This window comes from Microbacterium sp. WCS2018Hpa-23 (assembly GCF_031843845.1).
Lineage (GTDB): Bacteria > Actinomycetota > Actinomycetes > Actinomycetales > Microbacteriaceae > Microbacterium.
Genome location: NZ_JAVTIZ010000007.1, coordinates 226,784 through 284,454, shown reverse-complemented (window position 1 = coordinate 284,454; position 57,671 = coordinate 226,784). Strand labels below are relative to the sequence as shown.

The following is a 57,671-nucleotide window of genomic DNA, read 5'->3' as shown; positions in this document are numbered from 1 at the left end:
GCGGCGAGTCCGAAGACGTGCTGCTCGTGGCGATCGGGCCGTTCGCCGCGCTGGCGATGGATGTCGCCGAGCGTCTTCGCGCCCAGGGCATCGGTGCGACCGTCATCGACCCTCGCTGGGCGATCCCGGTGCAGCCCTCGATCGTCAGCATGGCCGCGCGTCATCGCCTCGTCATCACGATCGAAGACGGAATCCGCGTCGGCGGCATCGGAACGCGCGTGCGTCAGGTGCTCCGCGAGGCGGGCATCGACACGGCGGTCGACGAGCTGGGCCTGCCGGACGAGTTCATCGATCACGCCTCGCGCGATCAGATCCTCGCGGATGCCGGACTCACCGCGTCGAAGATCGCGCAGGACGTCGTATCCCAGGTTCTCGGGACTCGTATTCCGGTCGCTCGCCAGTCGGGGGAGACCGGCGCTGTCGATCTTCCGCTGCACGAGCGGAGCTGATCCCGGGCGGCCTATCCGTGAGTGCCCGCCCGGTCAGTTGAGGGCGTGCAGCGCCGCGACGGCTTCGGCACCGCGGTCCGTGTCGCGGAGCGCGGTGGAGAGCAGATAACCGTCGGTCAGGGCGTCGCCCGTGACCATGACCCGGACGAGCTCGACCCCGCAGGAACGTCTGACCTCGTCAGCGCTGGCGGCGATTACGCGGGTGTTGATCTCGTCGTTGTGCGGCAGCTCGGCTCCGTCGAGGCTCCGGATGACGTCTCGCAGGGCCGCGCCGACGATGTTCGACGCGCGTTCGTTCACGTTCACCACGTCGAGTTCGAACACTCGCAGATCTCGGCCGGTGGCCAATGGTCGCCATTCGAAGGACGCGTGCACCCGGTGCTGATGCCCGCTGGCGCCGGTCATCTCGCGGGCGGGCAGGTCGGTCGCGCGACAGCGGACGTCGATGAGCTTGTACCAGTAGAACAGTGGGAAGGCGCCGTGCGAACCGGGGTCGAGCACGACGACTTCGCCGACCGCGCCCCCGCGTGAGGTGGGCCGCCGCTGCGGCCTGTTGCGGATGATCGGCTTGCCGTTCCGGGTGCGGATCGCCGCCCACCCCTCATCCACCGTGACGACGAAGATCTTCAACAGGGCCGGCACGACCAGCAGGATCGTGAGGATCGCCGTGCCGGTCTTGAACAGACCCGACATTCCCTTACCACCGAGCATCGAGAGGAGCATGTCCATGACACCACTGTGCCGCCTGCTGCTTCTGCGCACGGCCATTCACCGCTCTCCGATGCCGGTGTTCACACGCTGTTCCGTCGGTGTTATCCGCGACGCCGCGAGGTGGATACGCCGCGGGCGCGGGCGAGGCTCGATGCGCCTCAGCCGAGGTCCGCGAGCACCTCGGCAAGCAGTGCTTCGGTCGTGACTCTCGCCCGCTCGCGGTCGGCCTCGACGAGGCCGATCCTGGTGCGCCGGTCGAGGATGTCGGCGACGGTCATCGCGCCCTCGGCGCGCACGGCGAACTCGACCTGCGCGCGAGGCACTGCGCCGTCGGCATCCGAACCGGGACGAGACCGCTTCGGCGCGGTGTCGGTGAGCCGGAGGGACGCCGTCCGACTCGGCGCGGCGTTCAGACCGCTGACGTGTGCTGCGAGGTCGACGGCGTCTTCCGCCATCCGCCGATACGTCGTCAGCTTGCCTCCGAGGACGTTGACGAACCCCGCGTCGGAGACGGCGACCAGATGACGGCGAGAGATGTCCGCGGTCGAATCGGCGCCTGAGTCGACCAGCGGGCGGAGGCCCGCGAACGCCCCGCGCACTCGTTCCCGACCGATGGGTTCGGCGAGCACCCGGTTCAGGGTCGTGAGAAGGAAGCAGATCTCGCCCTCTGTCGGCGTGGCGATCCGCGGCACAGCGCCCGGAGCATCCTCGTCCGTCAGACCGACGATCACCCGTCCGCTCTGCTGCGGCAGAGCGAACACGTAACGGCTGATCGACCCCTCGTGCGGGATGGTCAGCGCCGCCGACGGGTGTCCGAGGTCGGCGGCGTCCAGGACGATGTGGGTTCCGCGGCTGGGGCGCATGGTGATCGACTCGTCGAGGGTCCCGGCCCACACCCCGGTGGCGTTGATCACCGAGCGGGCCCGGATGTCCAGGGTCTTGCCGGTCAGCGCGTCCGCGGCGATCGCCCCATCGCTGCGGAGCCCTCGCGCGCGAACCCGCGTGAGGATGCGTGCGCCGAGAGCCGCGGCCGTGCGGGCGACCGTCACGACCAATCGCGCATCGTCGACGAGCTGTCCGTCGTACGAGAGCATTCCGCCCCGAAGTCCTCGGCGGTCGAGCGCGGGAACCAGATCATGGGCGGCGCGCGCGGAGACCAATCGCGGCCCGGGCAGCACCGTTCGTGGCGTGCGAGCCCGCATCCGCAGCAGATCGCCCATGGCCATGCCCGCGATACCTGCCGCGCGCTGTGCGGCGGTCACGCCGACGGCGAAGGGCATCAGCTGGCCGAGCGGTCGGATGAGATGCGGTGCGATGACCGTCATCAGCAGGTGCCGCTCGAGGGTGCTCTCCTTCGCGGTCGCGACATCACCGGTGGCGAGATAGCGAAGGCCTCCGTGCACGAGCTTCGAGCTGAATCGGCTCGTGCCGAATGCGAGGTCATCCGCTTCGAGCAGCGTGACGGACAGCCCTCGGGAGGCGGCGTCGAGAGCGACTCCCGTGCCGGTGATCCCGCCGCCGATAACGAGCACGTCGACGGTCTCTTCGGCGGCCCGAGCGAGGTCTGCGGCCCGACGCGCGACGTTGAGGTCGGGGGAGTAGGCGGTCATGGCCGGAGCAGCCCGTCGAGAGCAGCGCGCAGCTCGCGTTCCCACGATTGCTCGGAGATGAGCTCCGAGACGGTCCCGTGCGACAGCACCGCCGATTGCGCGATGAGCAGCAGCATCACCGCGATCTCGCTCGGCTCTCCCGCCCGGACGCTCCCACCGCGCTGCGCGGTCTCGATCGCCGCGGCGAGCCACTGCAGGATCAACCGCTGGCTCGATCCGACGCGCTGCAGCGTGTAGCGGGTGAAGACCTCGGGCTCGTCCGCGAGCAGTCGCCCATAGACCTCGTCGGAGCGGAAGGACGCCGAGAAACGGAGAACGTCGTCGACGAGGTCGTGGCGGGTGAGGGGCTCCGCCGGAAACTGCGCGACGATGCCGGCGACCCGGCGGAGCAGGGCTGAGCGCACGACGTCGTCGGCGTCGTTCCAGCTGCGGTAGATCGTCGGACGGCTGTGACCTGCGCGACGCGCGAGTTCCGCGATGGTGACTCCGTGTACCCCTCTGCGGCTGATCAGGTCGTCGGCCGCGTCGAGGATGCGCGCCTGGGTGGCGTCCCAGAGCGGATGCTGTGAGAGCCGCGCTTCTGCAGTCACTTGACGTTCTTCCATGATGTGTCACACTGTAACGCATGAGTCAGGAGAACGGCAGAGTCGCCGCACGATCGGAGATGCGGTGGAACGGCTGGGGTGATCCCGCGAAGGCCGATGATCTGCCCCGGGCCGTGCGGGCGCTGCTCCCGTTGCTGCTCGGGCGCATCCGCAAGCCCGCCACGCCCGTCGAGCTCGGGGACGTGCTCCTCGCCGCCTCTGCGCTTACTCCCGACGACATCGTGGCGTTCACCGTCGTCGTGGGCAAGGATCGGGTCGATGTCTCTGACGAGGCTCGGATCCGCCATGCAGGCGGTCGCTCGACGCCCGATCTGCTGCGAAGGCGACTGGTGCGTCAGGTCACCCCAGATGCCATCGTCCTTCCTGCCGATCACGACGAGGTGGCTGCCGTGCTCTCCGTCGCCGCCGATCGCGGAGTGGCGGTGATCCCCTTCGGCGGCGGAACGAGCGTGGTCGGGGCCCTCGATCCGCAGCGCGGCCGCCACCACGCCGTGATCAGTCTGGATCTGCGCCGACTCACCGGTCTCCTCCGCCTCGACGATGTCAGCGGCGAAGCAGTCCTCGCCGCAGGAACCACCGGGCCTGATGCAGAGGCGCTGCTCAGCGCGCATGGATTCGAGCTCGGCCACTACCCGCAGAGCTTCCGCTACGCGACGATCGGCGGGTTCGCGGCCGCGCGGTCGTCGGGGCAGAACTCTGCGGGCCACGGGCGCTTCGACACCATGGTCACGGGCATCCGGGTGGCGACGCCGACCGGTGACATCGATCTCGGGCGGTCTCCGGGGTCTGCCGCGGGGCCCGACCTGGTCCGCGTGTTCCTGGGCTCCGAAGGCATCTTCGGGGTGATCACGGAGGTCCGCGTCCGCATCCATCCGATCCCGCGTGAGCGCGTTCTCGAGTCCTGGACGTTCCCGGATTTCGCTTCGGCTGCCGATGCCCTCAGAGCGGTGGCGCAGCATGGCGGCGGGCCGACGGTCATCCGCCTGTCCGATGAGGCTGAAACCGCGGTCAGCCTGGCGCAGGTCGGCCGGATCGGCAAGGCGCTCTCGAAGGGTGCAGCGGTCGTCACGGTGTACGAGGGCGGCGGCATCGTCGAGCGCCGGGCGCGCGCGTCCGCACTGCTGGCTGCTGCTGGCGGAGTCTCCTCCGGTGAGGGAGCGGCTGAGGACTGGCTCGACGGACGCTTCGACGGTCCGTACCTGCGCGACGCGCTGCTCGACGCGGGAGTCTTCTGCGAGACTCTCGAGACGGCGACCACCTGGGCGAACATCCCCACACTGAAGGCGGCGGTCACGACTGCCCTTCGCGACGGACTCTCCGACTCCGGCGCGAAGCCCTATGTGATGTGCCACGTATCCCACATCTATCCGACGGGGGCATCGTTGTACTTCACGGTGCTCGCCTCCATCCGGTCCGACCCGATGGAGGTCTGGGCACAGGTCAAGGCGCGTGTGAACGACGCGATCATCGCTAACGGCGGCACGATCAGCCACCACCACGCCGTCGGCCGCGATCATGCACCGTGGTTGGAGCAGGAGATCGGCGAGACCGGCGTGCGGATCCTGGCCGCGATCAAGCGCGAGCTCGACCCCACGGGGATCCTCAACCCAGGCGCCGTGATCTCCGCTGATCGGACGCGCTGACGTGGGTGACCACATCGCCATGCTGTCGAATCCCTCCGCGGGCAAGGGGCGCGCCGGGCGCGAGGCAGCCGCAGCTCTCGCCCATCTGCGGGCCCGTGGCGCAGACGTGCATGTGTTCACAGGGGACTCCGCCGCATCGAGCGAGGTGCTCGCGGCGCAGGCTCTCGGTGAAGAGCCGCGTGTGCTCGTGGTCGTCGGGGGAGACGGCACGCTGTCCGGCATCCTCGACCTTCTCTGCGAGAGCGCCGTCCCTGTCGCGCTCGTGCCGGCCGGTACGGGGAACGACCTCGCGCGGGCCCTGGGCCTTCCTCGCCACGACCCGGTCGCCGCAGCGGAGCTCGCGCTCTCCGGAGTCGCCAGGGCGATCGACATCGGAGAGATACGCACCGGAGGCCGCGTCGCGCCGTTCCTGACGATCGCCGCTCTCGGCTTCGACGCGAAGGTCAGCGATCGCACCAACCGGTTGCGCTGGCCCCACGGTGCGCTGCGCTACTACCTCGCCCTCGTGATCGAACTCCTGCGTCTGCGCCCGATGGAGTTCACGGTGTCCGTCGACGGCTCGGCCCCTGTCGCGGCGCCGGGCACTCTCGTGGCCGTCGGCAACACCGAGAGCTATGGAGGCGGCATGCCGGTATGCATTGGCGCGGCGGCCGACGATGGTCTCCTCGACCTCGTACAGGTGGCGCCGCTGAGCCGCCTCCGTCTGCTGCGGCTGTTCCCGCTGCTGCTTCGAGGCACGCACCTGTCGCGTCCCGAAGTGACGCACGGACGTGCCCGGTCCGTGACGGTGAGCGCACCGGGACTCGTCGTGTACGCCGACGGAGAGCGGATCGGCGAGGACGAATGCACGGTCGGTGTCCGCCCGGCGGCGCTCACTGTCCTGGTGCCTGCAGCGAAGGAGACGGGTCGTGGCTGACAGCGGCAGGAACGCGCGACAGAGCGCACCGTTCGACGAGGACGTGATCGTGATCGGCTCGGGCTTCGGCGGATCCGTCTCCGCGCTGCGGCTCGTCGAGAAGGGGTATCGCGTGCGCGTCTACGAGGCCGGACGTCGATTCGAAGACGAGGACTTCGCGAAGACCAGCTGGGATGTGCGTCGCTACCTGTGGGCGCCGGCGTTGGGCTGCTACGGCATCCAGCGCATCCACCGCCTGCCGCACGTGATGATCCTCGCGGGGGCGGGCGTCGGCGGTGGATCGTTGAACTACGCCAACACTCTTTATCAGCCCGGCGGAGCCTTCTTCACCGACCCCCAGTGGAACGCACTCGCGAACTGGGATGCCGAGCTCTCGCCGCACTACAGGACGGCGAAGCGGATGCTCGGCGTGGTCGAGCGGTACCCTCATTCCGGTCCCGTCGAGCGCATCATGGCCGGTGCCGCAGAGGATCTCGGTGTCGGCAGCACGTTCCGGCGGGCTCCGGTGGGCGTGTGGTTCGGCAGGCCGGGGGAGCGCACGCCCGATCCGTTCTTCGAGGGAGAGGGCCCAGATCGCACGGGCTGCACACTCTGCGGCAACTGCATGGTCGGATGCCGTGTCGGCGCGAAGAACACGCTGATGAAGAACTACCTCGCACTCGCGGAGCGCCGCGGCGCGGTGATCGAGCCGCTCCGCACGGTCACCGAGGTGCGCGCGCTCGCGGGCGGCGGGTTCGCCGTGACGAGTGAGCGCAGCGGTGCCTGGCTGCGTCGTGATCGCCGCACTGTTTGCGCCGGTCAGGTCGTGCTGGCTGCGGGCACCTGGGGCACACAGCAGCTGCTGCATCGGATGAAGCACTCGGGTGCTCTTCCGCGTGTGTCCGACGCCGTCGGGCGACTCACGCGGACCAACTCCGAGGCGCTCGACGGCGCGATCGCGACCCGGGTTCCGACTTCTCTCGACCTCGCGAAGGGCGTCGCCATCACGACCTCGTTCCACGTCGACGAGCGCACGCATGTCGAGAACGTGCGCTACGGGCCGGGCTCGAATCTGATGGGTGCGCTGGCGTCGGTCATGGTGCCCGGAGATGTGCCGCTCGGCCGCCGACTGGGCGGTCTCGTCGGGCGATTCCTTCGGGCGCCGATCCGTCAGCTGCGCCTGGGGTCTCTCCGGCGCTGGAGCGAGCGCGGCATCATCGCTCTCGTCATGCAGACCGTCGACAACTCGCTCACCCTGTCTCTGCGGCGCCGGTTCGGGCGCCTGGTGCTGACGAGCAGGCAGGGGCACGGTGAGCCGAACCCGAGCTATCTGCCTCAGGCGCACCGTGCGGCTGCGGCGATCGCCGCGCGCATGCAGAAAGAGGGTGGCGTGCCCGCCGAGGCGCGGGGCTCATGGCCCGAGGTCTTCGGCATCCCCCTCACCGCGCACTTCCTCGGCGGCGCCGTGATCTCGGCGTCCCCCGCGACAGGGGTCGTCGATCGGTACCACCGTGTGTGGGGACATCCGGGGCTGCACGTCGTCGATGGGGCGGCGGTACCCGCGAATCCGGGTGTGAACCCGTCGTTGACGATCACGGCGCTCGCGGAGCGGGCGATGTCGTTCTGGCCGCGCTCCGGCGAGGTCGACGGGCGCCCTGTTCAGCAGGCATGACGAAGGGGGCCGCGGCGAGCGCGACCCCCTTCGATGCATCCGATCAGCGGCTCTCGATACCGCGGATCTGCGGGGTGTGGAACTCTCCGCCGAAGGCGCGCTCCGAAGCGCCCTCGCGGTCGAGGTACGGCGACGCGCCACCGTCGATGAACGGCCAGCCCGCACCGAGGATGAGGCACAGGTCGATGTCCTCGACCTCGGGCACGACCCCCTCGTCGAGCATGAGCTTGATCTCGCTCGCGAGGCCGTCCTGCACCCGCTGCAGGATCGTCTCGGCTGACGCCGGTGTCTTGCCGACGGCGGGCTTCAGCAGCTTCTCGGCCTGCTTCGTCCAGCCGGTCACCCGACCGCCCTTGTCCTTCTCGATCACCGCGTCGAGCCCCGCGAGAGCGTGGAAGTTCTCGTTCGCGTAGAAGCGCTCCGGGAACGCGTGCGCCATCGTGTCCTGCACATGGGCTGCGACTTTCCACCCGACCAGGTCGATCAGCTGGAAGGGGCCCATCGGCAGCCCGAGAGGCGCGAAGGCCTTCTCGACATCGGTGATCGGAGTGCCCTCGTACACCGCGCGAGCGGCTTCGCCCATGACCTTGGCCAGCAGGCGGTTCACCACGAAACCGGGAGCATCCGCGGTGAGCACCGCGTTCTTGCCCAGGTTCTTCGCGACGACGAACGCGGTCGAGAGCGCACCCTCGGAGGTGACGGGCGTCTTCACGATCTCGATCAGCGGCATCACCGCGACCGGGTTGAAGAAGTGGAAGCCGACGAGGCGCTCGGGGTGAGCGAGCTTCGCGCCGATCTCCTCGACCGAGAGCGACGAGGTGTTGGTCGCCAGGATCGCGTCCTCGGCGATGATCTTCTCGATCTCGCCGAACACCTGCTGCTTGACGCCGACCTCCTCGAACACGGCCTCGATGACGAAGTCGCAGTCCGCGTACAGGCTCTTGTCGGTCGTGCCCGTGACGAGCGCACGCAGCTTGTTCGCGGAGTCCGCGTCAAGGCGGCCCTTGCCCTCGAGCTTGCCGATCTCCTCGTGGATGTAGGCCACGCCTTTGTCGACTCGCGCCTGATCGAGGTCGGTGATCAGCACCGGCACCTGCAGCTTGCGCACGAACAGCAGCGCGAACTGGCTCGCCATGAGTCCTGCGCCGATGATGCCGACTTTCGTCACCTTCTTGGCGAGGGCCTTGTCCGGCGCGCCGACGGGCCGCTTCGCGCGCTTCTGCACGAGGTCGAACGCGTACATGGATGCCGCGAACTGATCGCCCGTGACGAGTTCGGCGAGAGCCTCGTCCTCGCGCGCGAAGCCCTCGGCCTTGGTGCCGCTCTTCGCCCTGTCGAGCAGGTCGAGCGCAGCGTACGGGGACTTCGGAACGGTGCCGATCTTCGACTCGAGCATGCCGCGCGCCATCTTGATGGCGATCGGCCACTTGGTGAGTCGCTCGATCTTGCCCGGCTCGTTCTTGCGCTCGACCTTCTTGCCGCCGAGCACGGCGTCGGTCCAGGCCAGCGAGTTCTCGAGGTAGTTCGCTGCGGGGAAGATCGCGTCGACGATGCCCAGATCGAACGCCTGCTGCGGCTTCAGCATGCGGTTCTGCTTGAGCGGGTTCGAGATGACGACCTCGAGGGCGTTCTCGATCCCGATCAGGTTCGGCAGCAGGTAGGCGCCACCCCAGCCGGGGATGATGCCGAGGAAGACCTCGGGCAGAGCGATCGCCGCTGCGGACGCGTCGACCGTGCGGTAGCTGGAGTTGAGCGCGATCTCGAGGCCGCCGCCGAGCGCCAGCCCGTTCACGAACGCGAATGAGGGGACGCCGAGCTCGCCGAACTTTCCCAGCACCTTGTGGCCGAGCTGCGCGATCAGGCGGGCGTTGTCACGCGAGCCCACCTTGCTGATGTCCGAGAGGTCGGCCCCGGCGGCCAGGATGTACTGCTTGCCGGTGATGCCGACAGCCTGGATCTCTCCGGCGGCAGCGCGAGCGGCGAGGCTGTCGAGCGTGTCGCCGAGAGCGGTGAGCGTCGCCGGTCCCAGGGTGTTCGGACGCGTGTGGTCTCGTCCGTTGTCGAGGGTGATCAGCGCGAGCACCTTGCCCGATGCGAGGCGGATGTCGCGCACGGGGGAGTGCGTGATCACCTCGCCGTCGGTGAGGGCCTGGATGGGGGAGAAGTCGACGTTCGCGTACTGTTCGGAAATCGAGTGTGCCATCGGCGCTTACTTCCTCTTCTTGCCGTCGAAGTGCGGGTTCTCCCAGATGACGGAGCCGCCCTGCCCGAGACCGACGCACATGGCCGTCAGGCCGTAGCGCACGTCGGGACGCTCGGCGAACTGCGCCGCGAGCTGGATCATCAGACGCACACCGGATGCCGCGAGCGGGTGTCCGAGTGCGATCGCGCCGCCCCACTGGTTGACGCGGGGGTCGTCGTCGGCGATACCGAAGTGGTCGAGCAGCGAGATGACCTGGATCGCGAAGGCCTCGTTGAGCTCGAACAGGCCGATGTCGGCGATCGTGAGCCCGGCCTTCTTCAGCGCCTTCTCGGTCGAGGGGATCGGGCCGATGCCCATGATCTCGGGCTGGACGCCCGCGAACGCGAACGACACCATGCGCATCTTCGGTGCGAGACCGAACTCCTTCACCGCACCGCCGCCGGCGAGCAGCGACATCGTCGCGCCGTCGGTGAGGGGCGACGACGTGCCGGCGGTCACACGACCGTGCGGTCGGAACGGCGTCTTGAGCGCGGCGAGGTCTTCCATCGTCGTCTGCGGGCGCCGGCCCTCATCCTCCGTGGCGAGTCCCCAGGCTCCGTCTGCGGTCTTGGTCGCGACGGACACGAGGTCGGGCTGGATCTTGCCGGCGTCGTACGCGGCCTGCACCTTGTGCTGGCTGAGCATGCCGAACCGGTCGGAGCGCTCCTTGGTGAGGTGCGGGAAGCGATCGAAGATGCGCTCAGCCGTGACACCCATGTTCAGTGCGCCGGGGTCGACCATGCGTTCCGCGACGAACCGGGGGTTGGGGTCGGCGTTGCCGCCGATCGGGTGGTGGCCCATGTGCTCGACGCCGCCGGCGAGGGCGAAGTCGTACATCCCCACACCGATCGATGCGCCCATCGTCGTGACGCTGGTCATCGCACCCGCGCACATGCGTTCCACGGCGAGGCCGGGAACCGTCTGCGGGAGCCCGGCGAGGATCGCCACCGAGCGGCCGAGGGTGAGGCCCTGGTCTCCCGTCTGGCTCGTCGCCGCGATGGCGACGTCGTCGATGCGATCAGCAGGGACGGCTGCGTTCCGCTCCATCAGGCCGATGGTCGCCTTCACGGCGAGGTCATCTGCGCGGGTGTTCCAGTACATGCCCTTTTCGCCGGCGCGCCCGAAGGGGGTGCGCACTCCATCGACGAAGAAGACGTCCGAGATCTCGGCCACTCTGCCTCCAAGTTTGTGCGGTGGCCTCAGTCTATGGAGGGCCGGAAACCGGGAGGAATCGGTTGGGTCGAACCTACGAAGCGGGCGGCGGCGTCTCGTCGGGCGTTTGCGCTGCTTCTACAAAGGCGTCGGCGATCTTCTGTGCGGTCTGTGCAATCTGCCACGGGCGTGCACCGAGCGCCGCGAGGGCATCGCCGATGGCCTCGGGCGTCGTGCCCGGCACATCCCACGCCACACGGCGAAGGTAGTCGGGGGTCAGCAGGTTCTCGGTCGGCATCCCCAGTTCCTCTGCCGTCGCCTCGATCACGGGGCGTGCGGCCTTCAGCCGCGCATCGGCCTCGGGGTTGCGGTCCGACCACGCCCGAGGGGGTGGCAGCGCATCGCTGGGGACGCGTTCGCGCGGAAGCTCCTCGGTCGCGCGCCCGTCGACGAACGCCTGCCACCACCGGTCGAGCTGCGTGCGGCTGGCGCGACCCTGGAAGTCCTTGACCCCCGCGAGCGCCTGCTTGCTCTGCGGGTTCGCGAGGACCGCCGCGATCAGCGAGCGGTCGGGCACCAGGCGACCGGGAGAGACATCCTGATCCTGTGCGAAGGCCTCCCGTGCCTGCCAGAGCGACCGGGCGACCGCGAGGTTGCGGGATCCGCGAACCTGGTGCAGCCCGCTCAGCCGGCGCCAGGGGTCCTCGCGAGGCGGCTTGGGGAGGCGCGTGAGGGTCGCTGCGAACTCCTCGGCCGCGTACTCGGTCTTGCCCTGCTCCTCGAGCTCGGCCTGGAGCGCCTCGTAGACGTCGATCAGGTGCAGCACATCGAGGGCCGCGTACTCGAGCCAGGCTGCGGGGAGTGGCCTGGTGGACCAGTCCGCGGCCGAGTGCTCTTTCTTCAGCGTGATGCCCAGGGTGTTCTCGACGACGGCGGCGAGACCGACGCGTTCGTGTCCGAGCAGACGCGACGCGAGCTCGGTGTCGAAGATCGAGGGAGGGAGCAGATCGAGCTCGCGCAGCGAGGGGAGGTCCTGACTCGCGGCGTGGAAGATCCACTGCACGTCGCCGATCGCCTCCTGCAGCGGGCTGAAGTCCCCGAGCGGCGGCGGGTCGAAGAGGAAGACCCCCGCATCCCTGCGGAACACCTGCACGAGGTACGCGCGCTGGGAGTATCGGAATCCGGATGCCCGCTCGACGTCGACGGCGACAGGGCCTGTGCCTGCGGCCAGTGCGGCGCATGCCGCACGGAACTCCGAGACGTCGGAGATCACGGAGTATTCAGTCACGTGCTGCCTTTCGCGCGCCGATCACGGCGATGCCCTCGGAACCCGGCGGAAGACCCGCCAGCATTCCGACCAGTTCGACCCATGCTTCGACGTGGGGTGTGAAGGGGCCTTCGGGTGTCCAGGACGCCCTCAACTCTATCTGTGCGCCGTCGCCTTCGTCCGCGAGGCCGCCGAAGCCCTTCGAGAGGGTCTTGGTCGATGTTCCGGATGCGGAGTGGTATCCGGCTCCCCGGGAGTCCAGTGCGTCGACCAGCCATGACCATGTGACGTCCGCGAGAAGCGGGTCGGTTCCGATCTCGGTCTCGAGCGGTGCCTGGGCGAAGATCACGATCCGCCACGCTCCGTCCCACGCGGAGGGGGTGTCCGGATCGTGCAGGAGCACGAACCGGCCGGTCCCATAGGCGGACTCTCCCTCGTCGTCCGGACGGACGTCGGCGGCGAGCGCGAGGGCGTGCGGGGCGAGGCCTTGAGGGGTGGGGATCTCACGGATCGTGATGTCCGCGCGGAACGCGATATCACGCAGCTCGGCCACTGCGGCGTCGAAGATCGTCCCGGCATCGGGGTGTGCGGTCACGGCAACAGGCTAGAGTCAGGAAGCGATGAAGAGTCTCAGGCACGCCGTTGCGCTCCTTGTCCCTGCACTGCTCGCACTCGGGGCGGCGATGGCCCTGCTCGTGCTCAGCATCGCCAGACGGGTGGTGATCCCGGCGAAACGCCCCGCGGATGCCGAGATCCTCGCCGTGGACACGGGTGCCCAGACGATCGAACTCACCCGCACGCGCGACACCGAGCTGCCGGGTCGCTACGGGCTGTTCACGTCGGGCACCTACGGCTACGTCAAGCTGGGCGCGGTCCTGAGCGCCGACGCGACGACCGTGCGCCGAAAGCTGCTGACGCAGATCGAGCCAGGGGCTCGCGTCGACCGCAATGCCGCGTTCAGCGGCTGGTACTACTCGACCCCGAGCGAGCTGCACCTCCGGTGGGAGAACGTGCTCATCGGATCGCCCGCCGGGCCGTGCCCTGCATGGTTCTTCCCGGCGGAGTCGTCGACCTGGGTCATCCAGGTGCACGGACGAGGCGTCACGCGCGCCGAATGCCTTCGCGCGGTACCTGTGCTGCACGCGGCCGGCTTTCCGAATCTGGTCGTGTCGTACCGGAACGACGGTGAGGCGCCCCGCAGTCGCAGTGGCGCGTACGCCCTCGGAGCATCGGAATGGCGCGATGTCGATGCCGCCGTCTCGTACGCGCTGCGCCACGGCGCCGATCGCGTGATCCTGATGGGGTGGTCGATGGGCGGGGCGGTCGCCCTGCAGACCGCCGTCTCCTCAGGCAACCGTGACCGCATCGCAGGCCTCATCCTCGAGTCGCCGGTGGTCGACTGGCGCACGGTGCTGCGTTTCCAAGCACGGGAGGCCGGCATGCGCGCTCCGCTGCCGGACCTCGCGATGAGCGCTCTCTCGGTGCCGCTCACGGCGCGGCTCAGCGGCGCGGACGATGCGATCCCGTTCGATCGCCTCGACATGGTCGCCCGGGCCGAGGAGCTGGCGGTGCCGATCCTGATTCTGCACAGCGACGACGACGGATTCGTCCCCGCCGACGCCTCGCATGCGCTTCAGCTGGCCAGACCCGATCTCGTGACGATGCCCCGGTTCACGGTGGCGCGCCACACCAAGCTGTGGAACTACGACCAGGCGGGGTGGAGCGACGCGATCACCGGTTGGCTCCGCGCGCAGGGGTTCAGCGCTTCTGCCTGACCTGATTCTTCGCCCGCATCAGCATTCCGGTCATGCCGCCGATCCGCAGCGGTGAGACAGCTCTCGTGAGTCCGATCGACTGCGGGTAGTCGTCGGGGATCGCCAGCACTTCGTCTGCCGTGAGGCCCGAGATCCCCTGCACGAGGATGCTCGCGAAACCACGGGTCGTCGGTGCCTCGGGCGGCGCCGTGGCGTGCATCGTGACGACTCCGTCATTCACCTCGACGTAGATGTAGACGGGCGACTGGCACTCGGCCACGCGCTCGCACATCTCGGGATGGCTCGCGACCTCCTCGGAGACCTCGGGCAGTTCGTCCGAGTACTCCAGCAGGAGCAGCAGACGATCTGCCTCAGGGGTCTCGAGGAATCCGTCGCGGATCTCGGCCAGGGTGTCGGGAACTTCGCTGGTGCTCATCCCTGTCATTGTCACACGGTCAGAGGGAACCGGGCTCCGCGCCGGTCACGATCGGGACGCGCACGGCGCTGCCCCACTCGGTCCACGATCCGTCGTAGTTGCGCACGTTCTCGAAGCCCAGCAGGTGCTTGAGCACGAACCAGGTGTGGCTGGAACGCTCGCCGATGCGGCAGTACGCGACGACGTCGTCTCCGTCGGCGAGTCCCGCACCGTCGCGATAGATGGCGTCGAGCTCGGCGCGCGAGCGGAACCCGCCGTCCTCTGCGACGGCCTTCGCCCACGGCACGCTCTGCGCGGTCGGGATGTGACCGGCGCGCAGTGTGCCCTCTTCGGGGTAGGCCGGTGCCGTGGTGCGCTCACCGCTGTACTCCTCGGGGGAGCGGACGTCGATCAGCGGGCTGCCGATGTGCGCGAGCACGTCCTCCTTGTAGGCGCGGATGACGGAGTCGTCGCGCTCGACGACCGGGTACTCGGTCGGCGTGATCGCCGGGGCATCCCGGGTGATCTCGCGGCCCTCGGAGATCCAGCGGTCACGGCCGCCGTCGAGCAGACGCACGTCCTCGTGGCCGAAGAGCGAGAAGACCCAGAGGGCATAGGCGGCCCACCAGTTGTTCTTGTCGCCGTAGATGACGACCGTGTCGTCGCGCGAGATGCCCTTGCTGCTCAGCAGCTTCGCGAAGCCTTCGCCGTCGACGTAGTCGCGCACCACCGGGTCATTGAGCTCGGTGTGCCAGTCGACCTTCACCGCACCGGCGATGTGACCCGTCTCGTACAGGAGCACGTCCTCGTCGGACTCCACCACGACCAGACCCGGGGTGCCGAGCCGCTCGGCGAGCCACTCGGTGGTGACGAGGCGGCCGGGCTCGGCGTACTCGGCGAACTTGGGCGAGGTGGTGTCGAACTCGATGGCCACAGGGATCTCCTCAGACGGTGAGCGGCGATGATGCAGGGCTTTGACGGCGTAATGTGGAGCCGATACTTCGACGATAGATCCACGCCGTGCGCCCTGCACCCGATTCGTAAGACTTCGACACAGGTGCGCCCCCGATACAGGACCGTGATGACCGACACGCCCAGCCGCACGGGCATCGTGCACCTGACCGATCGACAGCCGACCGTCACCGGTCCCGAGATGCTCGCGAGTCTCGTTCCGCCGCCGCAGTTCGACGGAGCGACTTTCGACAGCTATCGGGCGGACGAAACGTATCCCTCGCAGGAGGAGGCGAAGGAGACGCTCATCCGCTTCGCAGGTCGCGGCGCCCCAGTCAAGCGCGGTGGCTTCTTCAGCCGTGCGAAGAAGGAGCCCGAGGTCAAGCCGGGCGTCTATCTCGACGGCGGCTTCGGCGTCGGCAAGACGCACCTGCTCGCATCGATCTATCACGCGATGCCGGCGCGAAGGAAGTACTTCGGATCGTTCATCGAGTACACGGCTCTCGTGGGCGCACTCGGCTACAAGAACACCGTCGACCTTCTGAAAGGCGCGGATCTGCTCTGCATCGACGAGTTCGAACTCGACGATCCGGGCGACACGATGGTGATGACCCGTCTCATCGGCGAGCTCGTGCCGACCGGAACCAAGCTCGCCGCGACCTCGAACACGCCGCCCAACGCGCTCGGCGAGGGTCGCTTCGCGGCGCAGGACTTCCTGCGTGAGATCCATGCCATGTCCGACAGCTTCCAGACGATCCGCATCGACGGGGTCGACTTCCGGCAGCGCGCGCTCGACGGGCATGCCGTGGTCACCGAGGCCGGTGAGTACGAGACGGCCATCGAGACGGGCGCTGCCGCGGGAACGGCATCCGACGACTCCTTCGCCGACGTCATCCGCCACCTCGCGCGCGTTCACCCCTCTCGGTACCTGCGTGTGATCGCAGGCCTCGATCTCGTCGGCCTCCGGGACGTGCACGTCCTGACCGATCAGTCGGAGGCGCTGCGGTTCGTCGCCTTCGTCGACCGCGTCTACGACGCGCAGATCCCGATCGTCGCCACCGGTGTGAGCCTCGATCAGGTGTTCGCCGAGGAGATGCTCGGCGGGGGATACCGCAAGAAGTACCTGCGCGCTATCTCCAGACTCAATGCACTTACACACGCGGATCGCAGTGTCGCGTAACGCGATGTTCACACACAGAGCCGCTCTGTAACGTCAGCGCAACAAACCTCACGCATTCCGGAAATCGGGCCTCGTCACACTGAAGCTCTCAGTTTCCCGAATGTGAGGTTTGACTATGGATGCTCCAGGCAACATCTCCTGGGCGATCACCGCGACCGCCCTCGTACTGCTCATGACGCCCGGCGTCGCCTTCTTCTACGGCGGCCTCGTCAAGGCCAAGAGCGTCGTCAGCATGATGATGATGAGCTTCGGCTCGATCGGTCTCGTCGCAGTGCTCTGGATCCTCTTCGGATTCTCGATGAGCGCCGTCGACAGCCCTACCGCCTTCGCAGGCAACCCCTTCGCCGACTTCGGCCTCTCGAGTCTCGCGGCCGGTGAGGACTCGAACGTCGCGCTCCTCGGTGTCGCCTACGGCGCCACCTTCGCGATCATCACGGTAGCCCTGATCTCGGGTGCGATCGCCGACCGCGCCAAGTTCGGCAGCTGGCTGATCTTCGCCGGCGTGTTCGCGACCGTCGGATACTTCCCGGTCGCCGCATGGGTCTGGGGCGGCGGTTGGATCATGAACCTCGGCACCACGCTCTTCGGCGAGGACAGCGGAATCGGCGTGATCGACTACGCCGGTGGAACCGCGGTGCACATCAACGCGGGTGCTGCGGCTCTCGCTCTCGCGCTCGTCCTCGGCAAGCGCATCGGCTTCCAGAAGGGCATCCTCAAGCCGCACAACGTGCCGCTGACGCTCCTCGGCGCAGCGCTCCTGTGGTTCGGCTGGTTCGGCTTCAACGCCGGTGCGGAATGGCTCGCGGAGGACATGGGCGGCGTCGGACTCATCGGCCTGAACACCCTCGGCGCCACGGCGGCCGCGATCCTCGGCTGGATCCTGATCGAGCGCATCAAGGACGGTAAGGCCACCTCGGTCGGTGCGGCATCCGGTGCGGTCGCCGGTCTCGTCGCCATCACCCCGGCGTGTGCCAACCTCACGCCCGGCTGGTCGCTGCTGCTCGGTGCCGTCGCCGGTATCGTCTGCGCACTCGCCGTCGAGATGAAGTTCCGTCTCGGCTTCGACGACTCGCTCGACGTCGTCGGCATCCACCTCGTCGGTGGTCTCATCGGAACCCTCTACCTCGGCTTCTTCGCGACCGACACCGGACTGTTCGTCGGTGGCGACGCCCGCCAGCTCGCCGTCCAGGCGATCGCCGCACTCGGCGTGCTGATCTACTCCTTCGTGGTGGCCTTCATCATCGGCTTCGCGATCGAGAAGACGATCGGCTTCCGCATCACGAGCGAAGACGAGATCGCCGGTGTCGACCAGGTCGTCCACGGCGAGGAGGGCTACGCGCTGGCCGACGCCTGAACTGCGGTTAGGGTGACCGTGTGAGCAACAGCAACGGCATCCTGGCACGACTCGCGGAGATCCTCTTCACAGCACTGGGATCTGACCGGGCGTCTCGGACGAAAACTCGTCCGAGACGCCCGGTCTCGCGTCTGCGCACCTCCGACGAGGTCCGTGAGTCGGCGCCGCGCACCGAGCAGGGCCAGGGTCGAGGGGGCGAGACCGTGCGCATCGACCCCGATCGCATCGACGACCTCCGCATCGGGTACGCCCCCGACCGGGACGGCGCGCCCGATGCGGGCGAGATCATCTGGACCTGGGTCCCCTACGAAGAGAACGACGGTCGGGGCAAAGACAGGCCGGTGCTGGTGATCGGGCGGGAATCCGCAGACCGCGTCTACGCGGTGCGGATGACGAGCAAGGCGCACGACGGCGACCGCGACTACCTGTCGATCGGCTCGGGCGACTGGGACTCGCAGGGGCGGGAATCGTGGGTCGACATCGAGCAGCTCTACAGCGTGCACGAGACCGGACTCCGCCGCGAGGCCGCGGTGCTCGAGCGGTCACGCTACGGTCGGGTCGCCTCCGCGCTCGCGCGCCGATACGGGTGGGCGAACGCCTGACGACCGGGACCGTCCCGGGGACCGGATCCGGCTGAGTGCCCACACGAGCGCGCCCGACGCGAGCAGAGCAAGGAGCAGACCCGCAACGTGGGTCGCAAGCGATGCCGCGCCTCGCTCGGGGAGCAGGAATCCGTAAGGGACCCATCCGTCGGTGGCCCCGCGCAAGAGGACGACTCCGAGCCAGACCGTCGGATAGGGGAGCACCACCCAGAGGCGGCGCCAGGGCAACGGGGAACGGTCGTCGACGAAGATCCAGTCGAGTACGAGAAGGATCGGGAGGATCGTGTGCAGGGTCGCGCTCACCCAGGGCGGCGCGCTCCCCGTGCCGGGGACGAGGACGTTGTAGACGATCCCCACGATGATCATGCAGGCGACCGCTACAGCGCGCGCCGACATGAGAGGTGACGGCACCGCTTTCCCGCGCAGCGAGATCAGGCCCGTCACGATGAGGATGCCGGCGGTCAACAGGCTCGTCAGGTTGGTGAAGTAGCCGAAGTAGTCGATGAGGCTCGCACCCTGACGGGGTATCCCGATCACGTAGGTGTAGAGCAGGATGCCCGTCACAGACACTCCGACGGTGATCCTCAGAGCGGAGACCGCACGCGGAGGCGGAGGTGTCGACGTCATCCGCCCAGCGTACGAGGGGGCGGTGGCCAATCCGTTTCGCCGGGGGCTGCGAACCATCTGTGAGTCGCAGCACGCGACGACACCACAGGAGGAATCATGCGTTTCATCCCCACCAAGGTCCATGGAATTCTCGACTACATCGTCGGAGTGGCGCTGATCGCTGCTCCGTGGCTGTTCGGCTTCGCGAGCATGGGCGGCCCTGCCGTGATCATCCCGATCGTGCTCGGTGTCGGACTCATCGTCTACAGCCTCTTCACGAAGTACGAATGGGGCCCCTTCGGCGTCATCCCGATGCCCGTCCACCTCGTCTTCGACATCGTCGCGAGCCTGTTCCTGGCGCTGTCGCCCTGGATCTTCGGCTTCTCGACCGAGGCGCCGAACGTCTGGGTGCCGCATGTCGTCGTCGGCGTCGCAGTGATCGTCGTGGTTCTGTTCTCGCAGCCGCAGCCCGCGAAGGTCAAGGCCGCACGCGCCTGACCCCGCTGAACTCTGAAGCCCCGCACGGAACGTCGGCCCCGTGCGGGGCTTCAGTTCTGCAATGACAGGCTCACCCAGCGCGCGTAGAGCTGCCAGGGGTCGCCCGCGGTGCGAAGGCCGGCGATATGGGACTCGAGCTGCGGGGTGAGCGTGAACCACTCGCCGCCCTCGCGGATGTCGGCGAACTCCCGATGCCGCGCCTGCTCCACCGCACGTCCTCCCTGCTCGAACGCCAGCAGCTCTTCATGACGGATGCTCGCGAGTCGCTGACGGGGGCGTCTGCTCGTGCCGATCTTCACCCGGCGGTCGTAGCGGATGTAGTACACGACCTCGATCACCGGGCGTGGGAGGTCGGGGTCGGGAGAGTCGCCGTAGCGCCACCCGCACCACGCGCACATCAGAGCCGCCGCCACTCGCACCGCGTCGCGGTGACCGCAGAGTGCGCAGGGGCTCGGCAACCGGGTCGTCTTCACCGTCGGCACGCTACCGGCGGCCACGGACGTCAGACTTCTGCGCGGTGCCGCTCAGCCCGCGGGGCGCACGGTTCCACCGGTTGATATGTCGGTGCTCGGCTAGCATGAGGCCGACTACCCGAACGCACGAGGGGATCCGCGTGAACGCCGAAGCCATCGCCGTCGCGTCCGCGCGTCTCGACACCATGCTGCGCACGGAGCCCGACCGGCTCCGCAGGCGCAGCGTCTCGCTCGGTGTGCCGCCGGCGGATGCCGAGGATGCGGCGCAGAATGCGGCGCTCCGTGCGTGGCGTTCACTCTCCGCCCTCCGTTCGGCCGATGCCGGGTCGATGTGCGCATGGCTGGACACGATCGTGCGCACGACAGCCATCGACATGAACCGTGCGCGCAAGGACGATCTCGGCGAGGTCCTGTGCGAGCTCCTCGCGTCGCCGCAGGACGTCGAGGCCGAGGCGGAGCTGCGGGATCGCCTCGAGGCCGCCTTCCGAGCGATCGACGCTCTCCCGCACGATCTCCGTCGACCTCTCCTCATGAGCGTCGTCGACGGTCTCACGGCGCAGGAGATCGCAGAGCGACTCTCGATCTCGTCGGCCACGGCGCGTCAGCGTGTGTCCCGCGCACGCCGGGCTCTGCGGGCCTGATCCACGGCTCTGCCCATCCACGGCAGTGTCCCATCCAAGGCTGCTCATCCGCGGTTCTGTCACATCCGTCGCTCCTGAACGTCTTTCTCGATGGGCCGCTTTCCGCGGCCCGCACACGACGAAGGAGCACATCATGCCCACGACCCCGGTCACCTCGCTCGACCAGCTCAACCTCGCGTTCGCCGAACGCTTCAACGCCCGCGACGTCGAGGGCCTACTGGCCCTGAACCTGCCGAACGCGGTGTTCGCCCCGGCGCCGGGTCACCCCGTCGAGGGGGAGGAGGCGATCCGCGGCGCACTCGAGCAGTTCCTCGCGCTCGGGCTGCCCATCACGATGAGCGTCCGGCACGTGTTCGAGGCGGGTTCCGTCGGACTCGCGATCGCCGATTGGACGCTCGAGGGCACAGGCCCCGACGGCTCCGAGGTCAAGCTCGGCGGCAGCACGGCCGACGTCGCCGTGCACGACGACGAGCACGGCTGGCGCTACGCGATCGACAACCCCTTCGGCACCGCCTGAGGCACGCTCCTGGGCGGCGCTTGCGCGTACCGGGCGCCGCCCACGACCGGCTTCAGCGCGGAACGACGAGCGGGGTGCCCGTGTGCGGGTCGGGGATGATCGAGCATTCCAGCCCGAACACCTCCTGGACGCGCTCGGACGTCACGATCGACGCGGGGTCGCCTGCGGCGACGACCCGACCGTCGCGCATCATGATCATGTGATCCGCGAACCGCGCCGCCTGGTTCAGGTCATGCAGCACGGCGACGATCGTGCGCCCCTGCTGATGCAGGCCGTGGAAGAGCCTCAGCAGGTCGTACTGGTGCGCGATGTCGAGGAAGGTCGTCGGCTCGTCGAGCAGCATGGTCGGCGATTCCTGCGCGAGCAGCATCGCGACCCACACCCGCTGACGCTGTCCTCCGGAGAGCTCGTCCACGAGCCGGCCGGCGAGCTCTGTCGTTCCGGTCGCGGCGAGGGCCGCGGCGACCGCCGTCTGATCATCGTGAGACCACTGCCGAAGGATCGTCTGGTGCGGATGGCGCCCGCGCGCGACGAGATCGGAGACTCGGATGCCGTCGGGGGCGATCGACGTCTGCGGAAGCAGGCCGAGGCGTCGCGCGATCTCCTTGGTGGGGAGCTCGGTGATCGCCCGACCGTCCAGCAGCACCTGCCCGCTCCTGGGCTTCAGGAGTCGGGCGAAGGCTCGCAGCAGCGTCGACTTCCCGCAGGCATTCGGCCCGACGATGACGGTGAAGGCGCCTGCGGGAATGTCGACGCCGAGATGCTCGGACACGACCCGCCCGTCGTAGCCGATGGTGAGGTCTTCCGCGCGCAGCCGCACGGTGTCGGTGTCGGTGTCGGTGTCGGTGTCGATGACGGTCATCGCTTTCTCGCTTCCTGAATGAGCAGCCACACCAGATAGACGCCGCCGAGGCAGACCGTGACGATTCCGACGGGAATCTGGGTGGGCGCGAACAGCCGTTGTGCCAGCACGTCGCTGGATACCAGCAGCAGGGCACCGACTGCGGCGGACGCCGTCAGGGTCACGCTCGCGGATCCGGTGAGACGGCGGGCGATCTGCGGGGCGGCGAGCGAGATGAACGCGATCGGACCCGCCATCGCCGTCACGGCTGCGGTGAGGCAGACGCCGAGGATGATGAGGGTCAGCCGTGTCCCGCCGGTGCGGACGCCGAGCGCCGAGGCCGTGTCGTCCCCGAGCTCGAGCAGATGCATCCGATCGGCGAGCGTGGCCACGGCGATGCCGATCGGGACGATGACGCACGCGGCGATGGCGACCTGTTCGGCGGTGATGACGTTGAGCGACCCCGCACCCCATGCGCTGGCCAGCATCGCGATCCGCAGGTCGGCGTTGAGGATGATCCACGTGTTCACCGACGCCAGCATCGAGGCGACGCCGATGCCGACGATGATGAGGCGGAAGCCCGTGAATCCGCGACGGAACGCGAGCAGGTAGACGAGCAGAGCCGTCGCCGCGCCGCCCGCCAATGCGGCTGCGGCCGTCGTGGCGACGCTGATGCCCATGGTGGTGATCACGATGAGCGCACCGGTGTAGGCGCCGGCATCGAAGCCGATGACGTCGGGGCTGCCCAGCGGATTGCGGGTCAATGACTGGAAGATCGCACCGCCGATGCCGAGCGCGATGCCGAACACCAGGGCCGCGAGGACACGGGGGAGTCGCCACTCGATGATCACGAGTTCCCCGCGCGGCTCACCGAAGCCGAGGAGCGTCATGAGCACCTCTCCCGGAGAGAACGGGGCGTCGCCGAGAGTCAGGGCGAAGACGCCGACGGCGACGGCGGCGAGCAGCGCAGCCACGGTCACGACGGTGGCGCGGACCCCGATGCGACGCGAGAAGACATCGGTCCGGGGTGCGAAGACCCGGCGACCGGCATCGACCTCGGTCGACGGAGGGAGCAGAGCAGTCACAGTCCGCTCACCTTCTTCCTGCGGACGAGGGCGATGAGCACGGGGGCGCCGATCAGCGCGGTGACGACGGAGACGGGGAGCTCTCCGGTGCGAAGGACCAGGCGGCCCACGACGTCTGCGGTCAGCAGGAGCAGGGGAGCGGCGAAGACGGTACCCAGGAGGATCCATCCCTGATGCGGCCCGACGAACCAGCGGACGGCGTGCGGCACCATCAGGCCGACGAAGGCGATGGGCCCGGCCGCGGCGGTGGCGGCTCCGCAGAGCAGCGTGACCGCGAGGATCGACAGCACCCGCGTGAGCACGACGCGCGAGCCGAGAGCGGTCGCCAGGTCGTCGCCCAGCGCCAGGGCGTTGAGCGAGGGCGCGAGGCAGAAGGCGAGCGCGAGTCCGATCAGGAGGAAGGGGAGCACCGTGTAGACATCCGGGGTGAGCGCCGACAGTGATCCTGCGTTCCACGAGCGGATCGAGTCGAAGGCTTTCGGATTCAACAGCCCGATCGCCGCGACCACGCCTCCCATGACGGCGCCGAGCGCGACGCCGGAGAGCGTCATGCGCATCGGGTCGGGGGCGGTGCGGCCCGCCGAGCCGATGAGGTACACGAGCACCGTCGCGACGATCGCTCCGGCGAAGGCGAACCAGATGTAGCCGCTGGCGGCGGTGAGTCCGAAGAACGCCACACCGATCGTGACCCCGAGGCTCGCGCCCGCGTTGACTCCGAGGATCCCGGGGTCTGCGAGCGGATTGCGGGTGAAGCCCTGGATGAGCGCTCCGGCGATACCGAGAGCCGCGCCGACCGCCAGACCGATCAGGGTGCGGGGGACGCGCATGCCCTGGACGATCGCGCCGGGGTCGCCTGCGCCGGTCGTCAGTCCGCTCCAGACCTCGTCGACACTGATGCGCTGGGAGCCGAGGAAGATGCTGGCGACAGAGGCGATCGCCAGTGCGAGGGCGAGGACGAGGACGACCAGGCCCCGGCGCGTGGCCGTGACCTCGGTCGCCCGATCCTCGGAGAGAACGGCGGTCATGAGTCGGCGATCACAGACCCAGCTTCTCGAGCTCGGCCTCGTAGGCTTCCTCGATGTCCTCTGCGGGGCGGGTGTCGTCGTCCCACATCGCCATCAGTCGCGAGTGAGTGGATTCGTCGAGGGACTCGTACCGCTCACGCCACGCTTCGGCGTTCTCGGTCCAGTAGCCGATCACCTTGTACGCGGTCGCGGGGAGCTTGAGCTCGTGCCGCAGGTGCTTGCGCACGCCACGGGTCGCCTTGGTCTCTCCGGCGACCCAGACGTATCCGGGGCCGCGGGGAAGCTCGGAGGCTCGGAGGATCTCCTCGATGCGGGTGGGGGCATGGCCGTTCCCACCGTGCACCCAGTGCAGCTCGACGCCCTCCGCCGGGGTGAGGTCGAGTTCGTCCTCGGGGGTGGCGACCTCGAGCACCACGCGGGTGCGGATGCCCGACGGGGCGTTCTCCGCCAGGCGCGCGGCAGCGGGGAGCCCGGTCGCGTCGGCGATCAACAGCTGCCACTCGATGTCTGCGGGCGGGTCGTACAGCCCCTTCGGGGTGTTGACGCCGACCACGTCGCCCTGCTTCGCGTGGCGCGCCCAGGCCGCGGCGACACCACCGTCGTGCACGACGAAGTCGATCGTGAGCTCGCCGGTCGCGGCATCCCAGTCCCGCACCGTGTAGGTGCGCATCGGTGCCGGGTCGACGCCATCGGGGAAGTCCCAGTAGCCGTCATCCGTGGGGAAGGGGAGGTTCGGCTCGTGCTGCCCCTCGGTGGGGAAGAACACGCGGAAGTACTCGTCGCCGACCTCGGTGGAGACGAATCCGTCGAGTCCTGCTCCGCCGAACACGATGCGGACCATGCCGGGGCTCAGACGCTCGACGCGCTGGACGACGATGCGGTGGATCAGGTTGACGGTCATCCGAGCAGCGCCTTCTCGACCACGGTGAGGAAAGCGTCCATGCCGCTGGGCGAGCCGTAGATCATCTCGTAGTTGTACGGGAAGTAGGCACGGTCGTTGACGAACGACAGGTTCTGCCAGAGCTGGTTCTGCTGCAGCGCGGCGTCGTCCTCGATCCACACCGTGCCGTCCTCGTCGGCTCCGGTGAAGACGACATCGATGCCCTCGAGCTGGCCCACCTGCTCGGGGCTGAGCTCGGTGTAGTCCTCGCTCGCGGGAAGCCCCTCGTCGGTCGCGTTCATGAGTTCGTGCATCTCGAGGCCGAGGTCTGCGAACACCAGGCACGGCACGCCGTAGCAGGAGGTTGTGACCTGACCCTCGAAGTAGCCGACGTCGGCGACGACGGGGTGGATGTCCGCGGCGTCGAGGCGCGCCTTGATGTCGGCGACGCGCTCCTCGTACTGGTCGACCCAGGCCTGCCACTGGTCTTCGCGTCCGAGATCGGATGCCGCCTGCGCGACCACATCGCGCCAGTCCCCGCCGTCGAAGGCGTTGTAGGTGTACGTCGGTGCGATCTTCTGCAGCTTGCCGTCGAGGTCTTCCTCGTAGCCCAGCCCGTTGAGGATGAAGTCCGGGTCGGCCTCGAGCACAGCCTCGAGGTTGAATTCGGGGAAGTTGCCGAAGGTCTCGAGTCCTTCGAGCTCCTCTTGGGGGAAGAACTCGGGGAATGCGGTGAAGTCGTCGCGGATCGGCTGAGTCCCGGCGAGATCGAAGCCGAGGGTGATGAGGATGTCGAGATCGGTCGTGTAGAAGCCGAGAGCGGACTGCGGCTCGGCGGGGATCTCGATGTCGACGCCGGCGGGAGTGGTGAGTTCGACAATCTCAGCGTCGCCGGAGGAGCCGGCTGCGGTGGAGCCGGCGCACGAGGTGAGCAGGAGGCCGGTCGCGGCGAGCGCGATGAGCGAGAGGGACGTGGAGCGCATGGATCGTCTTCCAGGAGAGAGTTCGGGAGGGCGCCAAGCAGGTTAGCTAAGGCTTGGCTTACCTAGTATGAACCGGCTCCGTGTCGCACAGGTGCCAGCCGGTGTCGCGCTCAGGCCGACTTCTTGGTCGCTTCGCTACGCACTGAGGCGAACTCCCCGGGGGTGCGACCGAGCTCGCGCCGGAACGCCTGCACGAACGCACTCGGCGTCGCGTATCCGGAGCGGCGGCTGACGTATGCGACGGTGTGGTCTGCGGCCAACCACTCGATGGCGCGGCGCATGCGTGCGCGAGTGCGCCAGGTGGAGAAGCTGAGTCCCGTCTCGGCGACGAAGAGTCGCGAGAGGTTGCGGGCGCTGGCGCCGACGTGGCGGCCCCAGTCTTCGATGGATCGATCATCGGCGGGGTCCGAGAGCAGCGCTTCCGCGACGAGGCGCGTCCTCATGTCGAGGGGGAGAGGGAGGTCGATCGTCGACACCTCGACCGGCTCGAGCAGGCTCAGGGCCAGCTCCTCGGCGTGCACGCGCGGGGCGGCTGAGAGATACGGGGGTGCTTCTAGTCTGTCGAGCACCGCACGGACCACCTCGGGAATCGCCACGGCCGTCGTGCGGGTGGCTATCGGGTGGATGTCGGCATCGACGAATGTGCAGCGGAACGCGGTGCCCGCCGCCGCCACCACCCGGTGCGTGACGCCAGCGGGGATCCAGAGCCCGAGAGACCCGGGAATGGCGAAATAGCCGTCGTCCGTCTCGGCGGTCAATGCCCCCCGTGTGCCCCAGAGGAGTTCGTGCTGATCGTCGTGGGAGTGCGCATCCCACTCGACGTGATCCGCGAGTTCGAAGGCGTGGGTGCCGATGCGCCAGACGACGGACTCGTCGGAGTGCTGTCCGATCAGCGACATCGTCTCCCCGCCTGTCGTCTCGCGGTCATGGTTAGGTCACCCTAAGCTAGCACGACGGGTGGGCCCGCTCAGCGCGCGGTGAACGACACCCCGGCGCTGAGCAGCTGCAGTCGGGCAGCGAGGAGATCGGCATCGAGAGTCGCGCCGGAGATCTGGAACTCGCCGGCGAGCTCACTGGAGACCAGGGGAGCGCTGATGACGCCGATGAAGTCGACGATCGCGATCTGATTGCCCGGCGCGGCCGCTGTGGACGCTTCCCTGGTCCACGCTGCGAAATCCTCGGCGGCGGGTTCGGACAGGGCCACGGCAACGATGTCGCCGCTCACCTCGACCTCGGCGATGGCGTTTCCGACGAGGCGCGCGGAGGAGGGGAGGAGCAGCTGGGTCAGCATCGCTTCGTCGCAGGCGAGGACGTGCCCCTCGACGGCGATAGGACCGAACCGCAGTGCGTCGCACGGGGGAGACGCCGAGCCGTCGCCGAGGTCTGCGCCCCCGGTCGGCGGATGCACGGCGTCGACCGCGTAGAAGCCCTGGGCTGCGGGTGCCGAGATGGCGCGAGCGAAAGCGTCGACGTCGGTGCCGGTGACATCCGCGCCGAAGGTCACGGCGAGATCGCCGGCATCCGTCTCGGCGATGTCGGACACCTCGATGCCGGCGCTCTCGCCGTAGAAGGCGAGTGCGGTGCGGGCGGCGGCGAGAGTCGCCGAGTCCAGGTCGCGCTCCGCCGTGACCTGGATGACGAGCTCGTCGCCGGATTCTGATCCTGACGGCGGCGTCGACTCGGACGGCGCAGGGGTGTCGGGTGTCGTGGACTCGGTCTCGCCCGAGAGCACGCCTCCAAAACTGAGCAGGAGCACGATCGCGACCGTCCAGACGATGCTGAGGATCGCGCCGATGGCGACGGCGGTGGTCGCCACCACCGTGGGCGAGCCGGATGTCTTCGACTTCACCCGTGCGACGAGCCCGAGAACGAAGCCCACGAGCGGCAGGATGAACGCGAGGGCGAGTGCCACGATCGACAGCGTGCTGGATCGCGTGTCCCTGGCGGAGACGTGCGGGGAGTCGGTCATGGGCTCTCTTTCTTCGCGGGGAAGGCGGACGGCGGCCACATGCGGACCCGTGGGGCGGCTCGTGCGTACGAGAAAGCCCCGCACAACTCTAGTTGTGCGGGGCTTGTGTCTGTGGGCGATACCGGACTCGAACCGATGACCTCTTCCGTGTGAAGGAAGCGCGCTACCAACTGCGCCAATCGCCCATACCCGTGGGGTACGTCAACCGATACTACCGGACGGTCGGAGGCGCTGCTGACCACCCTGAGAGACACGCGCGAGATTCGCTTCCGGTTTGGACAGTCGGGAATCATCGGCTAATGTTTCATAAGTGCCCGGGACAACAACCGGGAACAACGCGGATGTAGCGCAGTTGGTAGCGCACAACCTTGCCAAGGTTGGGGTCGCGAGTTCGAGTCTCGTCATCCGCTCAAGTGCTGGGGCCTTCTTCGGAAGGCCTTCGGCACGTGGGGTCAATCCACACGGTGGCGTGGCCGAGCGGCTAGGCACCGGCCTGCAAAGCCGTTTACACGGGTTCGAATCCCGTCGCCACCTCTCATAAACTGAATAGCCCACTTGGGCGCGATTGGCGCAGCGGTAGCGCGCTTCCCTGACACGGAAGAGGTCACTGGTTCGATCCCAGTATCGCGCACAGAAAAAAACCCCCGGCTCACCGGGGGTTTTTTCTTACCCCGTGTGGTGTCAGATCCCAGACTGACAGGCAGCACTCCATAGCCGAGCGAGTCTTTCGCTTGGCTAGACACTTTGATATATTGGGTGCGTGGCCACGATCTCGGTCACTCGCCGGCTGTTCCCCAGCGCCGGCACAGCGCCCCGCGAATTCCCCAGATTTGCCGGGGCGCTTCTCTGTTCGGGCGCAGACCCGAGGTCGGGCATCGGATGCACCACGACCCGCACAGGCAGCGGCGAACGCGGGGAGATAAGTCTCGGTCACACATTTCGCATCTGTCACAACTGCATCATTGTCAACAGCGCAGGGTTTCGCCTAGGCTGAAATAACGATGTATCGGCGAAGGTGCATCGGACTCTGAGGGGGGTCACGGTGGCAGGGGGAGGTGTTCGTCGTGGCTGGCGCAGATCCGCCGTCGCCATGATCACCGCCATCGCCGTGATCGCCGCAGGCTTCACCCTCGGCGCCCCGCAGGCCGCGGAGGCTGCTGTGGTGCAGTGGGGAACCAACTCCGGCACGGCCCCGAACTACCAGGCCAACGTCAACGGCGACTTCATCATGGCCGGAAACGGCGTGCTCGCGTGCTCGGCGACGACGGCCACGACGAACGGCACCTGCGCCGATCTCCATGCCGCTTCCAGCACGAACGCGAACAACGTCAACGACAACTTCGTGATGACCCAGAACAACTCGGTCGCGGGTTTCACCTCGAATTCGAGCAGCGCGACGATGACGATCCCCGCCGGCGCCACGGTCGTGAAGGCGTTCCTCACGTGGAGCGCGAACACCGGCGTCTACACGGGGGATACACGTCGTCTCTGCGCCCAGTACTCCGCCGCGCGCGGCGTGGCCACGATGCCCGCCGGCAGTGCCACCGGCTACACCTCGCGCGCGATCCAGCTCAAGGTCGCAGGCAGCTCGGTGACCAACGTCTCCCCGCAGAGCATGCTGGCCGATCCCGCATCGCAGGCGACGGCGCTGTATTACTCGGCGAGCGCCGATGTGACCTCCGCCTTCGCGGCTGTGCCGACGGGATCCGAGGTGACGATCTCGGCTGGGAACATCTGGACGCCCACAGGCGCCGGATGCTACGCCGGCTGGTCGATCAACGTCGTCTACGACTACGGCACGTTCATTCCGAACAACCCCGCCTCGGTGCCGCACAACATCATCTACTACGAGGGCCATGTGCGGCAGGGTGCGAACGACGCCGACCTCACGGTCGCCTTCAACGGCTTCACGGCGGTGGCCGCGGGAACCCGCGCCGGATTCACGCTCTTCGAGGGCGATCGGAACATCACCGGAGACACGGCGTCGTACTCTCGCGGCGGCTCCACACCGTACACGGAGATCGCGAATGCTGCGGGGGCGACGGGCAACGTCGGCATCTCGCGGGCGGTGGGATCAGTCAGATACACAGGTACTGCCGGCACGGCGTTCACCAACCAGAACGTGGACGTCGCGACCGTTCCGCTGACCAACGTCGTCGCCGGAGATTCGACCGTGAACCTCCGCCTGGGCACGTCCGGTGACTCCTACCTTCTCCGAAACGCGATGCTCTCGGTGCCGACGGCCGGACTGCAGATCGTGAAGACGTTCGACGGCACGGCCGACACCCAGTCGCGGACCTCCGGCGAGCTCGCGACGTTCACGATCCGCATCACGAACACGGGCGCGGGAACCTTGCGCAACATCGTGGTGACAGACGATCAGGCGAACTGCGCCCGTAACCTCGGCGCACTCACCCTCGCACCGCTCCAGACGACCACCTATACCTGTACTGCGACGGCCCCATCGGCGACGGGATACGTATCGACGGCCGAGGCCACCGCCAGGACGGCGGTGGGGGACTTCCTCGCTCAGGACAGCGACAGCACGACCGTCCTGCTCAGCGCGATCAGCCTGACCAAGACCAGTGCGCTCGCTCCCGGAGGCACCGGACGCGCAGGAGACGTCGTCATCTACACGTTCACCGTGACGAACACAGGTCAATCGACGCTCACCGACGTCGTGATCAGCGACCCGCTGTCCGGTCTGTCGGCGATCACCTTCGGCACCTGGCCGGGGACCGTCGGCACGCTGACGCCGGGCCAATCGGTCACCGCGACGGCGAACTACACGCTCAAGCAGAGCGATGTGGATGCGGGTTCCGTGGCGAACACGGCGACCGTCAGCGCGGCGGATGACGACGGCGGCATCCGGCCCTCCGGATCAGCGAACCGGGTGACACCGATCGCCGCCGCCGGCGCCGTCACGGTCACCAAGACCGGGGCGCTCGCGAGCGGGACGACGGGCCGCGTCGGCGATCGCATCAACTACACCTTCACCGTCCGCAACACCGGCAACGTGACTCTCGAGAACGCGTCGCTCGTCGACCCGCTGCCGGGTCTCTCGCCACCGGCCATCACCTGGCCCACAGCGACGTCGGGTGTCATCCCCGTCGGTCAGGCCGCCACCGCGACAGCCTTCTATACGATCACTCAGGCCGATGTCGACGCAGGCAGCGTCCGCAACACCGCCACCGCCACAGCCCGCACCCCGGGCGGCACCACAATCTCCGGTTCCTCCCCGCAGGTCACCGTTCCCACGATCGCCTCAGCGCCAGGACTCACGACGACGAAGTCGGGATCCATCACCCAGGGCAACGGGGGCGTGGGCAGCACGATCACCTACACGTTCACCGCCCGCAACGCCGGCAACACGACGCTCACCAACGTCGCCATCAGCGATCCGCTCGCCGGGCTGTCGGCCCTCGCCTACTCGTGGCCCGGGGTCGCAGGCACTCTCGCCCCGGCCCAGTCCGTGACGGCGACCGCGACGTACACCGTGACCCAGGCCGACGTGGACGCCGGAGCGGTGCGCAACACCGCGACCGGCACGGCCCGCACCCCCGCAGGGGCGGTGCTCGCGGTTCCCAGCAGCCAGTCGGTCGTCTCGACCGCGGCACCCGCTCCTTCGGTCAATCTGACGAAGACCGGTGCTCTCGCGCCCGGCAGCACAGGCAGGGCGGGTGACGTCGTCACCTACTCGTTCCGCCTCGCGAACAGCGGAAACGTCACACTCACCGAGGTCGCGATCGCCGACCCGCTGGCGGGGCTCTCCGCCCTGACGTACACCTGGCCGGGAGCCGCGGGCACGCTGGCGCCGGGACAGGCCGTCACCGCGACCGCGACCTACACGCTGAAGCAGTCGGACGTCGATGCAGGTTCTGTGGCGAACACGGCGACGGCGTCGGCCCTGCCGCCGAGCGGTGCACGCCTGTCGCAGACGAGGTCGTTCACGCTGCCCGTCACCCCGACCGGCGCTCTGACCGTGCTGAAGTCGGGATCCGTCACGGCGGGGACGGGGGGAGTCGGCAGCACCGTCACCTACGACTTCTCGGCGACCAACAACGGCAACGTCACGCTGACGCAGGTCGCGATCGCGGATCCCCTTCCGGGCCTCTCGGCCATCACGTACACCTGGCCCGGCACGGCAGGAACCCTCGCGCCGGGTCAGACGGTGCAGGGCCGCGCGACGTACACCGTGCGCCAGGCCGACGTGGATGCCGGCACCGTGACCAACACGGCGACCGCTTCGGCGCGCACCCCCGGTGGGGCATCGGTCACGGGAACGTCGCCGACGACGCGTGTGAACACGGTGGCGGCTGCGCCCGCGAGCACGACGACGAAGACTGCCGCGGTGTCGGGCGCTGCCGCGGTCGGGGATGTCATCACCTACACCGTGCGCACCACGAACTCCGGGAACGTCACGCTGACGGACGTCGCCGTCACAGACACGCTCGCGGGCCTGTCGGCCTTCACCTACACGTGGCCCGGGACCTCGGGGAGGCTCGCACCCGGACAGACGGTGACGGCGGTCGCCACCTACACGATCAAACAGGCCGACGTGAATGCGGGATCCGTGCGCAACGTGGCGTCCTCCACCGCCGCCTACGGAACGACGCCCGTCACGAGCACCTCGGGCACCGTCACGACGAACACCGTGGCCGCATCAGCCGGAATCGTGACGACGAAGTCGGGTGCACTGCAGAGTGGTTCGTCCGGCCGGGCGGGCGACACGATCGTCTGGTCGATCACGCTGCGGAACTCCGGCAACGTCACCCTGACCGGGGTCGCGGTCGCGGATTCCCTTCCCGGCATCTCCGTGCCGAGCTACGGCGCGTGGCCGAGCGGCACCGCGGGAGTCCTGCAGCCCGGGCAGACCGTCGCTGCCACCGCGACCTCCGTCATCACGCAGACCGACGTCAACTCGGGCGCGGTGAGCAACACCGCCACCGGTTCCGGAGCCCCGCCGTCCGGCGCTGCAGTGACGAGCACGGCGCCGGCGACCGTGTCCCTCGCCTCAGCCCCGGGCCTCGTGCTCACCAAGACCGGTGCGGTCACCTCGGGCAACGGCTCCGTCGGCAGCACGATCACCTACTCGTTCTCGGCGCGCAACACGGGAAATGTCACGCTCACGGGCGTCGCGATCACCGACCCGCACCCAGGACTCTCGACGATCGCGTACACGTGGCCGGCGACTGCAGGCACGCTCCAGCCGAACCAGACGGTGACCGCGACCGCCACGTACACCGTGCGTCAGTCGGATGTGGATGCGAGCTCGGCCAAGAACACCGCGAGCGCGAGCGGCACCCCGCCGACGGGGGCCGCGATCACCGCATCCTCCGGCGAGGTGACGGTCGCGACGATCGCCGCAGCGCCCGGCGTCGCGATCACCAAGACCGCCTCGGGCGGCGGCGGAGGCGTGGGCAGCGTCATCACGTACACCTTCCGCGCGAGCAACACCGGAAACGTCACGCTCACGGGCGTCGGCATCGCCGATCCGCTGGCGGGCCTCGGGACGCTGCAGTACCAGTGGCCGGGTGCTGCGGGAACACTCGCGCCGGGGCAGACAGTCGTCGCCACCGCGCCGTACACCGTGACGCAGGCGGACGTGAACGCCGGATCCGTCACGAACACGGCGTCGGCAACCGGCACCGGCGGAGGCACCACCGCCACCGCGGCATCCGGTGCGGTCACGACCCCGACGGCCGCGAGCGCACCCGCCGTCTCGGTCACCAAGAACGGAACGCTCGCAGGGAGCGGTGCCGCAGGCGACACCATCACGTATGCCTTCACCGTTCGGAACTCGGGCAACGTCACCCTCTCGGGTGTCTCGCTCGTCGACCCTCTGATCGGGGCGGCAGCGGTGCCGCTGTCCGGCTGGCCCGGTGCCGCGGGCACCCTGCAGCCCGGCGAAAGCGTCTCCGGCACCGCCACCTACACGGTGAGGCAGTCCGACGTGGACGCCGGCGCGGTGGCGAACACCGCGACCGCCACGGGCACACCGCCGCGCGGCGCAGCGGTGACCGGAACCGCGCCCTCGACCGTGCGGATCGCCGCGGTGCCTTCGATAGCCGTGCAGAAGACCGGTTCGGTCACGACCGGCTCCGGTGAGGTCGGCAGCACTGTCACGTTCGCGTTCACGATCCGCAACTCCGGCAACGTCACGCTCAGCGGAATCACACTCACCGACACCCTCGCTGGTCTCAGCGCTCCGATCATCACCTGGCCCGGTTCGCCGAACACCCTGACCCCTGGGCAGACGGCGACGGGAACGGCGACGTACACCGTGCGTCAGACCGATGTCGACGCCGGATCCGTGCGCAACACGGCGAGCGTCAGCGGTCGACCGCCGACGGGGGCCGTGGTGAGCGCGACGTCCACAGAGGCTGTGGTGCCCACGAGCGTCGCCGCACCGGGGCTGACCGTGACGAAGAGCGCGGATACCGGGGCCGGAACGCGCGTGGGTGATGTCATCACCTACACGATCACGGCGACCAACAGCGGCAACCAGACGCTCACCGGTGTGACGCTGAGCGATCCGCTCGCGGGTCTCTCCGCGCTTTCGGTCACGTGGCCGGCCGCGAGTGGAGTGCTGGCACCGGGGCAGACGGCGACCGCTCGAGCCACCTACGTCATCACCCAGACCGATGTGAACTCCGGATCGATCCGTAACCGCGCGTCCGCAGCGGCCACGGCGCCGGGCGGTGCAGCGGTCAACGCGTCCTCCGCAGACGTCGTGACGCCGACGGTGACGGCTGCCCCCAGGTTGACGCTCGACAAGACCGCGAGCCTGGCGCCCGGCGCGACGGGCCGAGCGGGAGACGTCGTCACCTACAGCTTCACCGTGCAAAACGCCGGCAACGTCACCCTCACGGGTGTCGGAATCACCGATGCACTGCCCGGACTCTCGACCATCGCCTACACGGCCTGGCCCGGCGCGACAGGCACTCTGCAGCCAGGGCAGAGTGTGACGGCGACCGCGACCCGGGCGCTCACGCAGTCGGACGTCGATGCCGGCTCCGTCGCCAACACCGCGACCGCCACAGGCACGCCGCCGACAGGTGACGCGGTGCAGGCGACGGCCGCCGCGACTCTCCCGCTGATCGCCGGCCCCCTCCTCACCCTCGGCAAGACCGGGGTGTACACGCAGGGGAACGGCGCAGTCGGCAGCGTCATCACGTACACGTTCACGGCTCGCAACGCCGGAAACGTCACACTCACCGGCGTCGCGGTCACTGACCCGCACGCGGGCCTCAGCACGATCGCCCTGACCTGGCCCGGTACTACCGGAACCCTCGCGCCGGGAGCCCAGGTCGTCGGCACGGCGACGTACACGGTGACGCAGGCCGACGTCGACGCGGGCACCGTGCGCAACACCGCGCGGGTGACCGGCACGCCCCCCAGCGGTCCCGCGGTCGGCGCCGACTCGCAGACCGTCTCGCTCGCGACCGTCGCGGCCGGCCCCGCGATGACGACCGCGAAGTCGGCATCCGTCGGCGGCACCGGTGCGGTGGGCGACATCGTCGACTACACGGTGCGCGTGACCAACACCGGTAACGTGACGCTTCGCAGCGTCGTGGTGAACGACCCGATGGCGGGCCTGACGCCGTTCGCATACACCTGGCCCGGTGACGCGGGAGTGCTCGCGCCCGGTGCCCAGGTCGTCGCTCGGGCGAGCCACACGATCACTCAGGCGGACGTGGATGCGGGCTCGATCGTCAACGTCGCTACCGGAAGCGGGCTGTCGCCGAACGGCACCCCAGTGAGCGCAGCTTCCGGCACAGTCACCACGCCGACGGCTACGGGAGATCCGCGGCTCCAGGTCGTCAAGTCCGGCACGCTGCCCGCGGGCGCCACAGGCGTGGCAGGGGAGACCATCACCTGGACCGTGTCGATCCGAAACACCGGAAACGTCACGCTCTCCGGCGTCACCGCCACCGACTCCCTCCCGGGGATCGGCGACCTCGCCTACGGCGCCTGGCCGTCGGGCGCCGCGGGTGTGCTGGCACCCGGCGACGTGGTGACGGCGACAGCCACCTCCACGGTGCGTCAGACCGACGTCGACGCGGGGGCCGTCTCGAATGCGGCGACGGCGACCGGTGCTCCCTCTCGGGGACAGGCCACGTCGGCGGTGGGTTCGGCGACGGTTCCGCTGACCTCGGCGCCCGCGCTCACGATCCAGAAATCGGGCGCCTACACCGCAGGTACGGGGTCGGTCGGAGACACGATCACCTACTCCTACACCGTACGCAACGCCGGCAACGTGACGCTCACCGGAGTCGCCGTGAGCGACCCGCACAGCGGACTCTCGGCGATCAGCTACGGCGTCTGGGCATCCGGCACAGCAGGCACGCTCGCGCCCAACCAGACGATCACCGCGACCGCGACCTACCAGGTGCGTCAGAGCGATGTGAACGCGGGCTCCATCACCGATGTGGCCACCGCGTCGGGGCGTCCGCCCACGGGTGCGGCCGTGTCTGCGACCTCGCAGACCGTGGTGCTCGGCACTGCCACTCCTGCCCCGGCCATCCTGACGACGAAGACCGCGTCTGTCGGGGGCTCCGGACAGCTCGGCGACCTCATCACCTACACGCTCCGCGCGACGAACTCGGGCAACGTCACCCTCACCGGCGTCGCGCTGTCCGATCCCGCTCCGGGGCTGAGCCCGCTCGCCTACGGGCCGTGGCCGGGCGCCAGCGGCACCCTTCAGCCGGGTGAGTCCGTGACCGCGACGGCGACGCACCGCATCACCCAGGCAGACCTCGATGCAGGTTCCGTGTCGAACACGGCGACCTCGACGGGCACGCCCCCGACGGGGCCGGCCGCGACCGATCCGTCCGACACGGTCGTGACAGCGACGGCGGCCCAGACCCCCGACATCGAGGTGACGAAGACGGGCGCCCTCGCCGGCGGAGCGACAGCTCGCGCGGGAGACGCGGTCGTCTACTCGTTCTCGCTGCGCAACACCGGCAATGTCACGCTCACCGGCGTCGCGCTCACCGACCTCGAGCCCGGTGTCTCTCCGCTGGTCTACTCGTGGCCGGGCGCGGAGGGCGTCCTCGCTCCCGACCAGGTCGTCACGGCGACGGCGACGTACGCGCTCACGCAGGCCGACATCGACGCGGGTGCCGTCGACAACGTCGTGAGCGGTTCGGGTACCGCTCCGGGTGGCGCATCGATCACCGAGAACGACGACGTCACCGTCCCGGTCGCGCCGTCGGCATCCATTGACGTGTCGAAGACCGGAACGGTGGTCGGCGACGGAGTGGGAGACGGGGAGGCGGGCGACCAGATCCGGTTCGACTTCGTGGTCGTCAACACGGGCAACGTCACTCTCACGGATGTCGAGCTCGCCGACAGCATCCCCGGTCTCGTCCCGACCGTCACGTGGCCGGATGCCGACGCGGCGGGCATCCTCGCTCCAGGAGCCTCGGCCACGGCCACAGCCGTCTACGAGATCACCCAGGCGGACGTGAACAGCGGATCCGTGCCGAACTCCGTGACCGCGTCGGGCACGCCGCCGACCGGGGCCGACGTGACGGCGACAGACTCCGTCGAGGTGGCGACGGGTGCGCAGCGGTCCGAGCTCAGGCTCAGCAAGTCCGGGACGACCCTGCCGAGTGAGGCAGGACTCGGCGACGACATCACCTACACCTTCGTGCTCAGCAACACCGGGAACGTCACCGTCACCGGGATCGTCATCTCGGATCCGCTGCTCGGACTGTCCGACATCGTGACGGACTGGCCGGGCGCCGACGGCGTACTCGATCCGGGGCAGAGCGTGACTGCCACCGCGACGCTCGAGATCACCCAGGCACACGTCGACGCCGGGCGTGTGCTGAACACCGCGACCGCGTCGGGGACCGCACCCTTAGGCGCCGTCTCGACGACCTCGCCGCAGAGCATCGTGCCGGTGGAGGCCGCAGCGCCGTCCGTCGCGGTCACGAACAGCGGCTCGCTTCCGCCCGGGTCCGCAGCGGGATCGACCGTGACGTGGACCTACACGCTCGAGAACACCGGCAACGTGACCCTGAGCGGTTCCGCGCTGTCTGAGGCTCTCGCGGGCACGACGGCGCCCGTCTACCAGTGGAATGGTCCAGCAGGCATCCTCGCCCCGGGTGAGACGGTCACTGCGACGGCCACGACCGTGCTGACCCAGGCCGACGTCGATGCGGGCTCGATCATCAGCCTCGTGACCGGGCGCGGCACGGCACCCACCGGAGCCGTCGTCACTGCGACGGCCCCGGCCACGGTGACCATCGCCTCGACTGCGGGTCTGACGCTGGACAAGTCCGCATCGCAGACCGAGGACCTGGCCGTCGGCGACATCGTGACGTTCACGTTCGACATCACGAACGCAGGCACGGCGACGATCGACGCCATCGCGCTGAGCGACCCGCTGCCCGGACTGTCGGCGATCACGTTCGGTCCGTGGCCCTCGGCGACGGGAACTCTCGCACCGGCGACGACCGTGAGCGCGTCGGCGCAGTACACCGTGACGCAGGCGGATGTGGATGCCGGAGGCGTCCGCAACACCGCGACCGCGACCGCACTCACTCCGACGGGCGCCGCGGTCTCTGCATCCGACATCGTGACGCTCGCCACCGAGACGAGGGCGCCCGCGCTCGAACTGGTGAAGGCGGATGAGCTCTCTGGCGACGGCGTGCTCGGAGACTCGATCACCTACTCGTTCACTGTGCGCAACGCCGGGAACACCACAGTCACCGACATCGCGATCGCCGATGAGCTCGAGGGAATCTCGGGCATCGTGTTCGGAGCATGGCCGAGCGGGGAGACAGGACGCCTCGCTCCCGGGCAAGAGGTGACGGCCACCGCGCAGTACACGATCGGCCAGGCCGACGTCGATGCCGGTGAGGTCGTCAACGCCGCGATCGCTACGGGAAGCACCCCCACCGAGGTCGATGTGTCCTCGACCGAGGCCGAGGTGACGACCGAGCTCGCGGCGGCCGGTCCCACGCTGACGGCCACCAAGCGCGGCACCCTCGCAGCCGGATCGACGGGGCGCGCGGGAGACACCGTCGAATTCCGCTTCTCGGTCGTCAACACAGGTGACGTCACGGTCAGCGAGGTCGGTTTCGACGACGCCCTCCCAGGGCTCAGCCCTTTGACGATCACCTGGCCGGATGCGACGCGCCCCGGCATCCTCGTTCCCGGCGCCGAGGCGACCGCGACCGCGACCTACGTGCTCCTCCAGTCCGACGTCGACGCCGGCGCGGTATCGAACGCCGTCATCGTGACGGGTACGCCTGTACGAGGGACTCTCGCGCCCGTGCCGGCTGCTGCGACCGTTCCCATCACCCCCGGAGCCGCCTTGTCGGCGGTGAAGACGGGTGTGCTCGCTGCGGGTGACATCGGCGAGGTCGGCGACCGGATCGACTACACGGTCGTGGCGACGAACACGGGCAACGTGACGGTCACCGGCGGCGTGCTGGTGGACCCGATGGAGGGGCTCCAGGGTGTCTCCATCGCCTGGCCGGATCCTGCGGTTCCCGGTCGTGTCGGTGTGGGGGAGTCCGCGACAGGGCGCGGTTTCTATCTGCTGACGCAGGCGGATGTGGATGCCGGGTTCGTGGTGAATACGGCGTCGGTGGCGGCGTTCGCTCCGGGTGGTGTGCGGGTGTCGGCGGATACGAACACGGTGCGGGTGAATACGGTGTTGCCTGCGGCGGGGTTGTCGGTGTCGAAGTCGGGTGTGGCGTCGGGTTCCGGTGCTGTGGGTGATGTGGTGTCGTATGAGTTCGGTGTGACGAATACGGGCAATGTGACGGTGTCGGGTGTGGTGCTGAGTGATGCGGTTCCTGGTGTGGTGTTGTCGGGTGTGGTGTGGCCGGATGCGGGTGCGCCTGGTGTGATCGCTCCGGGGGAGACGGCGACGGCGACGGGGTCGTATGTGATCGTGCAGGCGGATGTGGATGCGGGTCGTGTGGTGAACACGGCGTCGGCGTCTGGTGTGCCGGCGCGGAGTGAGCCGATCACGGTCGTGTCGCCGGAGAGCGTCGTTGCGACGGTCGCTGCGGCTCCGGCCGTGTCGGTGACCGACAGTGGTGCGTTGGCCCCGGGGGCGACGGGCAAGGCCGGCGATGTCGTGACCTGGACATACGTCCTCACCAACGACGGCAACGTGACTCTGACCGGCGCCGCCCTCGCAGACGCCCTGCCCGGTGCGTCCGCGCCCGTCTACGCGTGGCAGGGTGCGGAGGGTGTGCTCGTGCCCGGCCAGTCGGTGACCGCGACGGCGACCTACGTGCTGACCCAGGCGGACGTCGATGCGGGCAGCGTCACGAGCCTCGTCACCGGAACCGGAACACCCACCACCGGCGGGGCTGCGGTCACGGCGACGGCCCCGGCGACCGTGCCCATCGTGAGCGCTCCGCAGCTCGTCGTCACGAAGGACGACTCGGCGACCGGCGGCAGCGTCGGCGACACGATCGACTACTCCTTCACGATCGAGAACCGGGGCAACGTCACGCTTTCGGGCGTCGTCCTGTCCGACACGCTCTCAGGACTCAGCACACCGATCATCACCTGGCCGACCACGAACCGCGTGCTCGCACCGGGCGAGGTCGCCACGGCAACAGCGAGCTACGTCATCACCCAGAGCGACGTCGACGCGGGCAGCGTCTCGAACACCGCCACGGCGAATGCCACCGTTCCCGGTGGCGGGTCGATCTCGGCATCCTCCGACGAGGTCGTGACCCCGCTCGACGCCCCGGCGCCTGCCGTGGTCACGACCAAGTCCGCGGTCATCGTGAACGGCGCGGGCGGAGCTGTCGGCGATGTCATCGAATACACCGTCACGGTCCGCAACGCCGGAAACGTGACGCTCGGCGGCGTGGGCATCGTCGACGACCTCGACGACCTCTCCGACATCTCGGTCGTCTGGCCCGGCGCCGAAGGCGTCCTCGCGCCGGAGCAGACCCTCGTCGGCAGCGCCAGATACGTCATCACCCAGGCCGACGTCGACCGTGGCTCGGTGTCGAACATCGCGGTGGGCTCGGGCACCGATCCCACCGGCACCACCGTCGAAGACCCCTCGGACCAGGTCGTGGTGCCCACGCTCACGGCCAGCGCCGACGCGACCGTCACGAAGAGCGGCGTGCTCGAGCCGGGTGCGACGGGCCGAGCAGGCGACACGGTGCAGTACTCGTTCCGCATCGCGAACACGGGCAACGTCACGCTGTCGAGCGTGACTCTCGACGATCCGCTGGTCGGTCTGTCTGACATCCAGGTCACCTGGCCCGGAGCAGACGGCGTTCTCGCTCCCGGTGCGACCGCCGACGCCACGGCCGAGTATGAGCTCACCCAAGCCGATGTCGACCGAGGGCGTGTCGACAACACGGTCACCCTGACGGCATCCGCTCCGGGCGGCGCTCCGGTCGAGCGCACGGCGACGGCGACAGTGCCGATCGCCGAGGCGGCGGAGCTCACGACCGTGAAGAGCGGACAGCTGCTCGAGCCGGGAATCGGAGCGGTCGGCGACGTCATCGAGTACCGGCTGGTGGTGACCAACACGGGCAACGTGACGGTGCAGGACGGCCGGCTGATCGATCGTCTCGCCGGTCTCTCGCTGCCCGAGATCGAATGGCCGGGTCCTGAAGGCGAGCTGCTCGTAGGCGACACAGTGGTCGGGATCGCGCGGTACACGCTGACCCAGGCGGACATCGATCGCGGTTTCGTGCGGAACATCGCCGGTGTCGAAGCGGTCACGGAGCAGGGGACGATCGTCGTCGCCGACTCCAACCCGGTCGTGATCAACACCGTGCAGCCCGCGGCTGCGCTCACCGTCGTGAAGGACGGCGTCGTCGACGGCGATGGCGGTGCGGGTGGTGCTGTCGACTACACCTTCCGCATCACGAACACCGGAAACGTGACCGTCAGCGCGATCGCTCTCGCCGATCCGATGCCGGGCCTCAGCGTGCCGCAGATCACCTGGCCTGGGGTCGAGGGCGTGCTCGCACCAGGACAGACGGCGATCGCGACGGCCGGCTACACGATCACCCAGACGGATGTGGATGCCGGATCCATCGCCAACGCGGCGACCGCGAGCGGCAGCTCGCGCGGTGGCCCTGTCACGAGCCCCGCGGGTATCGAGACGGTCGACACTCAGGGCATCCAGGCCTCGATCGTCGTGGACAAGACCGCGGCGCTCGCTCCCGACGCCACCGGCGTCGCGGGCGATATCGTGACGTGGAGCTACTCCCTGCAGAACACCAGCAACGTCACGCTCACAGGGGTGGCGCTGGCCGATCGCCTCAGCGGTTCCACGGCTCCCGCCTACACCTGGCCAGACCCGGCTCGCCCGGGAGTGCTGCTCCCCGGCCAGACCGTGACGGCTGTCTCGACCTACGCACTCACCCAGGCCGACATCGATCGTGGAGGCGTCGCGAGCGCGGTCGACGGCGTCGGCACCCCGCCGCGTGGCGCTGACGTCACCGGCACCTCCACGGCCTCGGTCGAGATCGCCGCGCGTCCTGGCATCGCTGCGACGAAGTCCGGACTGGTCGACGGCGTGGGCGACGTCGGCGATCGGATCGACTACACGTTCGGCATCACGAACACGGGCAACGTCACGCTCACCCTCGTCGACCTCGTCGACGCGCTGGTCGGCGTGAGCTCGCCCACCTTCGACTGGCCGGGTGAGCCCGGCATCCTGCTCCCGGGCGAAACGGTCGACGCCGCAGCCGAGTACACGATCACCCAGGCGGATGTGGATCGTGGCTCGGTCACGAACATCGCCACGGCGAGCGGCAAGCCACCGGTGGGAGACACGATCACGGCGAGCACGCCGCCGACGGACACGAGTGTCGCGGCGGCTGCCCCCGAGCTGCTCACCGGCAAGACGGCCAGTGTTCGCGGAGACGGAGCGGTCGGCGACATCATCGACTACTCCTTCACGATCGAGAACACCGGAAACGTCACCGTGTCGGCGATCACGCTGACCGACCCGCTGGCGGGGCTCTCCGTCCCGAACGTGCGCTGGCCCGGCGATCCCGGAGTCCTCGCTCCGGGTGAGATCGCGACGGCGATCGCCAGCTATGCGATCGTGCAGGCCGATGTGGATGCCGGTGAGGTGGTCAACATCGCGACCGCCGCCGGATCCGCTCCGAGCGGAGCTGCCGTGCAGGACGCCTCCGACCGGATCAGCACCCCGACGGTCGCTGCGGATGCCGGGATCATGATCGACAAGACCGGAGCACTGGCACCGGGCTCCACCGGACAGGTGGGCGACGTCGTGCAGTTCGGCTTCACGATCGCCAACACCGGCAACCAGACACTGAGCGGTGTCGACCTCTCCGACGCGCTGCCCGGACTCAGCGCCATCGATGTGGTCTGGCCGAGCGACGACCCCGCAGCGGCGGGCGTCCTCCCGGTCGGCTCCACCGCTCGCGGTACCGCGACCTACGCGCTCACCCAAGCGGACATCGACGCCGGGTCGGTCGCGAACGCGGTCGAGGTCGTCGCGACCACACCGTCCGGTGTCGCGGTCGACTCCGCGGATGCCTCGACGGTCACGGTTCCCCGGACTCCCGCGTTGTCGGCGGTGAAGACGGGTGTGCTCGCTGCGGGTGACATCGGCGCCGTCGGTGACACGGTGGAGTACGCGGTGGTCGTCACGAACACGGGCAACGTGACGGTCACCGGCGGCGTGCTGGTCGACCCGATGGTGGGTCTGTACGACGTGTCGATCGTGTGGCCGGATCCTGCGGTTCCCGGTCGCGTGGGCGTGGGGGAGCAGGCCGTCGGTCGGGGCAAGTACGACCTGACGCAGGCGGATGTGGATGCCGGGTTCGTGGTGAATACGGCGTCGGTGGCGGCGTTCGCTCCGGGTGGTGTGCGGGTGTCGGCGGATACGAACACGGTGCGGGTGAACACGGTGTTGCCTGCGGCGGGGTTGTCGGTGTCGAAGTCGGGGGTGGCGTCGGGCTCTGGTGCTGTGGGTGATGTGGTGTCGTATGAGTTCGGTGTGACGAATACGGGCAATGTCACGGTGTCGGGTGTGGTGCTGAGTGATGCGGTTCCTGGTGTGGTGTTGTCGGGTGTGGTGTGGCCGGATGCGGGTGCGCCTGGTGTGATCGCTCCGGGGGAGACGGCGACGGCGACGGGGTCGTATGTGATCGTGCAGGCGGATGTGGATGCGGGTCGTGTGGTGAACACGGCGTCGGCGTCTGGTGTGCCGGCGCGGAGTGAGCCGATCACGGTGGTGTCGCCGGAGAGCGTCGTTGCGACGGTCGCTGCGGCTCCGGCCGTGTCGGTGACCGACAGTGGTGCGTTGGCCCCGGGGGCGACGGGCAAGGCCGGCGATGTCGTGACCTGGACATACGTCCTCACCAACGACGGCAACGTGACTCTGACCGGCGCCGCCCTCGCGGACGCCCTGCCCGGTGCGTCCGCGCCCGTCTACGCGTGGCAGGGCGCTGAGGGTGTGCTCGTGCCCGGTCAGTCGGTGACCGCGACGGCGACCTACGTGCTGACCCAGGCGGACGTCGATGCGGGCAGCGTCACGAGCCTCGTCACCGGAACCGGAACACCCCCGACGGGCGCTCGGGCTGCGGCCACGACGCCGGCCACCGTGCCGCTCGTCGCGGCTCCCGGCCTCGTGTTCGAGAAGACGGGCAGCCTGGATGCCGCAGGTGCGAACGACGCCGGTGACGGCGTGACCTTCGAGTTCCGCATCGAGAACACCGGGACCGTGACGTTCTCGGGCGTGGCGATCACGGATGAGCTGGTCGGCATCGGACCGATCACCGTCGACTGGCCCGCTGCCGCGGGCGTGCTCGCACCGGGGCAGATCGCACGCGGCACGGCGTCATACGACATCAGCCAGGAGGACGTCGATCGGGGATCCGTGCAGAACACGGCATCCGTCCGCGCCACGACACCGGCCGGCGAGGTCCTCTCGACCCGCTCGACCATCGAACCCATCCCGACAGCCGAGCACGCCCCGTCGATCCAGACGGTCAAGGGCGGCGCGTACGTCAGCGGCACCGGCGGTGTGGGCAGCATCATCGAGTACACGTTCGACATCACGAACACCGGAAACGTGACCCTGCGACTGATCCGCCTCCAGGACGACCTCGAGGGTCTGGGCACCCCGCAGATTGAGTTCCCGTCGGCCACCGGCATCCTTCCGCCCGGCGGAACCGCGACCGGCGTCGCCCGGTACACGGTGACTCAGGACGACGTCGATGCCGGATCGATCACGAACGTCGCCACGTCGTTCGGAACCTCTCCGCGTGGAGTCGTGGTCTCCGACAGCTCCGCCCCGTTCACGATCGCGACGGACGCACCGACCAACCCCGAGCAGGCGATCCGCGCGACCCAGTCCGCCGAACTCGCCGCCGGGGACGTCGGCGTGCTCGGAGACTCGGTCGACTACACCTTCACGATTCAGAACACCGGCAACACCACCCTGAACGGGGTGACCCTCAGCAACACGGTCTCGGGACTCACCGGCTTCGTCTACACATGGCCGGACGCGGCGAACCCGGGGCGTCTGCTTCCCGGGCAGGCCGTCACGATCACGGCGTCGCATCTGATCACTCAGGCGGATGTTGATGCGGGCACCGTCCGCAACACGACCACGGGATCCGGCACGCCGCCGACAGGCGCTGACGTCAGCAGCCGCACGCCGATGACGATCGTGCCGCTGGCGGGCGGGACGGGTTCGATCGACGTGTCCAAGACCGGTACGCGTCTGGGCGACGGCAGCGTCGGCACGCAGATCAGGTACGACTTCGTGATCACGAACACCGGCACCTTCTCGCTCTCCTCCGTCGCGCTCACCGACTCACTCGACGGGCTGTCCGACATCTTGTACGGAGCATGGCCAGACGCGGTCGGAACTCTCGCGCCGGGAGGATCCGTCACTGCGACGGCGACCTACACGCTGCTGCAGTCGGACATCGACGCGGGTGAGGTGCGCAACACCGCATCTGCCAGCGCGCTGACGCCCGGCGGTGACCCGGTGACAGCCGATTCCCCCGAGTCGGTCGTCACGACCATGGCCGCTGCCCCGGCGATCGACCTCGAGAAGTCCCAGGTGCTCGCGCAGGGTGCCACCGGACGCCCCGGCGACATCGTCGAGTACACCTTCACGGTCACCAACAACGGGAACACGACACTCCGCGGCGTCACGGTGGCCGACGGCCAGGCGGGACTCACCGGGCTCGGCATCGCGTGGCCGGGTGAGATCGGCGTGCTGGCTCCCGGTCAGTCGGCGACGGCGACCGCGACCTACGCCCTCACCCAGGCAGACGTCGATGCCGGCGGGATCACGTCGGTCGCCGTCGCCACCGGAGACAGCGGGGGGACGATCGTCCGCGACGAGGCTTCGGCTGAGACCGTCATCGCCGCGGCACCCGCCCTCACTCTCGACAAGACGGCCGAGCTCACCGGCGCAGCTCAGCAGGGCGGCGGCATCCGGTACCTGGTGACCGTCACGAACACCGGCAACGTCACGCTGTCCGATGTCGCGGTCACCGATGAACTCGCCGGACTCGGCGCTCCGACCGTGACCTGGCCCGGTACGCCCGGTGTGCTGGCCGCAGGCCAGAGCGCGACCGTGACCGCCGACTATGTCATCACGGCGGCGGACGTCGTGCGCCAGCACGTCGAGAACACCGCCTCTGTGGTGGGGACCGCGCCGGACGGCTCGACCGCCGAGGCATCTGACTCGGTGCGGGTGGAGGTGCCCGGCGCTCCGAGCATCAGTCTCGGCATGAGCATCTCGGTCAAGGACGGCCAGCAAGGCTTCGCGGGCGACACCCTGATCTTCCGTTACACCGCGACCAACACCGGGACCACGACTCTCAACGGCGTGCGCATCACCGACCCGTACCCGGGACTCTCGGCGATCACGTACGCGTGGCCCGGCGAGCCCGGCGTGCTGCTCCCCGGCCAGAGCGTCACAGCGACGGCCACCGCGATCATCACCCCGGCGATGGAAGGTACTGTGGTGAACTCCCGCGCCGTGGTGACGAGCGTCGAGGCGGAGTCCGGGGTGCAGGTGCTCGACGTCGCCTCCGACGCGGTGAACCTCCCGCAGCCGACCCCGACGGGCCTGCTGCCCTTCACGGGCGGCGGCGACCCGCTGCCGCTGGTCGGCGGCTCCGCACTGCTGCTGCTCGCCGGCCTCGTGCTGATGCTCGCTGCCCGCCGTCGTCGCTCGATGCGACCCCAGAACCTCTCCTCCTAGAAATTCGCACTGAAAGGCCACACGATGCTGAACCTGAGCTCACCCTCCCCGTCCACCGCAGGACGCCGCACGGCGACCAAGGGGGTGGTCGTGGCCGGCATCGCCGTGACTCTCGGCCTCGTCCTCGCAGGATGCACGGACTCTGCCCCCGAGCCCACGCCCACGCCGACCGCGACGGAGCAGGCCGAAGCGGGCGTCACGGACATCACGGACACGCCCGGCTCCGGTGAGGGGCTCGTGGGCGCGCTCGCGGATGCCGAGGTCAAGACGTGCGAGCTCGCGGGCGACCACTGGGAGATCGCGGGTTCCGTGACGAACTCGAGCGAGGCTGCGGCGTCGTACCGGATCTACGTCTCGCTGCTCACGGAGGGCGGTGACACGCGGTCGCTCACGCAGGTCGACGTCGAGCCGGTGGACGCCGGCGCGAGCGCCGAGTGGGAGACGTCGGTCGCCGTTGAGGATGAAGCTCTTGACTGCGTGCTCCGCGTCGAGCGCTACGCCTCCTGAGCGGCCGGAACCGCGATCACGACGCCGGCTGAGACGATTGCTTGACGACCTCGTAGGCGGCGAGAGCCGCCTTGCGCGTGGCAGCCAGATCGACGATCGGCTCGGTGGGCGCATCCGAAGCCCATTCCGAGATGTACAGGCTGTGCGGGTCGAACTTCTTGGCCTGGAGCTCGGGGTTGAACACACGGAAGTACGGAGCCGCATCGGCTCCCGATCCGGCGACCCATTGCCAGTTGAACGGGTTGCTCGCGCCGTCGGCGTCGACGAGCGTGTCCCAGAACCACTCCTCGCCGCGCCGCCAGTCGATCAGGAGGTTCTTGACGAGGAATGACGCGGTGACCATGCGCACGCGGTTGTGCATGAAACCGGTGTGCCACAGCTCGCGCATCCCGGCATCCACCAGCGGCACTCCGGTGTCGCCGCGTTGCCATGCCTCGAGCTGGCCGGGGTCGAGGCGCGGCCAGGGGAACGCGTCGAACTGACGGCGCAGATTCACGGTCGCCAGATCGGGGGAGTGGAACACGGTGTGCCAGGCGAACTCGCGCCACCCCAGCTCCGAGAGGAATCCCGCGGCACCATGCGCGTCGACCGCTTCGTGCCAGACGGTGAACGGGCTCAGTTCTCCCCAGCGCAGTCGGGGCGAGAGCAGCGAGGTGGCACCGGCGGACGGCTCGTCCCTCGCGCGGTCGTACGCGTCGATGTCGTCGTGCAGGAACGTTCTCAGCCGGGCCCGTGCGGCGGGCTCGCCGGGCTCCCACGTCTCGCGCAGGCCGCCGGCCCAGTCCGGTCGCGTCGGCAGGAGGTTCCAGTCGTCGAGGTCGTCGGAGGCGGGGCGGGGTGACGCCCCGTCGAGGCTTCGCGGTGCGGGGAGTGGCGCGCGGGGCGCGGGCAGGGCGAGGCAGGCACGCCAGAACGGGGTGAACACCGAGAAGTGGGTGCCGCTCCCGGTCTTCACCGTCCACGGCTCGTGCAGCAGAGAGCCGGCGAAGGATGCGACCTCGATCCCGTCATCGCGGAGCGACGCCTTCAGCGCCGCGTCGATGTCGCGCTCCGCTCCTCCGTACCGTCGATTCCAGAACACGGCGCTCGCTCCGGTATCCGCCACAGTCTCACGGACGTCGCGCTCGGCGGGCCCACGGCGCAGCGTCAACGTCGCTCCGAGCTCTCGCAGTCGTCCGCTCAGCGAGGTGAGCGAATGGTGCAGCCACCAGCGTGCGGCGCCACCGAGCGGGCGGATGCCGGGGGACTCCTCGTCGAGCACGTAGAGCACGATGATCGGCTCGTCACGATCGAGGGCCGCCCGCAATGCCGGGTTGTCGGCGAGGCGGAGGTCGTCACGGAGCCACACGATCGAGGGGGAGGACATGATTCCATTCTCGCCCGCGCGACGGAATCGGCAGGGAGGGGTTGCGTGACGCCCGCCTCAGCGGCTACGACGCCGCGCGCGACCGTCCGGCGCGCGATCGGGAGCAGTCGCCCACAGGGCCCACAGCACGAGCAGCGGCTGGAGGAACAGCCGGCCGAAGCGCCGCGCCTCGGTGTCGAGACCGGGGGTGGAGCGGTGCGTGCGCCACTGGTGCACGTTTCCCGGCAGGACGGCGACGAAGAACGCGGCGGTGGCGATACCGATGCGTCGCCTCTCCTTGGGGAGTGCGACCAGTCCGACCGCGAGCGCGACCTCGGCGGCCCCGGAGGCGATCACGATCGCGTCCTTGTCGAGCCGGGTGGCTTTCGTCGCCCAGTCCGGAACGACGACCCGGAAGCCGCGGGTGCCCACGAAATGGACGATGCCGATCGCCCCGAGGGCGAGTGCGAGGATCCAACGCGCCAGTGCTTTGACCATCCGCTCACGCTACCCGGTCGCACCGCGACGGCCTTGCGAACCACCGCGCGTCAGCCGCAGTTGTGCGACACACTGGGAGCCATGACCGTCCTGCGCATCAGCATCCTCTTCGTGCTCGCCGCCATCGCCGAGATCGGCGGGGCCTGGCTGATCTGGCAGGCGGTCAAGGAGAACCGGGGGTGGCTGTTCGCGGTGCTCGGGGTCATGGCGCTCGGCGCCTACGGCTTCATCGCGGCGCTGCAGCCCGACGCGAACTTCGGACGCGTGCTCGCCTCGTACGGCGGCGTGTTCATCGCAGGGTCCCTGGCGTGGGGGATCATCGTCGACGGCTTCAAGCCGACGATCTGGGACTGGGTCGGCTCGGCGATCGCGCTGGTCGGTGCGGCGATCATCATCCTGGCCCCGACGGCCGCGAACACCGCGACCGAGGCGGTGTCGTAGCGGTCAGCAGCCTCCGGGCATGCGAGTAACCTGGATCCAGACCCAGATGGAGTGTGCAGTGCCTGAAAATGCTCAGCCGAAAGACGGCTTCGCCCTGTTCTCTGACCGTTCAGTCGTCGCGATGCGCGTCAACGGAACCCTCAAGGACCTCGCCGCGACAGTGACGGATGCCGACGAGGTTGAGCCGGTCACGATCGACAGCCCCGACGGACTCAACATCCTCCGTCACTCGGCGGCGCACGTGCTCGCGCAGGCGGTGCAGCGGATCAACCCGCAGGCGAACCTCGGCATCGGCCCGCCCATCACCGACGGCTTCTACTACGACTTCGGCGTCCACACTCCGTTCACGCCCGAGGACATCAAGGCCATCACGAAGGAGATGCAGCGCATCGTCCGTGAGGGCCAGCGCTTCGTGCGCCGCGTCGTCACCGACGACGAGGCGCGGGCGGAGCTCGCGGACGAGCCGTTCAAGCTCGAGCTCATCGGTCTCAAGGGCGGCAAGGAGGCGGCAGAGGGCGCATCCGTCGAGGTCGGCGAGGGCGAGCTGACGATCTACGACAACACGACTCGTGACGGTGAGGTGGTCTGGAAGGACCTCTGCCGTGGGCCGCACCTCCCCAACACCCGCATGATCGGCAACGGCTGGGATCTCACCCGCATCGCCGCCGCCTATTGGCGCGGCAGCGAGAAGAACCCGCAGCTGCAGCGCATCTACGGCACGGCGTGGCCGTCGAAGGACGAGCTGCGTAAGTACCAGCACCGTCTCGAGGAGGCCGCCAAGCGCGACCACCGGCGCCTCGGCAAGGAGCTCGACCTGTTCTCGTTCCCTGAGGAGATCGGCTCGGGCCTCTCGGTCTGGCACCCTCGCGGCGGTGTCGTCCGCGGCGAGATGGAGCAGCATGCGCGCAAGCGCCACATCGAGGGCGGGTACACCTACGTGTACACCCCACACATCTCGAAGGAAGACCTCTTCCTCACCTCGAACCACCTCGTCACGTACAAGGAGGGCATGTACCCGCCGATCGTCATGGACGAGGAGCGCGACGACGAGGGCAACGTCACCAAACAGGGCCAGGACTACTACCTGAAGCCCATGAACTGCCCGATGCACATCCTGATCTACAAGGAGCGTGCGCGCAGCTACCGTGACCTGCCGCTGCGGTTCGCCGAGAACGGCACCGTCTACCGCAACGAGCTGTCGGGGGCGCTGCACGGCCTCACCCGCGTGCGCGGCTTCACCCAGGACGACTCGCACCTCTTCGTCACGCCCGATCAGCTCGAGGCTGAGGTCTCGAAGGTCCTCGAGTTCATCCTGTCGATGCTGCGCGATTTCGGTCTCACCGACTTCGAGCTCGAGCTGTCGATGAAGGACGACGAGAAGTCCAAGTGGATCGGCTCCGACGAGTTCTGGGAGTCGTCGACCGATGCTCTGCGTCGTGTCGCCGTGGCATCCGGGCTCAAGCTCACCGAGGTCCCCGGCGAGGCGGCGTTCTACGGACCCAAGATCGACCTGAAGACGCGCGATGCGATCGGGCGCACCTGGCAGCTCTCGACCGTGCAGGTCGACCCGAACCTGCCCGAGCGCTTCGAACTCGAATACATGGACAAGGACGGACAGAAGAAGCGTCCGATCATGATCCACCGCGCGCTGTTCGGCTCGATCGAGCGGTTCTTCGCCATTCTGCTCGAGCACTACGCGGGCGACTTCCCCGTATGGCTGTCTCCCGTGCAGGTCGTGGGCATCCCCGTGGCCGACGAGTTCGCCGACTACCTGGGCGAGATCGTCCAGACGCTCCGCACGCAGGGCGTGCGCGCCGAGCTCGACGACTCCGACGACCGGATGCAGAAGAAGATCCGCACGCACACGACCGGCAAGGTCCCGCTGCTGCTGATCGCGGGGGAGAAGGACCGCGACGCGGGCACCGTCTCGTTCCGCTACCGCGACGGCACGCAGGAGAACGGCGTGCCGATCGCGGACGCGGTCTCGCGCATCCGTGCCGCTATCGAGGCGCACACGCTCGTGCAGACAGCAGGAGACCTGGCGTGACGACGCGCTCCGAGCCGTGGGAGGACGCCGGCGAGTTCGCCGGTGTCCCCGACGAGTTCCAGCGGCTGTGGACTCCGCACCGGATGGCGTACATCCAGGCGGGCCCCGAGCCGCTGCGCGAGGAGTGCCCGTTCTGCGAGGCTCCGAAGTTCCCGGATGCCGAGCGGCTGATCGTCGCGCGGGGTGAGACGGCCTACGTGCTGCTGAACCTTTTCCCGTACAACTCGGGGCACCTTCTGGTCTGCCCGTACCGCCACATCGGCACCTACGACCAGGCCACGCCCGAAGAGGTCGCTGAGATCGGGGCGCTGACCCAGATCGGCATGCGCGTTCTGCGAGAGGTGTCGCGCTGCGACGGGTTCAACCTCGGGATGAATCAGGGTGCGGTCGCCGGTGCCGGCGTCGACGGCCACCTGCACCAGCACATCGTGCCGCGGTGGACGTCGGACGCCAACTTCTTCCCGATCATCGCCAAGACCAAGGCGTTGCCCCAGCTGCTCGGAGAAGTGCGAGAAGCCGTGGCGAACGCCTGGCCGACCTCCGGTCGTTGAGCGAGGAGCGCAGCGACGAGACGAAACGCGCCGCGCTCGCTCGATCCGCTCAGCGCACCTGGCGTGCGGTGAACTGCATCCGCGGGTTCGCATAGAACTCCTGCGCCTCGACGAGCTGCAGCTCGCGCGCACCGGACTCCAGGGTCGCGGCGAGCAGGTCGAACACGCTGGACGCCGTGCGCTCGAGCGCAGCCTTCGCGTCGCCGGTCTCGACGTAGTGCGCGGTGAAGAGCGCAGCGGTCACGTCGCCCGAGCCGTTCGCCTTCATAGGCAGCCGAGGCGTCTGCACGATCCAGGCGCCCGCCGAGTCGGCGACGAGCATCTCGATCGTGCCCTCTTCGCGGTCGGGGCGCTCGACGCTCGTGACGAGCACGGTGCGCGGTCCCATGGCCATCGCCAGGTCGACAGAGGCGAGCGTGGACTCCAGCGTGTCCGGTTCGGTCCCGGTGAGGAACCCGAGCTCGAACTGGTTCGGAGTGATGATGTCGGCGGCAGGCACGACCTTCTCACGCAGCAGGATCGGGATCGCCGGCGCGACGAAGCATCCGGACTTCGCGTTCCCCATCACCGGGTCGCACGCGTAGACCGCATCGGGGTTCGCCGCCTTGACGCGGGCGACGGCGTCGATGATCACGTCTCCTATGCCCTCGCCGCCCTGGTAACCGCTGAGCACGGCGTCGATCTCGCCGAACACGCCGCGCTCCTCGATGCCCGTGAGGACCTCGCGCACATCGTTCGGATCGATCATCGGACCGCGCCAGGCGCCGTAGCCGGTGTGGTTCGAGAAGTTCACGGTGTAGACCGGGAGAACCTCGACGCCGATGCGCTGCAGCGGGAAGACCGCGGCGGAGTTTCCGACATGGCCGTACGCGACGGCGGACTGGATGGAGAGGACCTTCATTCCCCGATCCTTTCGGTGAGGGCGGGAGTGGTCCCGCGGCGGTGGATCATCGGACGGCGGCGACGAGGTCGGCGACGAGCGTCGCCGTGTCGTCTTCGGACAGGTCGTGCACCGTGAGGCGCAGGTGGCGCGACGGGTCGGCGCGCTCATCGAGGGCGAAGTCGTCGCCGGTGCGGGCGAGCCAGCCTCGACGCATGAGCCGCTCGGCGACGAGGCGCGCGGGCTTCGGCAGCTCGATCCACAGACTCAGGCCGTCGGTGGTGGGGGAGTCGAGGCCGTGCTCGCGCAGGCGCGAGGCGAAGGCCTCGTTGCGTACCGCATAGTGCTCGCGGGCGTCGGCGATGCGTGACAGCACCGAGTCGTCGGTCAGCTGCGTGAGCGTGAGACGCTGCAGCAGGTGGCTGACCCAGGTGGTCCCGGGGCTCAGGCGCATGGCGAGGCGCTCGGCCGTGGTGGCATCCGTCGCCGCGATGGCGAGGCACATGTCGGGCCCGAGGAACTTCGACACCGAGCGCACCAGTGCGAACCGCCGGTGATCCGGGCCGATCAGTGATTCGTACGTGCGCTGTGACAGCATCGAGAAATGGTCGTCCTCGATGATCAGCACGTACGGATGCTCGGCGAGCACGGCACGCAGCTCCGCAGCGCGGCCGGCGGTGAGGCTCGCGCCGGTCGGATTCTGAGCGCGCGGCGTGCAGATCACAGCGCGCACGCCGTCGTCCAGGGCGGCGCGCAGCCCCTCGACCGTCATCCCCTGCTCGTCGACCGGCACGGGTACGGCCCGATACCCGCCGAGCCGGACGGTGTGGATGCTCGCGAGGAAGCAGGGGTCCTCGAGCGCGACGGCGTCGTCGCGCATCAGCGCCTGGGCGAGCAGGCGCTCGACGGCGTCGACGGCGCCGCTCGTGATCGTGATGCCGAAGTCGAGGTGACCGAGATCCTGCGCGATCCATTCGCGCGCCCAGTCGTCGAGTCCGCGGTCGATCACGGGCTCGCCGTAGAGCACCGGGCGACCGGCCACCGTCGCCAGTGCAGGCGACGGATCGGGGATCAGACGGGGGTCGGGGTTACCCGTGCCGACATCGCGCAGCACGGTGTCTGAGGCGTAGCCCTCCTGGGCGACAGACTCGAGACCGGCGACGACCGTGCCGGCACGCCCTCGCGAGACCACGAGCCCGGCCTGGGCGAGCTGCCGGTAAGCGGCGACCGCGGTGTTGCGGTTGACGCCGAGGGTGGTGGCGAGCTCCCGCACGGGAGGCAGAGGACTGCCGGCGCGCAGCACACCGCGGTCGCGCAGGCCGCGCACGCTGTCGGCGATGTCCGCTGCGGTCGTTCCGGTGATCTGGTCGCTCATGTCTCCTCATCTCCGATTCTAGGTCGTTCCGGACAGTGCTACTGTTTGGCCTAGATCAAACGAGATTTCGTTCGACACACTCATGCACATCGTGCTTCCCCGACAGGAGCTCTCATGACTGAACAGACCACCACCGGATCCTCGCGCGTCAAGCGCGGTCTCGCCGAGATGCTCAAGGGCGGCGTGATCATGGACGTGGTCACCGCCGACCAGGCGAAGATCGCCGAAGACGCGGGCGCCGTCGCCGTCATGGCACTCGAGCGGGTTCCCGCCGACATCCGCGCCCAGGGCGGCGTCTCGCGCATGAGCGACCCCGACATGATCGACAGCATCATCGCGTCGGTCTCGATCCCCGTCATGGCGAAGGCCCGCATCGGCCACTTCGTCGAAGCGCAGGTGCTGCAGGAGCTCGGCGTCGACTACATCGACGAGTCCGAGGTGCTCTCTCCCGCCGACTACGTGAACCACATCGACAAGCAGAGCTTCGCGGTGCCCTTCGTCTGCGGCGCGACCAATCTCGGCGAGGCATTGCGTCGTATCAACGAGGGTGCGGCGATGATCCGCTCCAAGGGTGAGGCCGGCACGGGGGATGTCTCGGAGGCGATGAAGCACATCCGCAAGATCCGCGGCGAGATCGCCGCTCTCACGGCTCTTCCGAAGGACGAGCTGTTCGTTGCGGCGAAGGAGCTGCAGGCGCCCTACGAGCTCGTCGCTGAGATTGCCGAGACGGGCACGCTCCCGGTCGTGCTCTTCGTCGCGGGCGGCGTGGCGACTCCGGCGGACGCCGCGATGATGATGCAGCTCGGCGCCGACGGCGTCTTCGTGGGATCCGGCATCTTCAAGTCGGGAAACCCCGCGGAGCGCGCCAAGGCGATCGTCAAGGCGACCACGTTCTTCGACGACGCGAAGGTGATCGCCGAGGTCTCGCGCGGCCTCGGAGAGGCGATGGTCGGCATCAACGTGTCCGACCTCCCCGCCCCGCACCGCCTGGCCGAGCGTGGCTGGTAGTCCACGGGTCGGCGTCCTCGCTCTGCAGGGCGACGTGCGCGAGCACGCCGCCCTGCTCTCGGGGCTCGGGGCCGACGTGGCGCTGGTGCGTCGCCCGGAGGAACTGGCGGCCGTAGACGGCCTCGTCATCCCCGGCGGTGAGTCGAGCGTGATCGACAAGCTGTCGCGCACCTTCGGGATGCAGGAGCAGATTCGCGCGGCGATCGCTGCGGGTCTTCCGGTGTACGGCACGTGCGCCGGGCTGATCCTGCTCGCGGACGAGGTGCTCGACGGTATCGAGGGGCAGCAGTCGTTCGGCGGCATGGACGTGAGCGTTCGCCGCAATGCCTTCGGTCGTCAGACCGAGTCGTTCGAGATCGGCCTCGACGTGCCGCTGCTGGGCGATGTGCCGGTGCACGCGACATTCATCCGTGCGCCGATCGTCGAGCGCGCAGGCGACGGGGTCGAGGTGCTCGCCTCGCTGCCGGACGGCGGAATCGTCGCGGTGCGGCAAGGTTCCCTCCTGGGGACCAGCTTCCACCCCGAGGTCGACGGAGAGACCCGGTTCCACGAGGCGTTCCTCGAAAGCGTCAGGGATCGCGCCGCTCGTCGATGATGGGGTCGCGGGCGACCCGCCACGCACCAGGCGTGACAGGCCGGAGCCCGAGGTCGGACTATTCTCTTTCGAGTGACTGGATCCAGGGCTGAGGCCGCGTATGCGCGTGCCGTCACCGCATTCAGCACCCCGACCCTCGATCTCCTGCACGGTCGGTTCGCCCCCTTCGTGGTGGCGTCGCTCACTCTCCTGTTCAACGCCGACCGGGCGTCGGTCGCGGTCGCAGACGCCCACGCCGAACTGGCCGAAGTGCTCGACGAGCTCCGCGCGGCGGGGTACGACGAGGACGAGCGGAAGCTGCCGTCCGGGAGCGGACGTGACGTGTGCCGCAACTGGGTGCGTCTCGGCTGGCTGATCCAGCAGATCGACGACGACGTCGAGGTCTATCGCCTGTCGGCGCACGCCGTCGCCGCCCTCGAGATCTCGGGCCGCACCGGCGGGGGGCGTACACGAGTGTCGAACTCCCGTGTACGCACTCTGCTCGACGCTGTGGAGCATCTCTCTGTCAGTGCCGAGGTCGACCCGGTTCGCCGCCTGTCGCGACTGCAGACGGAACGCGATCTGCTCGACGCCGAGATCGCTCGCATCGAAGAGTCCGGACACGCGGAGCCTGCAGACGACGAAGAACTCCTCGAAGAAGCGGAGAACGTGCTGCACCTGGCACGCGAGCTCCCCGCGGACTTCACGCGGGTCGCCGAGTCGCTCAGAGCGATGCAGCGCGACGTCGTCGCCCACCTCCGGAGGGACGAGAGGCCGACGAGCGAAGTGCTGCGCGAGTACCTCCAGCGTGCGCAGGACGTGATGCAGTCGACCCCGGAGGGGCGCGCCTTCGCCGGGGCCCTGCGCCTGATCGGAGACCCCGACCGCATCGACGCCCTCACCGAGCAGCTCCGTGGCCTTCTCGACCAGCCTTTCGCCCGTATGCTCGACGGCACGCAGCGTGCCGAGCTCGACGCGATCGCACGCCGCGTGGAGCTCGGGGTGGAAGAGGTACTGGCCGCTCAGCGCCGCGCCTCGCATGTCATCACCGGCCAGGTGAAGACCCACGATCCGCTGCGTGATCGTCAGATCGACGACCTTCTCCGCGACGTCATCGCAGGACTCCACGGGTGGGCAGGGCCCGCCACGGTCGTCGACCCGGTGCGCAGCATGCCGCTGATCGACCTCGGGCATCTGCGACAGACCACCAGT

41 protein-coding genes and 4 tRNA genes (2 of these 45 running past the window's edge) are annotated in these 57,671 nt (G+C 68.8%); 22 read left to right on the top strand and 23 right to left on the bottom strand.

What is annotated here, in order from left to right:
- A protein-coding gene (gene dxs / locus RQG77_RS13835) for a 1-deoxy-D-xylulose-5-phosphate synthase (RefSeq protein ID WP_311245203.1) crosses the window boundary here: on the top strand, positions 1–449 show its 3' portion. The gene continues 1,492 nt to the left of window position 1, outside the view; 449 of the gene's 1,941 nt are visible here — the last part of the coding sequence; its start codon lies off the left edge, out of view; the stop codon is at positions 447–449.
- 33 nt (positions 450–482) lie between these two features.
- On the opposite strand, the gene RQG77_RS13830 is transcribed toward dxs, so the two are convergent.
- The 3 genes from RQG77_RS13830 to RQG77_RS13820 all read right to left on the bottom strand — a co-directional run bounded on the left by RQG77_RS13830 (position 483) and on the right by RQG77_RS13820 (position 3,375).
- Positions 483–1,178, bottom strand: a complete 696-nt coding sequence (locus RQG77_RS13830; protein WP_056517214.1) for an SPFH domain-containing protein — start codon at positions 1,176–1,178, stop codon at positions 483–485.
- 140 nt (positions 1,179–1,318) lie between these two features.
- Entirely contained in the window at positions 1,319–2,770 is a 1,452-nt protein-coding gene (locus RQG77_RS13825; RefSeq protein WP_311245202.1) for a glycerol-3-phosphate dehydrogenase/oxidase, read from the bottom strand.
- Positions 2,767–3,375, bottom strand: coding sequence for a helix-turn-helix domain-containing protein (locus tag RQG77_RS13820; RefSeq protein WP_311245201.1), 609 nt, complete (start codon positions 3,373–3,375; stop codon positions 2,767–2,769). Before RQG77_RS13820 ends, RQG77_RS13825 begins: the two co-directional genes overlap by 4 nt.
- A gap of 20 nt (positions 3,376–3,395) precedes the next feature.
- Here RQG77_RS13820 and RQG77_RS13815 point away from each other — a divergent pair, with 20 nt between their 5' ends.
- From RQG77_RS13815 to RQG77_RS13805, 3 genes are read left to right on the top strand one after another with little or no spacing between them, the layout of a single operon-like run.
- A complete protein-coding gene (locus RQG77_RS13815) occupies positions 3,396–5,018 on the top strand; it encodes an FAD-binding oxidoreductase (RefSeq protein WP_311245200.1) in 1,623 nt (540 codons plus the stop codon).
- Position 5,019: 1 nt separating this feature from the next.
- On the top strand, positions 5,020–5,934 hold the full coding sequence (locus RQG77_RS13810) for a YegS/Rv2252/BmrU family lipid kinase (protein WP_311245199.1): 915 nt from the start codon (positions 5,020–5,022) through the stop codon (positions 5,932–5,934).
- Positions 5,927–7,585: a GMC family oxidoreductase gene (locus RQG77_RS13805; protein ID WP_311245198.1), complete on the top strand. Its 1,659-nt coding sequence runs from the start codon at positions 5,927–5,929 to the stop codon at positions 7,583–7,585. Before RQG77_RS13810 ends, RQG77_RS13805 begins: the two co-directional genes overlap by 8 nt.
- Before the next feature lie 43 nt (positions 7,586–7,628).
- Here RQG77_RS13805 and RQG77_RS13800 read toward each other — a convergent pair whose 3' ends face one another.
- The 4 genes from RQG77_RS13800 to RQG77_RS13785 form a co-directional block, all read right to left on the bottom strand.
- Complete coding sequence (locus RQG77_RS13800) at positions 7,629–9,788, bottom strand: 3-hydroxyacyl-CoA dehydrogenase NAD-binding domain-containing protein (RefSeq protein ID WP_311245197.1); 2,160 nt, start codon at positions 9,786–9,788, stop codon at positions 7,629–7,631.
- Positions 9,789–9,794: 6 nt separating this feature from the next.
- Entirely contained in the window at positions 9,795–11,000 is a 1,206-nt protein-coding gene (locus RQG77_RS13795; protein WP_311245196.1) for a thiolase family protein, read from the bottom strand.
- 73 nt (positions 11,001–11,073) lie between these two features.
- Positions 11,074–12,267 carry a ribonuclease D gene (locus RQG77_RS13790; protein WP_311245195.1) on the bottom strand — a complete coding sequence of 398 codons (1,194 nt, stop codon included), beginning with the start codon at positions 12,265–12,267 and terminating at the stop codon, positions 11,074–11,076.
- Complete coding sequence (locus RQG77_RS13785) at positions 12,260–12,841, bottom strand: DUF3000 domain-containing protein (RefSeq protein ID WP_056307547.1); 582 nt, start codon at positions 12,839–12,841, stop codon at positions 12,260–12,262. The genes RQG77_RS13790 and RQG77_RS13785 overlap by 8 nt, the downstream gene beginning before the upstream one ends.
- Before the next feature lie 25 nt (positions 12,842–12,866).
- On the opposite strand from RQG77_RS13785, the gene RQG77_RS13780 reads away from it, so the two are divergent.
- Entirely contained in the window at positions 12,867–14,021 is a 1,155-nt protein-coding gene (locus tag RQG77_RS13780; protein WP_311245194.1) for an alpha/beta fold hydrolase, read from the top strand.
- Here RQG77_RS13780 and RQG77_RS13775 read toward each other — a convergent pair.
- Entirely contained in the window at positions 14,005–14,436 is a 432-nt protein-coding gene (locus RQG77_RS13775; RefSeq protein ID WP_200934042.1) for a SufE family protein, read from the bottom strand. The genes RQG77_RS13780 and RQG77_RS13775 overlap by 17 nt on opposite strands.
- 19 nt (positions 14,437–14,455) lie before the next feature.
- A complete protein-coding gene (locus RQG77_RS13770) occupies positions 14,456–15,349 on the bottom strand; it encodes a sulfurtransferase (RefSeq protein WP_311245193.1) in 894 nt (297 codons plus the stop codon).
- Between the two features lie 147 nt (positions 15,350–15,496).
- On the opposite strand from RQG77_RS13770, the gene zapE reads away from it, so the two are divergent.
- The 3 genes from zapE to RQG77_RS13755 all read left to right on the top strand — a co-directional run bounded on the left by zapE (position 15,497) and on the right by RQG77_RS13755 (position 18,502).
- On the top strand, positions 15,497–16,546 hold the full coding sequence (gene zapE / locus RQG77_RS13765; RefSeq protein WP_311245192.1) for a cell division protein ZapE: 1,050 nt from the start codon (positions 15,497–15,499) through the stop codon (positions 16,544–16,546).
- A 115-nt stretch (positions 16,547–16,661) separates the two neighbouring features.
- Positions 16,662–17,900 (top strand): ammonium transporter, encoded by a 1,239-nt coding sequence (locus RQG77_RS13760; RefSeq protein WP_311245191.1) that lies wholly within the window; start codon positions 16,662–16,664, stop codon positions 17,898–17,900.
- A 20-nt stretch (positions 17,901–17,920) separates the two neighbouring features.
- Positions 17,921–18,502 (top strand): type II toxin-antitoxin system PemK/MazF family toxin, encoded by a 582-nt coding sequence (locus RQG77_RS13755; protein WP_311245190.1) that lies wholly within the window; start codon positions 17,921–17,923, stop codon positions 18,500–18,502.
- Here RQG77_RS13755 and RQG77_RS13750 read toward each other — a convergent pair.
- On the bottom strand, positions 18,443–19,129 hold the full coding sequence (locus RQG77_RS13750; protein ID WP_311245189.1) for a Pr6Pr family membrane protein: 687 nt from the start codon (positions 19,127–19,129) through the stop codon (positions 18,443–18,445). The genes RQG77_RS13755 and RQG77_RS13750 overlap by 60 nt on opposite strands.
- 96 nt (positions 19,130–19,225) lie before the next feature.
- Here RQG77_RS13750 and RQG77_RS13745 point away from each other — a divergent pair, with 96 nt between their 5' ends.
- Positions 19,226–19,606, top strand: a complete 381-nt coding sequence (locus tag RQG77_RS13745) for an SPW repeat protein (RefSeq protein WP_311245188.1) — start codon at positions 19,226–19,228, stop codon at positions 19,604–19,606.
- A gap of 50 nt (positions 19,607–19,656) precedes the next feature.
- Here the strand turns inward: RQG77_RS13745 and RQG77_RS13740 are convergent, their stop codons facing one another.
- A complete protein-coding gene (locus RQG77_RS13740) occupies positions 19,657–20,103 on the bottom strand; it encodes a GIY-YIG nuclease family protein (RefSeq protein WP_311245187.1) in 447 nt (148 codons plus the stop codon).
- Positions 20,104–20,219: 116 nt separating this feature from the next.
- Here RQG77_RS13740 and RQG77_RS13735 point away from each other — a divergent pair, with 116 nt between their 5' ends.
- The gene (locus RQG77_RS13735; protein WP_311245186.1) at positions 20,220–20,720 is read left to right on the top strand and encodes an RNA polymerase sigma factor; all 501 of its coding nucleotides are present in this window, start codon (positions 20,220–20,222) and stop codon (positions 20,718–20,720) included.
- 133 nt (positions 20,721–20,853) lie between these two features.
- Positions 20,854–21,237, top strand: coding sequence for a nuclear transport factor 2 family protein (locus RQG77_RS13730; protein ID WP_311245185.1), 384 nt, complete (start codon positions 20,854–20,856; stop codon positions 21,235–21,237).
- A 52-nt stretch (positions 21,238–21,289) separates the two neighbouring features.
- Here the strand turns inward: RQG77_RS13730 and RQG77_RS13725 are convergent, their stop codons facing one another.
- The 8 genes from RQG77_RS13725 to RQG77_RS13690 form a co-directional block, all read right to left on the bottom strand.
- A complete protein-coding gene (locus RQG77_RS13725) occupies positions 21,290–22,099 on the bottom strand; it encodes an ABC transporter ATP-binding protein (RefSeq protein ID WP_311245184.1) in 810 nt (269 codons plus the stop codon).
- Complete coding sequence (locus RQG77_RS13720; protein ID WP_311245183.1) at positions 22,096–23,163, bottom strand: iron chelate uptake ABC transporter family permease subunit; 1,068 nt, start codon at positions 23,161–23,163, stop codon at positions 22,096–22,098. Before RQG77_RS13720 ends, RQG77_RS13725 begins: the two co-directional genes overlap by 4 nt.
- A complete protein-coding gene (locus RQG77_RS13715; protein WP_311245182.1) occupies positions 23,160–24,188 on the bottom strand; it encodes an iron chelate uptake ABC transporter family permease subunit in 1,029 nt (342 codons plus the stop codon). The genes RQG77_RS13720 and RQG77_RS13715 overlap by 4 nt, the downstream gene beginning before the upstream one ends.
- Positions 24,189–24,198: 10 nt before the next feature.
- Complete coding sequence (locus tag RQG77_RS13710; RefSeq protein WP_311245181.1) at positions 24,199–25,089, bottom strand: siderophore-interacting protein; 891 nt, start codon at positions 25,087–25,089, stop codon at positions 24,199–24,201.
- Positions 25,086–26,051 carry an ABC transporter substrate-binding protein gene (locus tag RQG77_RS13705; RefSeq protein WP_311245180.1) on the bottom strand — a complete coding sequence of 322 codons (966 nt, stop codon included), beginning with the start codon at positions 26,049–26,051 and terminating at the stop codon, positions 25,086–25,088. The genes RQG77_RS13710 and RQG77_RS13705 overlap by 4 nt, the downstream gene beginning before the upstream one ends.
- Before the next feature lie 110 nt (positions 26,052–26,161).
- On the bottom strand, positions 26,162–26,950 hold the full coding sequence (locus RQG77_RS13700) for an AraC family transcriptional regulator (protein ID WP_311245179.1): 789 nt from the start codon (positions 26,948–26,950) through the stop codon (positions 26,162–26,164).
- A gap of 68 nt (positions 26,951–27,018) precedes the next feature.
- Positions 27,019–28,020 carry a SecDF P1 head subdomain-containing protein gene (locus tag RQG77_RS13695; protein ID WP_311245178.1) on the bottom strand — a complete coding sequence of 334 codons (1,002 nt, stop codon included), beginning with the start codon at positions 28,018–28,020 and terminating at the stop codon, positions 27,019–27,021.
- Positions 28,021–28,132: 112 nt separating this feature from the next.
- Positions 28,133–28,205, bottom strand: a tRNA-Val gene (locus RQG77_RS13690).
- Positions 28,206–28,357: 152 nt separating this feature from the next.
- Between RQG77_RS13690 and RQG77_RS13685 the strand changes: the two genes are divergently transcribed.
- The 5 genes from RQG77_RS13685 to RQG77_RS13665 all read left to right on the top strand — a co-directional run bounded on the left by RQG77_RS13685 (position 28,358) and on the right by RQG77_RS13665 (position 47,740).
- Positions 28,358–28,430 (top strand) — tRNA-Gly (locus RQG77_RS13685).
- Between the two features lie 53 nt (positions 28,431–28,483).
- Positions 28,484–28,554 (top strand) — tRNA-Cys (locus RQG77_RS13680).
- Positions 28,555–28,579: 25 nt separating this feature from the next.
- A tRNA-Val gene (locus RQG77_RS13675) sits at positions 28,580–28,651 on the top strand.
- A gap of 459 nt (positions 28,652–29,110) precedes the next feature.
- A complete protein-coding gene (locus RQG77_RS13670; RefSeq protein ID WP_311245177.1) occupies positions 29,111–47,233 on the top strand; it encodes an AraC family transcriptional regulator in 18,123 nt (6,040 codons plus the stop codon).
- Positions 47,234–47,257: 24 nt separating this feature from the next.
- A complete protein-coding gene (locus tag RQG77_RS13665; RefSeq protein ID WP_311245176.1) occupies positions 47,258–47,740 on the top strand; it encodes a hypothetical protein in 483 nt (160 codons plus the stop codon).
- A 16-nt stretch (positions 47,741–47,756) separates the two neighbouring features.
- Here RQG77_RS13665 and RQG77_RS13660 read toward each other — a convergent pair whose 3' ends face one another.
- Positions 47,757–49,106 carry a deoxyribodipyrimidine photo-lyase gene (locus RQG77_RS13660; protein WP_311245175.1) on the bottom strand — a complete coding sequence of 450 codons (1,350 nt, stop codon included), beginning with the start codon at positions 49,104–49,106 and terminating at the stop codon, positions 47,757–47,759.
- Between the two features lie 57 nt (positions 49,107–49,163).
- Positions 49,164–49,583, bottom strand: coding sequence for a hypothetical protein (locus tag RQG77_RS13655; RefSeq protein ID WP_311245174.1), 420 nt, complete (start codon positions 49,581–49,583; stop codon positions 49,164–49,166).
- A gap of 81 nt (positions 49,584–49,664) precedes the next feature.
- Between RQG77_RS13655 and RQG77_RS13650 the strand changes: the two genes are divergently transcribed.
- From RQG77_RS13650 to RQG77_RS13640, 3 genes are read left to right on the top strand one after another with little or no spacing between them, the layout of a single operon-like run.
- Positions 49,665–50,024 carry a YnfA family protein gene (locus RQG77_RS13650; protein ID WP_311245173.1) on the top strand — a complete coding sequence of 120 codons (360 nt, stop codon included), beginning with the start codon at positions 49,665–49,667 and terminating at the stop codon, positions 50,022–50,024.
- 46 nt (positions 50,025–50,070) lie between these two features.
- Positions 50,071–52,071: a threonine--tRNA ligase gene (gene thrS / locus RQG77_RS13645; RefSeq protein WP_396653416.1), complete on the top strand. Its 2,001-nt coding sequence runs from the start codon at positions 50,071–50,073 to the stop codon at positions 52,069–52,071.
- A complete protein-coding gene (locus tag RQG77_RS13640) occupies positions 52,068–52,622 on the top strand; it encodes an HIT domain-containing protein (RefSeq protein WP_311245172.1) in 555 nt (184 codons plus the stop codon). The genes thrS and RQG77_RS13640 overlap by 4 nt, the downstream gene beginning before the upstream one ends.
- A gap of 49 nt (positions 52,623–52,671) precedes the next feature.
- Here RQG77_RS13640 and pdxY read toward each other — a convergent pair whose 3' ends face one another.
- Positions 52,672–53,523, bottom strand: a complete 852-nt coding sequence (gene pdxY, locus RQG77_RS13635) for a pyridoxal kinase PdxY (protein WP_056307601.1) — start codon at positions 53,521–53,523, stop codon at positions 52,672–52,674.
- Between the two features lie 46 nt (positions 53,524–53,569).
- A complete protein-coding gene (locus tag RQG77_RS13630) occupies positions 53,570–54,877 on the bottom strand; it encodes an aminotransferase class I/II-fold pyridoxal phosphate-dependent enzyme (protein ID WP_311245171.1) in 1,308 nt (435 codons plus the stop codon).
- 114 nt (positions 54,878–54,991) lie between these two features.
- Here RQG77_RS13630 and pdxS point away from each other — a divergent pair, with 114 nt between their 5' ends.
- The 3 genes from pdxS to RQG77_RS13615 all read left to right on the top strand — a co-directional run.
- Complete coding sequence (pdxS, locus tag RQG77_RS13625; protein WP_311245170.1) at positions 54,992–55,885, top strand: pyridoxal 5'-phosphate synthase lyase subunit PdxS; 894 nt, start codon at positions 54,992–54,994, stop codon at positions 55,883–55,885.
- A complete protein-coding gene (pdxT, locus tag RQG77_RS13620) occupies positions 55,875–56,480 on the top strand; it encodes a pyridoxal 5'-phosphate synthase glutaminase subunit PdxT (RefSeq protein ID WP_311245169.1) in 606 nt (201 codons plus the stop codon). The genes pdxS and pdxT overlap by 11 nt, the downstream gene beginning before the upstream one ends.
- A 72-nt stretch (positions 56,481–56,552) precedes the next feature.
- Positions 56,553–57,671: the 5' portion of a DUF3375 domain-containing protein gene (locus RQG77_RS13615; RefSeq protein WP_311245168.1), read on the top strand. It continues 345 nt past the right edge of the window; 1,119 of the gene's 1,464 nt are visible here — the first part of the coding sequence; its start codon is at positions 56,553–56,555; its stop codon lies beyond the right edge, outside the window.

What these genes read in the sequence shown, in the direction of transcription:
- RQG77_RS13830 (WP_056517214.1), bottom strand. Translation starts at nt 1,178, where the DNA reads ATGGACATGCTCCTCTCGATGCTCGGTGGTAAGGGAATGTCGGGTCTG.
- RQG77_RS13825 (WP_311245202.1), bottom strand. Translation starts at nt 2,770, where the DNA reads ATGACCGCCTACTCCCCCGACCTCAACGTCGCGCGTCGGGCCGCAGAC.
- RQG77_RS13820 (WP_311245201.1), bottom strand. Translation starts at nt 3,375, where the DNA reads ATGGAAGAACGTCAAGTGACTGCAGAAGCGCGGCTCTCACAGCATCCG.
- RQG77_RS13815 (WP_311245200.1), top strand. Translation starts at nt 3,396, where the DNA reads ATGAGTCAGGAGAACGGCAGAGTCGCCGCACGATCGGAGATGCGGTGG.
- RQG77_RS13800 (WP_311245197.1), bottom strand. Translation starts at nt 9,788, where the DNA reads ATGGCACACTCGATTTCCGAACAGTACGCGAACGTCGACTTCTCCCCC.
- RQG77_RS13780 (WP_311245194.1), top strand. Translation starts at nt 12,867, where the DNA reads ATGAAGAGTCTCAGGCACGCCGTTGCGCTCCTTGTCCCTGCACTGCTC.
- RQG77_RS13775 (WP_200934042.1), bottom strand. Translation starts at nt 14,436, where the DNA reads ATGAGCACCAGCGAAGTTCCCGACACCCTGGCCGAGATCCGCGACGGA.
- zapE (WP_311245192.1), top strand. Translation starts at nt 15,497, where the DNA reads ATGACCGACACGCCCAGCCGCACGGGCATCGTGCACCTGACCGATCGA.
- RQG77_RS13760 (WP_311245191.1), top strand. Translation starts at nt 16,662, where the DNA reads ATGGATGCTCCAGGCAACATCTCCTGGGCGATCACCGCGACCGCCCTC.
- RQG77_RS13750 (WP_311245189.1), bottom strand. Translation starts at nt 19,129, where the DNA reads ATGACGTCGACACCTCCGCCTCCGCGTGCGGTCTCCGCTCTGAGGATC.
- RQG77_RS13745 (WP_311245188.1), top strand. Translation starts at nt 19,226, where the DNA reads ATGCGTTTCATCCCCACCAAGGTCCATGGAATTCTCGACTACATCGTC.
- RQG77_RS13730 (WP_311245185.1), top strand. Translation starts at nt 20,854, where the DNA reads ATGCCCACGACCCCGGTCACCTCGCTCGACCAGCTCAACCTCGCGTTC.
- RQG77_RS13725 (WP_311245184.1), bottom strand. Translation starts at nt 22,099, where the DNA reads ATGACCGTCATCGACACCGACACCGACACCGACACCGACACCGTGCGG.
- RQG77_RS13715 (WP_311245182.1), bottom strand. Translation starts at nt 24,188, where the DNA reads ATGACCGCCGTTCTCTCCGAGGATCGGGCGACCGAGGTCACGGCCACG.
- RQG77_RS13710 (WP_311245181.1), bottom strand. Translation starts at nt 25,089, where the DNA reads ATGACCGTCAACCTGATCCACCGCATCGTCGTCCAGCGCGTCGAGCGT.
- RQG77_RS13705 (WP_311245180.1), bottom strand. Translation starts at nt 26,051, where the DNA reads ATGCGCTCCACGTCCCTCTCGCTCATCGCGCTCGCCGCGACCGGCCTC.
- RQG77_RS13700 (WP_311245179.1), bottom strand. Translation starts at nt 26,950, where the DNA reads ATGTCGCTGATCGGACAGCACTCCGACGAGTCCGTCGTCTGGCGCATC.
- RQG77_RS13695 (WP_311245178.1), bottom strand. Translation starts at nt 28,020, where the DNA reads ATGACCGACTCCCCGCACGTCTCCGCCAGGGACACGCGATCCAGCACG.
- RQG77_RS13670 (WP_311245177.1), top strand. Translation starts at nt 29,111, where the DNA reads ATGATCACCGCCATCGCCGTGATCGCCGCAGGCTTCACCCTCGGCGCC.
- RQG77_RS13665 (WP_311245176.1), top strand. Translation starts at nt 47,258, where the DNA reads ATGCTGAACCTGAGCTCACCCTCCCCGTCCACCGCAGGACGCCGCACG.
- RQG77_RS13660 (WP_311245175.1), bottom strand. Translation starts at nt 49,106, where the DNA reads ATGTCCTCCCCCTCGATCGTGTGGCTCCGTGACGACCTCCGCCTCGCC.
- RQG77_RS13655 (WP_311245174.1), bottom strand. Translation starts at nt 49,583, where the DNA reads ATGGTCAAAGCACTGGCGCGTTGGATCCTCGCACTCGCCCTCGGGGCG.
- RQG77_RS13650 (WP_311245173.1), top strand. Translation starts at nt 49,665, where the DNA reads ATGACCGTCCTGCGCATCAGCATCCTCTTCGTGCTCGCCGCCATCGCC.
- thrS (WP_396653416.1), top strand. Translation starts at nt 50,071, where the DNA reads ATGGAGTGTGCAGTGCCTGAAAATGCTCAGCCGAAAGACGGCTTCGCC.
- pdxY (WP_056307601.1), bottom strand. Translation starts at nt 53,523, where the DNA reads ATGAAGGTCCTCTCCATCCAGTCCGCCGTCGCGTACGGCCATGTCGGA.
- RQG77_RS13630 (WP_311245171.1), bottom strand. Translation starts at nt 54,877, where the DNA reads ATGAGCGACCAGATCACCGGAACGACCGCAGCGGACATCGCCGACAGC.
- pdxS (WP_311245170.1), top strand. Translation starts at nt 54,992, where the DNA reads ATGACTGAACAGACCACCACCGGATCCTCGCGCGTCAAGCGCGGTCTC.